This is a genomic window from Lysinibacillus sp. RS10 (assembly GCF_041956855.1).
Lineage (GTDB): Bacteria > Bacillota > Bacilli > Bacillales_A > Planococcaceae > Lysinibacillus > Lysinibacillus xylanilyticus_A.
The window spans coordinates 980412-1038082 of the sequence record NZ_CP167122.1 but is presented as its reverse complement, the minus strand read 5'-3'; the positions used below and the strand labels follow the sequence as shown (position 1 = coordinate 1038082).

Here is a 57671-nt window from a genome sequence, read left to right as displayed (position 1 = left end):
GGAGCTAGCATCTTCACAAAGCCTTCCGCGTAAGCTGTCGGAATAACATCCGCTTTGTAGCAATCGTTAATGAATACCATCATTTGTGAAATAGCTGTATTAAAGCGAATACCTTCATAATCCTCTGTCACTTTTTTCACAGTTTGATGGTATGATTTTTCAAGTGTTTTATCATCAGAAACTTGGATTTTCGCAGCGATTGTTCCATCTTCTTCATTGATAAATAGACGCCAAATACGATCTAAGAATCGACGTGCTCCGTCCAAACCATTTGTTGACCATGCAACAGATGCTTCCAGTGGACCCATGAACATTTCATAGAGACGTAAAGTATCAGCACCGTGTGAAGAAATGATTTCATCAGGGTTAACGACATTGCCCTTTGATTTAGACATTTTTTCATTACCTTCACCAAGAATCATCCCTTGGTTAAATAATTTGTGGAATGGCTCTTTCGTGTGTACAACACCTAAATCGTATAGCACTTTATGCCAGAAGCGAGCGTATAGTAAGTGTAATACCGCATGCTCTGCTCCACCAATATAAATATCAACTGGTAACCAGCGTTTAAGTAACTCAGGGTCTGCAATTGCTTCTTTATTTGTTGGGTCAATATAACGTATGAAGTACCAGCTAGAACCTGCCCATTGTGGCATCGTGTTCGTTTCGCGACGACCTTTTTTGCCTGTTTCAGGGTCAACAACATTTACCCATTCAGAAATATTTGCTAGTGGAGATTCACCAGTACCTGAAGGACGAATATTATCTGTTTTTGGTAGCACTAATGGTAATTCGGATTCTGGTACTGGCGTCGTTGTACCATCTTCCCAATGAATCATAGGAATTGGCTCTCCCCAGTAACGTTGACGAGAGAATAACCAGTCGCGAAGACGATAAGAAATCTTCTTCTCCCCTACTCCTTTTTCCTCAAGCCATTCAATTGCCTTAGCAATACCGTCCTCTTTGTTTAAGCCATCAAGGAAGTCAGAGTTGATGTGCTTACCATCTCCTGTGAATGCTTCTTTGCTAATGTCGCCACCTTCAAGCACAGCAGTAATTTCTAAGCCAAACTCTGTTGCGAATTCATAGTCACGTTCATCATGTGCTGGAACCGCCATAATTGCGCCAGTACCGTATGTTGCTAATACGTAGTCCGCAATCCAAATCGGCATTTTTTTACCGTTAATAGGATTAACTGCGTAGGCACCCGTAAATACGCCAGTTTTTTCTTTCGCTAAATCTGTACGCTCTAAATCAGATTTCATTTTTACTTTTTCTAAATAAGCTTCTACAGCTTGGCGTTGTTCAGCAGTTGTAATTTGCTCCACTAATTTATGCTCAGGTGCAAGAACACAGTATGTAGCACCAAATAATGTATCAGGACGAGTTGTAAACACTGTGAAGTTTTCATCTGTGCCATCAATGCTAAATATTACTTCTGCACCCTCAGAGCGACCAATCCAGTTACGTTGCATATCTTTAATAGACTCTGGCCAATCAACTTCCTCTAAGTCGTCGATTAAACGATCTGCATAGGCAGTAATTTTAAGCATCCATTGCTTCATCGGACGACGTTCTACTGGATGACTACCACGCTCTGACTTTCCATCAATAACCTCTTCGTTTGCAAGTACTGTTCCAAGTGCTGGGCACCAGTTTACAGCCACTTCATCTACATACGCTAAGCCTTTTTTATAAAGTTGGATAAAAATCCACTGTGTCCATTTATAATATTCTGGGTCTGTAGTGTTAATTTCGCGATCCCAATCATAGCTAAATCCTAACTCTTGAATTTGACGCTTAAATGTCGCAATATTTTTCGCCGTAAATTCTGCTGGGTCATTCCCTGTATCAAGTGCATATTGCTCTGCTGGTAAACCAAATGCATCCCACCCCATTGGATGTAGAACATTATAGCCTTGCATACGTTTAAAGCGTGAAAGGATGTCTGTCGCTGTATAACCTTCCGGGTGTCCTACGTGAAGACCTGCGCCTGATGGGTATGGGAACATATCTAACGCATAAAATTTTGGTTTATCCGTTTCATTTTCAGTTTTGAAAGTTTTATTATCGGCCCAATATTGCTGCCACTTTTTTTCGATTTGTAGATGATTAAAACTCACGATTTTTCCTCCTTCGAATTTGTAATATTACTCTTCATAATAATTGACAAAATATTTAAAAAATAAAAAAACTCGTCCCTTTCTATAGAAAGGGACGAGAGAATTCGTATCTCCCGCGGTACCACCCAAATTAGTGATCACACTCGGCTTTAGCTTCCTTAACGCGGAAGGAACGGCACGCGCTGTTTCACGCGGGCAGACTCAGAAGGCGAGTTCAATTTGCTTTCCTACTAGCTCCCACCAACCGCTAGCTCTCTAAAAAGAAACACAAATTTACTATTCCTCATCACTGTCTTTTCATGTATTGCATTTATTCTAATGGAAAGTACTGAAAAGCACAAGGCTTTGTTTACATACTACCCATTATTGAACAATTCAATCCCTAAAGGTAGCAAGACCCGAAATACATTGTGTCCATAGAGCTCGCATTATTTTAAACTATGAGAAAGCTCCGTAAAAATAACCCCTAGCGCATATGCACCAGCATCCGGATATCCTAGGCTTCTTTCACCAACTGTACCAGCACGACCCATTCGAGCAACGATTTCTTTTGTATATTCCGCTCCTTTAACAGCAGCCTCTGCCCCGTTTTCAAAAGCTGTTTTAATATCCGTACCAGCTGCAGCGCTTTCTAACCAAGCATTTATACAAGGTACAAACGCATCTACAAGCGTTTTATCGCCTACCTCTGCTCCTCTTCCGAAAGAGCGCTCACCGACAGACTGTATACCTTTTAGTGTAGCTTGTAACATTTCAGCAAACTCTCCGACTGTTAATTCCATTTTTTCTTCTACAGCTTTACTTGCAGCTCGGAAAGCCCCGCCCCAAATTGGACCAGAAGCTCCTCCGCAATGTTCCATAATGATCATAGAACACGCATCCAGGAAAGTTCCAATATTTAAATGTTCTTGATTTAGAATCGAGCTCCATCCTCGTTTCAATTGCTTAAATCCTTTAGCAACACTCATTCCGAAATCGCCATCACCTGCATGGGTATCCAATTCGCAGAAAGGCACTTCGTTTTTGATAATAATTTCGCTCATTTTATCTACGAGATAAATAATATTGTTTAATGTGATTACCTCATTTTTGATGATAGCGTGTTCTTCCTCTGTTTCCGTCCCAAAGAAAACTTGCTTCTCTTCCACGTGATCATTAATATCTACGTATTCTACACTCTCAACTGGTCCATCTACCTTAAATGCAGGTGTATTACATTCTTTCGATAGTAATGCTTTCAGCTCATCATCTAGTTTCATTACTGTTAGAGAAATCCCAGCCATATCAATACTTGTCATGTAATTGCCGACAAACGTTCTATTGATTCGAATATTTCTTTTACTCAACTCTCTAGTAACTGCATTGTTAAACAGATAAAGTTCTTGCAGAGGTGTACCGCCAAATCCATTTATTAGGACAGCAATTTCATCATTTTCATGTAGTCCTAAATCTTTCATAAGATCATTTGTCATGCGGAAGGCTAATTCATCTGCAGTCATCATTTTTTCACGTTTTCTTCCTGGCTCTCCATGAATACCGACACCATATTCCATCTCATCTTCACCCAATTTGAAAGTTGGTGATCCACTAGCTGGAACCGTGCAGGAAGTTAGTGCTAAACCAATTGTTCGAACATTTGCCGCTGCTTTTTCCGCCACAGCTTTGACCTGCATCAAATCCATACCTTCTTCTGCAGCGGCACCAGCGATTTTATGTACTAACACAACTCCCGCAACACCGCGTCGTCCTACTGTATAAAGACTATCTTCTACAGCAATATCATCATCTACGCGGACATACTCTACTTGAATGCCATCCTCAGAAGCTAATTGAGCACCATTTTTAAAGTTCATAATATCTCCGCTATAATTTTTAATAATGAGCAGTGTACCTTTTTTGCTAGCTGTTGCTTTAATTGCTTGATATACCTGTATTTGTGAAGGAGAAGCAAAGACGTCACCGCATACTGCAGCGTCCAACATTCCTTTGCCGACTAACCCCGCATGTGCCGGTTCATGTCCACTACCGCCACCGCTAATTAAAGTTACCTTATTTTCATTCATTTCTTTTTTCTTAATTACTTTATATATTTTTAACAACTCAAGTTCCGGATGAGCCATAACCATCCCATTGCACATTTCCATAACGAGTGTTTCAGGTTGATTCATAATTTTCTTCATTTTTATTCCTCCTCTGTAAGCTTTGTTACATTCTTTGCAGCCTATTTCGTATCCATACTTCTATAATTATTCATAGGAGATTCCTGCTATGATATGATTCCTATTATTTGAAAGCATATTCTTAATAATTATAGTAAAATGAAAGCGTTTTATCGTAGAAGGACAAAATGAACAATTTACCTAAAGACATTCACCCTACATTAACGAATAACATTGCGGGGATGATTATAATGACCTCTCAGGCAGTTCATCTCCCACCTAACTTCTTTGCTTTCGCTAGATTTTGAGGTAGGAGACTTGTACCTAATGCTTCGCTTTCAATAAGATAAATTACTGCCCATTACGTTGGGACAAAGTGAAATTTTAATCGGTGGGGATTCTTCATCCCCACCGATTATTAGTCTTCACCAATCAGGCAGCTAGGGGCAGTTACTTTATTTACTGTCCCTTTATCGCGAGATAATTCCTGACATTCACGGAAAGCAAAGTGCTTACACCCGATACATTTATTTATATCTAAATAGCTTAAAGCTTTATTAATTGCTTCTCCTGTATGCGGATAGAAATTATCCTCACCAATCTCAGCATATAAGCCATTGTTTTGTAATGCTAATTTCAATTCATCTTGAACACCTGTAACTAAAATAGTGTCACCCTGGGCTTTAAAATTCCGGACGACATTACCAAAATATGTCTCACCTGTTGTATCCAAAAAGGGCACTTTACTCATACGTAATATCAAAACTTTTTGTTGTTGTTGAACGGAACTTACAATTGCCTCCTCAAAATTTTGAGCTGCGCCAAAGAAAAGAGGACCCTCAATTGTATAAATACTAATTTGTGGACAATCACGCTTCTGATGAACAACATGTGATTGCACTTTTCCGCTCTTTAACGAATGGTCTGGTAATACCTTTGTTACTACAAGTTTTTCGCTCATACGCTTCGCAAATAATACAACTGCTAATACAAGCCCCACCTCTACAGCTAATGTTAAGCTTGTGAAAACAGTCAGTAAAAACGTAATCATTAAGACCAGAGAATCTCCTGATTTCAATTTAAGGATATGCGCAAAATGTTTTTGCTCACTCATATTCCAAGCTACAACCATTAAAACTGGCGCCATACTAGCCAATGGGATATGTGAAGCAACTGGTGCTAATAATAATAAAGTGACTAATACAAATACGCCATGGATAACACCAGACATTGGTGATGCTGCACCTGTTTTAATATTTGTCGCAGTACGGGCAATAGCACCCGTTGCAGGAATCCCCCCAAATAAAGGGGTTACAATATTAGCAATCCCTTGACCAATAAGTTCTCGGTTACTATTATGTTTCGTATTTGTCATCCCATCCGCTACTACCGCTGATAGAAGGGATTCAATTCCACCAAGCATAGCAATCACAAATGCTGGGCCAATAAGTAGCTGAATTCGCTCGAATGTGATTTCTGGAATTGCAAAATCCGGTAATGTATTTGGAATTACTCCATAGGCTGTTGCTATTGTGGCAACTTGTCCAGAAAAAAAGATTGTTGCTACAAGTGTAGAAACAACAATGCCTGCTAACGCCGCAGGTACTTTAGGTAAAACTTTCGGTGTAATTAATATAATGACAAGACTAATAATTGCCGTGAAAACACTATAAAAACTTGTAGTATTACTATGCGTAACAATTTCTTTTATATTGTCAATAAAATACTCATGATTTTCAACATTTTTCAAACCCAAGAAATTGGCAATTTGACCTGTAAAAATAATAACAGCAATTCCAGCTGTAAAACCTATCGTCACGGGACGTGGGATAAATTTTATTAATGAGCCTAGTTTAAAAATACCCATTAAGCACAAAATAATCCCGGCCATTAATCCAGCAATTAGTAAGTTTTCATAGCCATACGAAATGACGATCCCTAGCAGAATTGGCACAAACGCCCCTGTAGGTCCCCCAATTTGATATTTCGACCCACCAAAAATAGAAATAAGTATACCAGCAATAATAGCTGTATATATGCCATACTCGGGCTTAACGCCTGACGCAATGGCAAAGGACATTGCCAGTGGTATTGCCACAATCCCGACAATAATCCCTGATATTAAATCTTTCTTTAAGTGATGAATAGAATACCCTTCATATCTCCCCGTAAACAGTGACTTCATCTATAAATCTTCCCTTCAAAAAGGTAAATGTTTCATAATAAACGCTACATATCCTCTTCATTTTCGTTAATAGCCATCTCTTCTAATCTTGTAATTGTATTTATTAAGTGATTGTTGAAAATATCCTTTGCTATACTAAGTAATTCAACAATCATCGGATCACTTAAAGAATAGTAAACTTTTTTACCCTCTTTCGTCCCATACACGATATTTTTTCCTCGTAATACACTTAATTGCTGAGAAACAGCTGAGCCCTCTTTTTCTAAGCAACTTTGAATTTCGTTGACACTTTTTTTACCATCTACTAGTAATTCCAATATTCTAATTCGCAATGGATGTGCTAAAGCTTTAAAAAAATCTGCCTTAAATTGTTGTAAGCTCTCTTCCACATATATCCCTCCACGGAACTTCATCTTTACATATTCAAATATTTGAATATGTATGATTGATTCTACGCTACAATATGTTTACTTTCAAGAGTAAATATTAAAAAACGAGCAAAAAACGTGTTTCCCACACAGTTTTTGCTCGTTTCCGGAATTTTTTTGTTATATTTATCCTATTGATCTATCACTGTTTTATCCTTTCGTAAAGGATAGTCATAGATAAGGCAGGGAATAATCGCAAACAATACAACAATTACTAGAATTAAAACAAGTGCAATCATACCAAACCGATCAACCATAATACCACCAAATAGAGGTCCAATCATACGACCTGCAGTTGCCGCACTATTGATAATCCCTTGATAAAAGCCCTGACGTCCTTTTGGTGCAAGCTGATTGGCGATAGTAGGTAAAGCAGGCGTATAAAACATTTCGCCAAACGTTAACACAACCATGGCGGCAGCAAACATTTTAAAATCACTCGCAAAGGCAATAATTCCAAAAGATAATGCGATAAGGACAATACCAAATACTAATTGCCGCTTCAATTTATTTTCCCAACGCTTCACTAGTGGTGCAATTAACGGCTGCCCTAAAACAATAAGCAGGCCATTAATAGTCCAAAGTAAGCTGTACTGTTTCAATCCTAATCCTAGATCTTGCGTATAAGAAGAAATAGTCGCACTCCATTGTGAATAAGCTAGCCAGCATAGCACAGAGGATGAACTTATAATTAATAATGCATAAAACGGTGCTTTATTAATAATTCGTTTACTTTCACTCACTACATTTTTTGGTGCAATGCTACCTTCTTCTAATCGTTTAAAAGTAAATAACGCTATAAAAAAGAACAAAATATACATGACTAAGTTGACCTTAAATACATAGTCAAACTGATAATCAGCAACAACCCCGGCAAGTGCAGGTCCAATTGCCACGCCTAAATTTTGAGCTAAATAAATGGCGTTAAAGGCCTTTCGTCCGCCCTCAGGCCACGCAGTTCCAGCTAAAGCAAACATTCCAGGGAATACGATACCCCCACTAAAGCCAAGTATCGTTAAGAACCATACATAATGTGGCCATTCGTGCCAAATCGTTAAACCAATTAATGAGGCAATCGTCAAAAGAATGCCAAACATTATTGATTTATAGCCCCCTATTCTATCAAATAAATAACCACCTAATAGATTTCCCAATACGCCGGCAGCAGAATTCAACATCAACACAAAGCCAGCCATCGCAAGCGACTTCCCTAAATAATCGTGCAAATAAATGGCGTTTAAAGGCCATAAAAAAGAGTTGCCCGTTGTGTTCACAAGCATTCCGATAATTAAAAACCACACACTTTTTGGCATAGAATGACCTCCATTATTTCGATACTCTAAATAGTTAGTTTATGTTGAAAAATACGAAAGCACAAGAAAAATAATTTTACTCTTTTTACATAGACTTAAGAATGCTTTTAATGCAGGTGTTTTTAGTATAGGTTGCGTAAAGCCCTCTATGATTTGCTCTGGTGGATGTCCTTTTCGCTCGGCTACCCCATCCATTCGCACCAGTCGTCTTATTTTTTCGCTCAACTCTCCCAGTATTAAATAGTAAAGTCCTTAATAATAAATTCTTACCTCATGACGGAACCATTGACACATGATAAAATATAGTGTTAGAGGAGTGAAATAAATGACAGAAACAAACTTTCCTTTTCCTTCAGACGGGAAAAGATATTATACATGGAATCGCTATTTACGTGAGCAATTTGGTCATAAAGTTTTTAAAGTAGCACTTGATGCAGGTTTTGACTGCCCAAACCGTGATGGTACAGTTGCCTTTGGAGGCTGTACGTTTTGTAGTGCAGCAGGTTCTGGTGATTTTGCCGGCAACAAAGTTGATCCGATCGAGGTGCAATTTGCTGAAATCCGTGACAAAATGCATCAAAAATGGAAGGACGGCAAATACATGGCCTATTTCCAGGCATATACAAATACACATGCACCACTACCAGTATTAAAGGAAAAATTTGAGGCAGCTCTAGCCCAAGAGGGTGTTGTTGGATTATCCATTGCAACTCGCCCAGATTGTTTGCCAGATGATGTCGTCGAGTATTTAGCTGAATTAAACGAACGCACATATTTATGGATTGAACTTGGACTTCAAACTGTGCATGAAAAAACAGCAAATCTCATAAACCGTGCCCACGATTATGCAACATATGTAGAAGGTGTTGAAAAGCTACGAAAGCATGGTATTCGTGTATGCTCCCACATTATTAATGGCCTTCCTCTCGAAGACTCAGACATGATGATGGAAACTGCTCGTGAAGTCGCAAAGCTTGATGTACAAGGCATTAAAATTCATTTACTGCACCTTTTAAAAGGCACGCCTATGGTTAAGCAATATGAAAAGGGTATGTTAGAATTTTTAGATCAGGATGTTTACACAAAGCTAGTAGCAGATCAACTTGAAATTCTACCACCAGATATGGTTATTCATCGTATCACAGGCGATGGACCAATTGATTTAATGATTGGTCCGATGTGGAGTGTTAATAAATGGGAAGTATTAAATGGAATTGATGCTGAACTTGAACGCCGCGGAAGCTGGCAAGGGAAATTTTATAAAGCTGAGGTTGCGAAATGAAGCTACAACGCGTTTTACAATATGCTCAACAGCTAATAAAGGATACAGTTGCTGAGGGCGATACTGTGGTGGACGCCACTGCAGGAAACGGCCATGACACATTGTTTTTAGCACAACTTGTCGGTGATGAAGGTCAAGTCTACGCCTTTGATGTTCAAAAGAGCGCAGTCGATGCAACTCTCCATCGCCTTTTAGATAATGGCTTAGAGCATCGTGCACTTGTTTTACACAGGGGACATGAAGAAATAGCCAAATATGTACACAAACAAGTAGCTGCTGCAATTTTTAATCTTGGTTATTTGCCTGGTAGTGATCATGACATTATTACAAAGCCAAATACTACGATACAAGCAATTCAGGATTTGTTAAAATTGCTCAAAGTCGGCGGTCTTATAGTCCTTGTCATTTATCACGGTCATCCGGGTGGCAAGGAAGAACGTGATACAGTGATAGAATATGTCAGTCAACTTCCCCAAAAATATGTACATGTATTAAAATACGAGTTTCTAAATCAACAAAATGATCCACCCTTTGTAATTGCTTTAGAAAAAATGAAAGATTACCCTTTAATCTAATTCATATACGCCCGAAATAAGATAAGTATTTCGGGCCTTTTTTTGAGGCTTCTCACCATAACGTGGAGTTGATTTCCGTTCCGACTGGGCGCTTTGTAGCTGTCGCTTTGCTTTCGCTACAGAAAACATTTATTGTTGCTGTCGTTGCACTTTCGCACAGATAAAACATTTGCCGCTGACGCTTCGCTTTCGCGCAGATAAAACATTTGTAGCTGACGCTTTGCTTTCGCTACAGATAAAACATTGCCGCTGACGCTTCGCTTTCGCGCAGATAAAACATTTGCCGCTGACGCTTCGCTTTCGCGCAGATAAAACATTTATTGTTGCTGTCGTTGCACTTTCGCACAGATAAAACATTTGCCGCTGACGCTTCGCTTTCGTGCAGATAAAACATTTATTGTTGCTGTCGTTGCACTTTCGCACAGATAAAACATTGTTGCTGCCGCTTCGCTTTCGCACAGACAAAACCCAGTTGCTGCCGCTACGTTAGCACTACGCTTTCGCACAGAGCAAAGCTTCCTGGGGGCGTCCGATGAGCCGCTTGGGCCGACACGATGGTGGTCACGAAGGCGTTATCACAGGACGTGATGGTTTTAGCCTTCGTTCCTCTATCGCTAATCCCCAAGGAGTCGCCCCGTCGTAACGAAGATCAACTTACTCAGAACCACCAGGATTTTATTTTATAAAAAATAAAAAGCTATCTAATAGAATATTACAATCTATTAGATAGCTTTCTCTTTATTGTCTATTTATTTTTACGTTTTTCATTATAGTCTATCCAGAAATCTGCACCTTTAATTCCTAGTTTACGAGGATCAAAAACAGGATCTTTTCCTTCTTTTTTCTGTTTCTCATAATCCTTTAATGCAACAATTGCAGGTTTCATAATAATTAAAATTGCTAAAACATTAATCCAAACCATTAGGCCCAGTCCAACATCCCCCATTGCCCAAGCAAGGTCAGATGTGCGTATAGTACCGTAGAACGAAGCAATTAAAATAGCAAATTTCGCAACCCAAATGGCGACTTTTTCTGTAGCTCCTGAGAATAGATAAGCTACATTTGTTTCGGCAATGTAGTAATATGCCATAATTGTCGTAAAAGCAAAGAAGAATAATGCAATCGCTACGAATGGACCACCAAAGCCTGGTAGTGAAGAGTCAACTGCATATTGTGTGTATGCTGCACCTTCTTTTATACTTTTCGCAAATGTTATTTGTTCATCCCCAGTTAATCCGTCTTTATTGAATTCACCAGTATAAATAAATGAATCCGTACCTTCTGCAGCTTTTTCATCCTGTACATTATACATTCCAGTAAATAAAATCATAAATGCTGTAGCTGAACAGATTAATAATGTATCAATATATACAGAAGCCGCTTGCACGATTCCTTGTTTAGCAGGATGTGATACTTCTGCTGCCGCAGCTGGATGCGCTCCTGTCCCTTGACCGGCCTCATTAGAATAAATTCCGCGTTTAACACCCCATGCAATAGCGGATCCGATTATACCACCAAAGATTTCTTGTGCACCAAATGCGCTAGAAAAAATTAATGCAATTACAGATGGTACTTCTTCAATATTCATTGCAATAATGATAAGGGCCATAAGAATATAAGCTAACGCCATGAAAGGTACTATAATCTGTGCAGCATTGGCAATCCATTTAACCCCACCGATAATAATGGCACCTAGTAATATGGCAATAATAAGTCCTGTAATCCAAGTTTCAATATCGAAAGCGTTTTCAACAGCTGTCGCAATTGCATTCGATTGAACACCCGGCATCAAGATTAACATTGCAGCTAATGCGGCAATAGCAAAAATAACTGCAAACCACTTTTGCCCCATTCCCTTTTCTATGTAATATGCGGGTCCGCCACGATATTCTGTATCTTTCTCTTCTTTATAAATTTGAGCCAACGTCGACTCAACGTAAGCAGTTGCCGCACCGATAAAGGCAATTGCCCACATCCAAAAAACAGCACCAGGTCCCCCCATCCCGATTGCTGTAGCAGTACCGGCAATATTACCTGTACCTACTCGACCAGATAATGCGATAGACATCGCCTGAAAGGATGAAATCCCCTTTTCCGATTTTTCACCTTTAAACATTAAAACAAACATATCTTTGATGTGTCTTACTTGTAGGAATCGTGTAATGATTGAAAAAAAGAGTCCAATCAATAAGATACCATAAATAAACCATGGTCCCCATAAAATGTCATTCAATGTTCCAACAATTGCTTCCATCTTACCCCTCCAATTTTGAAATTTTACTTTAAGTCATTATAGTATTACACTTTTCAGAAAATTACAACATTACCTTTGGAGATTGTTTACCAAAAGTTGGAGGTGTATTTTTTAAAAATATATGTCGTGTATGTAAGTCAATTGGAGTCGGAGCTGGACGACGCCTCGAGGAATTAGCGTCTTAGGTGAGACTCTGAGCGAGCCAGTAGAAGACGAAGGCTAATAAACGCCTTCGTGACCAACATTTGTGCTATTGCCGCTTCGCTTTCGCACATAAAACATTTGTTGCTCTAAGCGGCTCATCGGACGCTTACAGGCAAGCGCATCAGTCGGAACCCATATTTATGGTGATGAGCCATGTTAGTAACAATACGTTAGCAAGTTTTAGAGAGGCTACACTACTCTATAATGTAACCAATTCTTCGAAGAGCATTATTAATAAAATCACGTATATAAACAAAAATTTCTTCACGCTCTACTTCATGAAATAGATTATGATAACAGTTTTCCCATTCTTTGAATTGAAACTCTGTAAATTCCTGCTGATATAGCCAATTACGGGTTTGTTTAGTTTCAGTAATACTATCTTTTTCAGCTGTCATAACTAACATAGGCCTATTAGGGAATTCAGCTTTAGGCAATAACACTAAATTACGCATCATTTGCTGTAGCTCTCTATACCATTTCACAGAAACGACTGACATAAAAGAAACCTCATCCTTCATCTCATCTCTTCCTTCTACACTGCGCGTTAACGTGTTTAATGTAATTTCATGAGTCATTTTCACATTTGCTGTCAGGGCACTTAGACTAGTTAGAGCATTCGATAGTTTACCTGGCAATAGCTTTAAATTTAGCCAAGGTGAAGTTAAAATAATACCTGCGCATTCATATTTTCGCTTATGCATGGTATGTAGTAATAATGTTGCACCAAGCCCATGTCCTATTAAAAAGACAGGTAAATTATACGAAAAAGCATTCTCGATTAAATGCCTTGTATATTTGTTGTATTCTTTAAAATCTTCATCATGAACACGTGAAAACCCTACATCTACACCATGATTAGGTAAATCCCCCATGACTACGTGGAAGCCTTCCAATCTAAGTTTTTCTATAAGCCATGCATACCAGCGGTGGTTTTCATATGCACCATGAATAATAGCAACCACAGCCTTTGCTTGTCCATCAGCTTCCCATTTCCACATTTCACATAGTCCTCCTAAAAAAATAATTACACAATGATTATATCGAAATATTTCGCTCATTTTAATTTTATATTTCCATCAAGTTGCGTATTTGATACGATAATAATACATCATAGAAAGAAAAGAGGCGATTCTCATGATCTATCCATTTAAAGGGAAAACACCAAAGATCGATCCATCTGTTTTTATTGCCGATTATGCAACCGTTACTGGTGACGTTACAATAGATGCTGAAACGACAATTTGGTTTAACACAGTAATTCGAGGTGATGTATCACCAACAATTATCGGAAAACGAGTTAGTATTCAAGACCTTTGTTGTTTACATCAAAGCCCTAAATATCCACTCATTATTGAAGATGAAGTAACAGTCGGACATCAAGTAACTTTACATAGCTGTACGATTCGTAAAAATGCCTTAATAGGTATGGGCTCAATAGTATTAGACGGAGCAGAGATTGGAGAGGGTGCATTCATCGGGGCGGGTAGTCTTGTACCTCCAGGCAAAGTCATTCCTCCGAATAGCTTAGCATTAGGTCGTCCAGCAAAGGTTGTACGAGAATTAAATGCTGAAGATAAAGAAGATATGGAACGCATCGTACGTGAATATGCAGAAAAAGGTCAATACTATAAATCTCTTCAAACAAAAATATAAATAGCTATTTCAATTACATCGAAGCAGTTCCTCGTATTTTTGGACAACCAAGCCATACTTAGTTGTAATTAGAAGCTATTTTTTTGGATAAAACTATTTCAGCGGATGTTTGGACACCCGCTGAAATGAGTTAAAATAATTTTACAGCTTCTGCATTGTTTTAGCTAAACTATTTATAATCCTGCTTTTTCCATTAATGCGTCAGCTTTATCTGTTTGTTCCCAAGGTACATTTAAGTCCGTACGACCGAAATGACCATATGCTGCAGTTTGCTTATAAATAGGACGACGAAGATTAAGCATTTTTATAATCCCTGCTGGGCGTAAATCGAATAGCTCGCGTACCCATTCTACGATATCACTTTCCTTAACTTTGCCTGTCCCAAATGTATCTACAGCAATAGATACTGGTTGAGCAACACCGATTGCATAAGCAAGTTGTACTTCAGCACGTTCTGCTAAGCCTGCCGCTACGATATTTTTTGCCACATAGCGTGCTGCATATGCCGCTGAACGGTCCACCTTAGTTGCGTCCTTACCAGAGAAAGCACCTCCACCATGACGCGCATAGCCACCGTATGTATCAACGATGATTTTACGTCCTGTTAGACCAGCATCCCCTTTTGGACCACCTATTACGAAACGGCCAGTTGGGTTGATGAAATATTTAGTATTAGCATCTAGTAATTCATTTGGCACAACCGGAGCAATAACGAATTCTTTTATATCTGCTTGAATTTGTTCAAGCGTCGCTTCTTCGTCGTGCTGTGTTGAAATTACAATCGTATCTACGCGCACTGGTACATTATTTTCATCATATTCAACCGTTACTTGCGTTTTTCCATCTGGACGTAAATATGCAAGTTCGCCGGATTTACGTGCTTCCGTTAAACGACGAGCTAATTTATGCGCTAAACTAATTGGTAATGGCATAAGCTCTGGTGTTTCGTTACATGCATAACCGAACATTAAGCCTTGGTCACCTGCGCCAATTGCTTCAATGTCAGCGTCTGACATAGAGCCTTCACGCGCCTCTAAAGCTTGGTCAACACCTTGCGCAATATCAGGTGATTGCTCGCCAATCGCAACAAGTACTGCTAGGTTTTCAGCATCAAAGCCATATTTCCCACGTGTATAACCGATTTCTGCTACAGTATCACGGACGATACCTTTAATATCGACATATGTAGAAGTAGTAATTTCTCCTGCTACTAATACTAAGCCTGTTGTTACAGTTGTTTCACACGCTACACGTGCATTTGGATCTTCTGCTAAAATAGCATCTAAAATGGCATCCGAAATTTGGTCACAAATTTTGTCTGGATGTCCTTCTGTTACACTCTCTGATGTAAACAATCGACGGTTTGTCATTTAGTTTTCCTCCTATTACTCTTACAAATAAAATTTGTGAATGAATACGGTACTCATTACCCATGTCAAGTCCGTTCCTAAGGATTGAACTCTCAAGCCGTTGTTGCTGTCGTTTCACTTTCGCACAAAAAACAACCTGTTGCTGTCGTTTCACTTTCGCACAAAAACAACCTGTTGCTGTCGTTTCACTTTCGTACAAAAAAAACAGTTGCCGCTTTTAACACGAGGATTTTCGAAAGATCCGTCATTATAATAAGGAAAGGATTACACATACTTACCTTTACATTCGTTTTTTACAATAAAAAAAATCCTTTTCTCACGCTTACTTAACATGAGGAAAGGAAATAATGACTTCGTAACCTTTCACTCTTATCGTTCAAGGGCTTACCCTTGCATCAGGTTGGCACCAACGCATGTCGTGAAATAGTTCATGCAGGTTGCCGGGTTTCACAGGGCCTGACCCTCCACCAGCTCGGGATAAGAGTATCCGTTCAATATCTCATAATACGTAAAAGGTCGAACGTTGTCAAATATTTTTGCTTTATCCCTTACCAATTATGCCTCGCCATAATTGTGTCCGCTACGCTTTCAGTACAAAAATTATCTGCTGAAAGAAGTTAAAAACTATGGAATACACAAGGAATCAAAACACTTAACATTTGGATTATGCTATAATTTGAAGCACAGAGGCTTATTACCATAACGACATGGTAATAGTTTCAACAAACGTATCCTAACTTTTGGTGATAAGCCCAAAATAATCCCTACTCTCCACCTCACATCATGTGTTAACATATGTGTGACCCTTTAATCTTCATTCGACAAATGTTTTTTGTGGCGAAAGTAGATCGTCAGCTACGGAAGAATGCCATCTCATTATGTGGTGGATGAAAATAGTTATGCCCCCTTTTCAGTCGGTGACAAACTCCAACTGATAAAAACCAGCTAAAAATTTGACATCCTGTGCGAACCTCATGTTGGTCAAAAGCTTCCCAAACGCGATTCAACTTGTCGAAAGTGGTTGTGTAATCACTTGATTATAAATAGGGTAAAAAGCATTCTTAAAGCGAATAAATTAACTTTTTGTCGTTTTCTTGAAAAGTAATAAAATCTAAAAAATAATTTCTGAATTAGTATAGATTATTTAAGCAATTGTGTTATACTATTTTTGAAATTAAGAAAATCTCCCCAGACTCAAGGGAATACTATAAAAAAGGATGGTATTTAATCGATGAATTCAGTAGAAATTGCAAACGAACTGAAGGAATTATTAAACGGCGGTAACATTAATGTTCAACTTTCAGTACCACAATTAGCTGAAAAGGCAACATCTCGCGGTGAAGCTATGTTAACAGTAGATGGCGCTGTTCGTGCAGAAACTGGCAAATACACTGGTCGTTCACCTAAAGATAAATATATGGTAGAAGAAGAAAGCACAAAAGATAAAATTGACTGGGGAAAAGTAAACCAACCAATTTCTTCTGAAGTGTTCGATAACTTATATGTAAAAGTAGTAAAATATTTAAAAGAACGTGACGAATTATTCGTATTCAAGGGCTTTGCTGGTGCTGACAAAGATTCACAATTGAGCATCCAAGTAATCAATGAATATGCTTGGCACAATCTTTTCGCTCATCAATTATTTATCCGTCCAACTGCAGAAGAATTAACTTCTCATGTTGCTGACTTCACAGTAATCTCAGCTCCTAACTTTAAAGCAGACCCTGCTATCGATGGCACAGCTTCTGAAACATTCATCATTGTATCACTTGAAAAGAAAATCATCCTAATCGGTGGTACTGAATACGCTGGTGAAATCAAAAAATCTATTTTCGGTATTATGAACTACTTATTACCACAACAAGGCATCCTTTCAATGCACTGCTCAGCAAACGTTGGTGAAGCTGGTGATGTTGCATTATTCTTCGGTTTATCTGGTACTGGTAAAACTACTTTATCAGCTGATCCTGACCGTAAGCTTATCGGTGACGATGAACACGGTTGGTCTGATAATGGTGTATTCAACATTGAGGGCGGTTGCTATGCAAAAACAATTAATCTTTCTGCTGAAAAAGAACCAGAAATCTACAACGCAATCCGCTTCGGTTCTGTTCTAGAAAACGTAGCTGTTGATCCAGAAACTCGAGTTTGTGACTATGATGATGGTTCATTAACAGAAAATACTCGTGTAGCTTATCCAATCCAATACATTGAAAATATTGTTGATCCATCTGTTGCAGGTCACCCAAAAACAATCATCTTCTTAACAGCTGATGCATTTGGTGTATTACCTCCAATCAGTAAATTAACAAAAGAGCAAGCTATGTACCACTTCCTAAGCGGTTTCACATCTAAACTTGCTGGTACAGAACGTGGTGTAACAGAGCCAGAACCAGTATTCTCAACTTGCTTCGGCTCTCCATTCCTTCCACTTCCAGCAACAGTATATGCTGAAATGTTAGGTCAAAAAATTGACGAGCACGGTGCACACGTATACTTAGTGAACACTGGTTGGACTGGTGGCGAATATGGTACTGGTAGCCGTATGAAGCTTTCTTACACTCGTACAATGGTACGTGCTGCAATTGATGGCCAATTAGCTGATGTTGAAACAATTCAAGATTCAGTATTCGGCTTAAACATTCCAACTGCTGTTGAAGGTGTACCAACAGAAGTGCTTAACCCTCGTGATGCATGGGCGGACAAAGCTGCTTATGATGCGAAAGCTTCTGAACTTGCTGGTCTATTCAACGAAAACTTCAAGAAATTCTCAAATGTTTCTGAAGCCATCACTAAACTTGGTGGTCCATTAAAATAATTTACTATGCAAAGGGAACGATTTCAGTCGTTCCCTTTTTTGTATTAAAAAACAAAATATTCAAGCAAATCTTTGTGAATGTTTTAGAGTTTTAATTGAGGATACTATCCATTCCATGCTCCAATTTAGAGTAATAAAACAATTGTGCGAAAGCGGAGCGACACCAGCAACAAAGCGGCGGAAGCGGCACGATGCTCGCACAGAAAAGAGAGTAGTAATTTGCCAGAAAATACATGCTAAATGAAGTGGTTGATTGGAGTGGAGACTGAGCGACTCCTTGGGGATCAGCGTCACAGATGAGACCCTGGAGCGAGCAGCGCGAGTGAAGCGGCTCATCGGACGCCCCCAGGAAAGCGCTCAGTCGGAACGGAAATCAACCCCCTCGTTTTGCCGAAAGAGCCAATGACATAATAGTATTTCAACAACATGCAAAGGAAACGAATAGAGTCGTTCCTTTTTTAATCCCCCCATTTTAGAGAATTCTACTTTTCATATTGTTAACTTTGTGTATAATTCATAATAGTAGTTTTAGGGGGATACATATGAAAAAAAAGTACAAAGTGATTATTACCATTGTCAGTCTTCTATTAGTATTGTTTGTTGGGGCTGGATTTTTTGCAGGGAATTATTTTTATAACTTCGCCTTAAATCCTAATACTGATAAATCAGAAGTGTTTAATGCTCCGCACAATTCTATTGCTGTTAGTCCTAAGGATGCTAAAGAAAAAGAAGAGAGTGAGAAGTGGTTTAAAGAGAATTATGAGGATTCTTATATACAGTCTTTCGATGATTTGAAATTACATGCCTATACGCTTAAAAATACAAACGAAACAAATAAATGGGCAATTATTTTCCATGGATATTCATCTGATGGCTCACAAATGACAAAGTACGCTAAGCATTTTTATGATACAGGCTACAACGTTCTCGTACCTGATGCAAGGGCTCATGGAAAAAGTGACGGTGACTATATTGGTATGGGCTGGCATGATCGACTTGATGTAGTCTCTTGGATTAATAATATTATCAGTTCTGATAAAAACGCTGAAATTGTTTTGTATGGTGTTTCCATGGGTGGTGCTACAGTGATGATGGCCTCAGGAGAAGATCTACCTGACAATGTTAAGGCTATTATTGAGGATTGTGGTTATTCCTCAGTTTGGGATGAATTCTCCTATCAATTGAAAGCACTCTTTAATTTACCTGAATTTCCTATTATGCATTTTTCTTCAATTGTTACGAAGTTAAGAGCTGACTTTACGCTTGGTGAAGCTGATACCGTCAAGCAAGTAGCAAAATCGAAAACACCTATGCTATTTATTCATGGAAGTAATGATACATTTGTTCCCTCTGATATGCTAAATGAAGTATATGAGGCTGCCAATGTACCGAAGGAGAAATTTATAGTTGAAGGTGCTGGACATGGTAATGCTGAAAGTGTTGCTGGAGATACTTATTGGGAAACTATTAATAACTTTTTAGCAAAATATATACAGTAAATATCCTTAATTTTTGCTACCGCTCAGGTGTCTACCCAAAGCACCTGAGCGGTTCTTTGTCCTACCCGAGCAGTTTTCCCACTGACCCGAGCAATTCTGAGGTCTACCCCGAGTTAAAATCTTTTTGATTCCAAAGAGTTTCTACATTAGAATCGTTGAATGGAAAGACAGCTTGAATACCTTACTGTCGTTTCATCCATTCGCAAAGTGCATGTACTGTTGCTCGATTTTTCGCTGGTGGATACTGATGAGCGTAGCGGCTATCATACCATGTCTCATATGTTTTATCAGCATCCTTTAAATAAAACTCTAACTGTCTTGCATGTTCAATATCTACATTTTCATCACGGTAGCCATGAATGATAAGTACAGGAGCTGTAATGTGCTCTACCTCAAATAGTGGTGTTCGAGCATCATAAGCCTCTGGTACACGATTAGGCGTCCCTCCAATAACCCGCTTCATCATACGGCGCATATCTGTTCGCTCCCAATATGTAGCTGTTGCATCAGATACTCCTGCCCATGTCACAACAGAAGTGATATCTCTACGTAATATGGCTGTCCACAGTGCCATAATGCCACCACGCGAAAAGCCAAAGATATGGATATTATCATTACAAAACTGTTTTAGCACGTCTACTGCGTATACAGCGTCATAACGATCCCCTCCAGCAAACTCATCTCGACCTTCTCCACCTCGATTGCCACGGTAATATGGGGCGAAAACGATAAAGCCTTGTGCTGCAAACTGTGCGACACGCGAAGGTCTCACCATACCAATGCTTTGCATACCTCCACGTAAATATAAAAAGCCATCATATGTACCTTCTGCCTTAGGCTCTGCCAATAATCCCTTCACACGTAACCCATGTGACATATAAGTAATTTCGGTTAAACGAATAGCTGGATTCGGCGAAGGATAGGCACGCTTTTTTACGATATCACCATTGTTTGTCACGATGTTTCAACTCCTCCAGCATTTTCTTCATACCCTCATCCTTCATATGAAAACTCAAGTTAGGATGCTGAGCAAATTCTTCATCTGTTAACCAAAGCATGCCTGACGTTTCTAAATCAAATTCTATGTCCTCTTGCCCTGCAAATTGTGCGGTAAAGACCGTTTTACAAAATAAGATGTCCTCATGAACTGCGTATTCTGCAAACCAATTAAGATTTTTCACATGAACACCAGTTTCCTCAAACACTTCCCTAACTGCTGCCTGCTCCAATGTTTCTCCAGGTTCTTGCTTTCCACCCGGAACCTCTACACCACGGCGTTTATGAATCGTACATAACCACTTATTTTTATGTTTTAAAAAAACGAGTACATGCTTAGGCTCAACCTCAAGTTGACCCCTTGTAAAGCTTAAATCCACTCGTAAACCATTTAAATCTGTAAATGAGAACATGCTCTTCAACTCCTTTTTATATTGCAAAAGCATTATTTCATACAATAGTTGAATCTATTACTAAGAAATAATAGCATTCTTCAGCACATAGTTGAAAATCTATGTCAGTATCGGCCTCAAAAGAATTTACCTCCTATAATTCACTACTCTAATAAAGCGGATAGAGTAGTATTTAAAAACTCAGCAGTTTGACAGGCCAGAGGAAAGTTTCTGCAATGTTCCAAATTCCATGTACTCACGCTCCTTCAACAGTCCTTAGAGATCCATTTATTTTTACTATAGACTATAGCGTAAATAAAGTGGTATTAGGAGTATTTTTTGCTAAAGTCTTATTTGCCTAGTTAATATTTTATTTATGCTTTTCATTTTAAAGAAATCCACAATTTTTACAGATCGTGTAGCACCATTTCCTCACTCTTTAACACTAGTATTGGAAAATAACATTCAAAAGAAATAGACTCTCGGTATATAGAACTCTTTCTATTTAATAATAGACATTGCAATCATCATAGTTTTCAATTTTAGCGTGCATTAAAAGCTTATACAAATTAGGGTCGCTGAAGTTTTTCAGTGACCCCTCATCTTAAACACGTTTATTGAAATAAGGAAGTTGTTCCACAAATGCTTTCGTATCATCATCCCCATACTCATGGACGAGTGCATAGATTTTTTTTAATCGCAAATCAATTTCATCATTTTCCCTATCTAGGTGATACTGTATATACGGTAACTGTGCACGCCATGCATTTGAAATTTCTAACAGCTGCATTTGCTGAAAAATCTTTTCAAAGACATCTAACGCTTGGCGATCTATATTGAGTTCAAAGTTCCACGGTCCTGCATATGGATTTGTATAATACGTTCTATTGGCAAGTGAAAAATATACACGATGACGCTCCATCTCTACAAAACACTCCTTTTTCCATAGTATGGAGGTAAAAGTGCCGTTTTATTCGCTGGAATGTCAAACTTCCTTCACAACTAAGTAAGATTATCTAATTTATAATAGATATGATGATTAAGGAACGGAGGGAATGCCATGAGTTTAATCACGCTTTTAATTGTAGCAGCGATTATCGTTATTTTAATAACAGTCGCGACTATTATTAGTGTCAATCGCGCATATGCCTTTAAACATACAGTTGATGAAAAACCTAAGCAAAGCTTTCATCCAGATGAAGACTAGTTCAATTTGTACATTTTTTAAAGGAATTCTTTTATAATATTATTAACAAATAGAATTTGGAGTGAACACAATGGGCGTACCATTACCAATAATAATTATGATTGCAATGATGATGCTTATGTTTGGCGTTTCTGTCATTGTCCTTTTGAAGAAAAAAAGCAATTTCTTTACACAGACGATCGATGCTAAGCCTGAACAGGTCAATCCTCAACAAAAGGATAAACAAATATGAAATATCCCTTTATATGGCTCATTAAGTTTTACAGAAAATTCATTTCACCTATGACGCCACCATCCTGCCGCTTCTACCCTACATGCTCCTCTTACGGACTAGAAGCTTTTCAAAAACACGGTGCCATTAAAGGATTCTATTTAACGATTAAGCGCATATCAAAATGCCAACCATTTCATCCTGGCGGCTTTGATCCTGTGCCTGAAAAATGGCCTTCGAAAAAGAATTAATTTTCGAGGGTCATTTTTTCTTGTACTTTTTTCAGATGTACGTTATTATAGAAACTGTTCTAATAATCAAATCGTAACGATTACTATTTGAAAGAGGTATTCTATAAAATGAAAAAATTATTTTTGTTAAGTTTAGTTGCAGTTCTTGCCTTATTCACTGCTGCCTGTGGAGATAAAACATCAACATCTAAACAGTCAGAGAAAAAGGATAAATTAACAATTTACACAACTGTATATCCGTTAAGTTATTTTGCACAACGAATTGGTGGCGATTTTGTAGAGGTTTCTTCCATTTACCCTGCTGGCGCCAATGAACACACATTTGAGCCAACACAAAAAGATATGATGAAACTAGCAGACGCTGATATATTTTTCTATATTGGTTTAGGACTAGAGGGCTTTGTTGAAAATGCAAAAAAAACTCTAGCTAATGAAGATGTAACAATGGTTGCAACAGCGGATCAGGTTTCAGATGAAAAATTAGCTGTAAGCACTGGACATATACACGATGATGAAGATGACCATGCTACAACTACAGAAGAGCATAGCCATGGTGAAGACGAACACGGACATGACGATCATGATCATGGAAATATAGATCCACATGTTTGGTTATCACCTATTATTAGTCAAGACTTAGCACTTTCCATTAAAAACACGCTAGTTGAAAAAATGCCGGAACAAGAAGCTACATTTACAGCTAACTACGAAGCATTAGTAAAAGAACTTCAAGATTTAGACAATGAATTTAAAGCTATGGCTGATAAGGCACAAGAGAAGACGTTCTTCGTATCACATGCAGCATTTGGCTATATCGCAGGCCAATATGGCTTAAAGCAAATACCAATAGCAGGTTTAAACTCACAAAATGAACCTTCTCAAAAGGAACTAACTAAGATTGTTGATAAGGCAAATGATTTGCATATTCACTACATTTTATTCGAACAAAATGTTTCTTCTAAGTTAGCCGAGGTCATCCAAAAAGAAGTTGGGGCAGAGTCGCTTGTCTTGCATAATTTAAGCGTTTTAACAACGGATGATGAAAAAAATAATGAAACATACTTCACGCTAATGAAGAAAAATATTCAAACTTTAGATACTGCATTAAACTCCCACAAATAAATGACTAAGGAGGTGCCCCGACAATCGTTTGGGACACCTCCTTTATTATGACGTATTTTTCTTGTGGCATTCGTTTTTCCGTTCTATAAATACTTATTAGCCTCTTTTTCATTTTTACCAAATCATGTTTCTTTTGCTCAGCCTTTATTTGTACTACTTTACTTTCTAAAATGATCGGTTCCCATTTATTTAGATGTAACTGAACAGATTTATCGCTTTGATTTCCTTTTATAAGCTGTGTAGGCTGTTCTATTAATTGTTTTACAATTAGTTTATTTTTACTTAAATTGGACAGTCCTTCATCAAAAGTAAAATAACTATCCAATATTGGTTTTGTAAGAACTTCAACCTTACTAGTTCTATGAAAATCTATATAGGCTTCGCTTGTTGCAGCGGGGAAGCTTGCATAGTCCCAAGAGTGATCCTGTGCTAATTGGCGATCCGAAACTAAAAAATAATTATAACGCACTTCACCTTTACGATCTGGCAAAGGATCATCCCATGTAACATCGATATGATACCATTCATTATCAAGCTTTACTAAAACCCAGGCATGTAGCTGTTCACCTACTTTTCCTGGAACATATTGTACCTCAAAGTCTAGCATCTCTAACATCCGATAAAGCACTAAAGCATATGCCTGACAGACTCCCTTGTTTTCCGTAAGCAATGTGTAGGGAGAATATTGACTTCCTTCGGTTTCCTTTGAATATTCAGCGGATAGGACAATAAAATCATGTGCAGCCTGTAGTTTCTGCAGATCACTTAATCCATGCATAGGTGCAATAATATTCGCCAAACTCTGTTCTACAAATGCCTCCTCTGCTTGTGAAATATGATAAGTAAATTGAAATTTAATGACAATATTATTGGCATATCCATCATATTTCCATTTAAAACTAGAAATATTGGCGTAAATATATGGATCTTGAATAGCATGTTTAATAAGCTCTGATAGTTCATCTTTTATTTCCGACGTATCACCAGTGTAATGAATGTCAAATTCAGTAGACAATTGCATAACTTGTTTTTCAATTAGATTTTGTAGTGTTTCTATTGAATTTGCTGTTGCAATCTTCTTTTGTTCATAGTTTGCGAATACATGCACATGACTCATTTGTAAAACAAATAATATAATGACAACATTATATATATATTTTCTCATATGAGTCATTCTCCTTTACTAACTAGTTTATGCCTTCCATTTTTTATTATGTTAATGAATGATTAATTTAATTCTAAAAGTTTGCTAAAAATGACATCCGCTGAAAGAAGTTAAAACGAATAAAAGAAGCCCTCTTATAAATGAAGGCTTCTTCCATAGGGTTGAAAAAAACATTGAAATTAAGGTGGCATATTAAATAAAAATATGCCCTTTAGCAAAACGTGGAGTAGATTTCCGTTCCGACTTGGGCGCTTTCCTGGGGGCGTCCGATGAGCCGCTTCACTCGCGTTGCTCGCTCCAGGGTCTCGGGCCAACAGATGTTTTTTGCGCGAAAGCGTAGTGCTAACGTAGCGGCAGCAGAGGGTTTTGTTTGTGCGAAAGCGCAGCGACAGCAACAGCACCGATGTTGGTCACGAAGGCGTTATCACAGGACGTGATGCTCTTAGCCTTCGTTCCCCTATCGCTGATCCTCAAGGAGTCGCCCAGCCTCCACTCCAATCAACCAATTCACATAGTTGTATCTTTTGAAATGTTATGTCGCTCTTATTAATAGCGCCCCCTTTGTTTTTCAAAACACAAAAAGAGCATCGATTACGATGCTCTTCTATTATGAAAATTTATCAATTTCTTTTTGTCTCAGTAATTTGGGGCTCATCATATGAAATAATATCGATTATATGGTTCAAACAAGGAATTTGGTAGTGAACGAACTGCTTTTCAGGAAATATATCTTCAGCAATTGTTCCTGCTTTAATAAAATCCAAATACCTAGATATAGTGTAAATTCTAAAAAAATTGCCATCTGAAATTTCGTAATCATCCATTACAGTAAAAGATTCATCAATAACGGAGTAAGCAACGTACGTGTCAAAATCCAATTGCAAAATTGGTAGATTGTCATCAACATCAATAGGAGATGCTACTATCTCAACCTCATCTGTAACTTTCACGGTTTCCTTGGTTTGGTTCACTTTACACCTATCAATAAGTACCCTCAGTGAATTTTCTTCTGGTTCAAACAATTTATTTAAATATATATACCCTTTAAATTTCATCAAATCTTGAAAATTCATTGCTTTCCCCCATTATGAAGAATCCTATTTGTATTACTTCATTAATTTTCTACGAAGTAACTTATTAGCACCGTTACGAGGAAGCTTGTCCGTAATAATAATTTCTTTTGGCATTTTATATTTAGCAAGCTTCTGTTGACAAAATGCCTGTATTTGTTCGACCGGTACTTGTTCTTTTAATACAACAAAGGCAATTGGTACTTGTCCCCACTCATCATCTTCGATACCACATACTCCCGCTTCCTGAACAGCAGGATGTGTAAGTAACACATTTTCAATTTCTGCAGGGTAAATATTTTCGCCACCTGAAATAATTAAATCAGCACGACGATCCATGACAAATAAATAACCTTCTTCATCTAAATAACCAATATCCCCAGTATGCAGCCAGCCATCGATCGTTGCATTTTTTTCGGCAAAACGGCCAATATATCCTGGCGTTACATGTGGACCACGTATACAAATCTCTCCCTCACCATTGGCATTCGGCTCAGCAATGCGAATTTGGTTAAAAAACAATGGTTTTCCCGCTGAACCTATTTTTTGCATCGCATCTTCATTTGCTAATGTTGCAGTTTGTGATGAAGTTTCAGTCATACCATACGTTTGAGCCACAGCTAAATTTAATGCATGAGCTCGTTTTAAATAATCTACTGGCACAGGTCCTCCGCCTGCTAGCATCATTTTAAATTTCGGTGAGGCTTGTGCATTTTTCTCTTCAAGTGTATGTAGAATCCTTTCCAATGTAACAGCGACTACTGACATATGTGTAACATCGCCTTCCATTATATTTTGGGAAATGGCTTCTACATCAAAATGATTATATAAATTCACTTTATTCCCGTATAATAGAGAGCGCACTAATATAGAAAAACCACTAATATGAAAAAGTGGCACTGCACATAACCAAGCGTCATCAGCCTGCAAGCCTAAATTAAGAACAGAGGATGTTGCACTTGCCTGATGATTTCCAACTGTTTGACGAACGCCCTTTGGAAAACCAGTCGTACCAGATGTATACATAATTGATGTCGTTTGCTGTAAAGGCCATTCTTTTGCAACATCTATCGTCGTCTCTGAACTCTCTTCAATAGTTGAAAATAAGTGATGCGTAGTTTGAGACGGTAGTTTTTCTACATCCTCATCTGCAATTACTACTGTCACTGCTTCTGAATCCTCTAATTGATAGGCAATTTCAGCCTGTGATAACCTCCGATTTAGCATGACCATTTCACATTGTAAATGCATACATGCATACATCATGATGACAAGTGCAGGCTTGCTCGGCCCCATTATAGCAATCCGGTCTCCTTGCTTAATTCCTAGTGTAGTTAGTTGGCGCGCACGCTTTAAAGACAAATCATTTAATTCTTGAAATGTCCAAGTTTGCCCATTATATGTTAAACCGTTTCGTAACGGTGTTAAATACGCTCGCTGTAAAATCCAATTTGGATACATCTCGTTTTCCCTCCGATCAACCTTAATCTTACCGCCTTATCGCATCATCCGTCTATTCGTTAGTTTGAGGAAATATGTCCAATGCTTTTATGAGGTAATCCATTGCTTTGACATGTCTATTTAGTGCTCTGACACGGTGTTCCGCTGCTAAAGCAGGCTGTTTCACCGCTAACATACCGGGGTCCGCCGCTAACATACCGCTTTCCGCCGCTAACGTACCGGGGTCCACCGCTAAACCGTAACTTCCCGTCGCTCTAGCAAATCTATCCGTCGCGCCCGTTTAGATATACAAAAAGCTCGTATCTCCAAAAAGATACGAGCTGTTCAACACTTCCAATAATCAAGGGAATCTTGGGAATTGACCGAAATCTGGTTGACGTTTTTCTTTAAATGCGTCACGACCTTCTTTAGCTTCATCTGTTGTGTAATAAAGAAGAGTAGCGTCGCCAGCCATTTGTTGAAGACCTGCTAAACCGTCTGTATCTGCATTCATCGCTGCTTTTAAGAAGCGTAGAGCAGTTGGAGACATTTCTAGCATTTCTTCACACCATTGTACAGTTTCATCTTCAAGTTGCTCGTAAGGAACAACTGTGTTAACTAATCCCATATCAAGTGCTTGCTGTGCATCATATTGACGGCAAAGGTACCAAATTTCACGCGCCTTTTTATGTCCAATGATACGAGCAAGATAGCCTGAGCCATAACCAGCATCGAATGAACCAACTTTTGGTCCAGTTTGTCCAAAACGTGCATTGTCAGCAGCAATTGTTAGGTCACAGACAACATGTAATACGTGTCCTCCACCGATTGCATAGCCAGCAACCATCGCTACTACTGGTTTTGGAATAACACGGATTAAACGTTGTAAATCAAGAACGTTTAGACGTGGGATTTCATCTTCACCAACGTAGCCGCCATGACCGCGTACTTTTTGGTCCCCACCTGAACAGAAGGCATGTTCACCTTCACCAGTTAAAATGATAACCCCAACATTTTTGTCATCACGTGCACGTGAAAAAGCATCGATCATTTCCATTACCGTTTTTGGTCGGAATGCGTTGCGCACTTCTGGACGGTTAATCGTAATTTTTGCGATACCGTTATAGAACTCATACTTAATATCTTCGTAAGTATGTAAAGTAGTCCATTGACGTGTCATTGAATTGCCTCCTAATAAATATATTCGTCTCGTTCGTAATCGAGGCGGTAACGTAAAATTTTATTACAATCAATTATGCCTCGGCATAATTGCGTCTGGAATCGGCTTTGTGCAATCACAAAGAATTCCTTTCCGATTCCATGACATCCGCCGGAGGCTTTAACTTCTTTCATTGGAGTTGAAAGAAGTTAAATACTCCTCTACTATTGTAGCAAACTCAGCGGGATTTTCCACATGAATTGCATGTCCAGCGTCATTTACTGTCTTATGCTTAACAATTTTTAATAACGCTTTCATTTCTAGTGCTATTTTACAAAATTTTTCATCTAATGAGCCTGTTATTAAAAGCACAGGAAATTCTAACTTAGTTAATGACAGCCAATTTGATGGCTGGACGCCTGTCCCAATACCTCGTAAGCTACCAGCCAGGCCTTCCTTCTTCTGAGAAAGTCTTTCTGCGCGAATAGCTTCTTGTATACTGCGAGGTAAACGTTTTTGTGATTCAAACATCGGAATATTCTCCCATGCGTTGACAAATGATAATAAACCGTTACGAACTATTTTTTCAGCTAAAGCGTTATCTTTCTCACAACGTTCAGAACGTTCCTCTAAAGTTCGTAAACCTGGAGAAGCACTTTCTAAAATTAGCTGATCCACACGTTCTGGGTAAGAGATTGCATACGATAATGCAATTCTTCCCCCCATTGAATAGCCTAACAACGTAAATTTCTTTAACTGTAGCTGACAACAAACTTCCTCTACATCTTGGATTTGTTCTTGCATAGAGAGGCGACTAATGAGCTGAGGTGTAGCCGTTCGACCATGTCCAATTAAATCAATTGCAATCACTCTTACATTCGGTAATGCTTCCGCTATAGTTCGCCATGTAGCCGTACTACCTGTAAAACCATGCAATGCAACGAGCGTTTGCTGTGCTTTTTCATTCCAGATTTCTACGTACGTTTCCAGCCCTCGAATCATTAATTTTGCCATGCTTTTAATCCCGCATTAATGCGATTCCATAGTGCCCGATGCGCATAAACATTTTCCTCTCTATCTGTGAAAATTTCGAATAAGCGCAATGGGCGTTTTTTTATTGTAGTAAACTTCTCTGATAGCTCTGAAATGTCGTCTACGCGGATATAGTCCATAGCGTACATATTGGCAATATCTCTGAACTCGAGTGCAGTTGGTGTGCCAAATAAATCTTCATAATGTGCCTCAACTGTAGATTGAGGTAAATAAGAGAAAATACCTCCGCCATCATTATTCATAACGATGATTGTCAGGTTGCATCCCTGGTATCTTGAAGCAATAAGACCGTTGACATCATGTAAAAATGCTAAATCGCCAATAAGCAAGTAGGTTTCACGGTTATTTCCTTGACTAAAGCCCATCGCAGTTGATACGACGCCATCGATACCATTCGTTCCACGATTTGCAACAATACGAATATCCTTCGATATCGCCATTAAAAACGTATCAAGATCACGCACTGGCATACTGCTACTAACAAAAATATCACTGCCATTCGGAATCATGTTCAGTAATCGACTTACCATTGCTCCTTCATCGATTGCAGCGTCAGAATAATGCTCAATATATTCCAAAGCTATATCATTAGCATCTTGCCATTCAGCCAAATATTCTGCCTCAAGTGCTGATTCAGAGATTTCTAATTGAGTGAGCCACTCACCAATGCTTGCGTGAATAAAATGAGTAGACACACTTGTAGAATCACGGAACATCGGATCTTCATCGACAATAATATAAGCATCAGGCTGAGATTTAGTAATAAACTGCATAATAAATTTAGAAACAGGCTGTGCGCCTAAACGTAGTACCGTATCAGGTTCAACTAATGCTTTAAAATCCTCACTCTTCATAATTGCATCATACGTTGTGATCATATATGGCAGACAATCCTCTGGAACAGATGCACGCATATTCGATAAACTCTCGACAATGACAGGCCATTTTAATTGGCGAACAAACTCCCACATAATTGTTAAATCTGTACCAAGTTCTAGCTCACCAATAATAACAAAGCCTCTTTTAGTTGCGCTTAAAATCTCTGATAGCTCCTGTTGAGTGGCCGTTGAAGGCATTAACTGAGCTATACGATTGTGCTTAAATGTTACTTCTGGGAGCTCATCTCGAAAATCAATCAACAAAGGTTCTCGGAACGGTACATTAATATGTACTGGTCCAAATGGTGCGCTCATTGCAATCGCTACTGCACGTGCAATATGGCGCTCGATAAACGGCAATGTTGGTGCTGCATCATCTGCCAACGGGAAATCTACGCTCCATTTGACATGCTTACCATATAAATTAGGCTGATCAATAGCTTGTGGTGCACCCACCTGTCGCAATTCATGTGGACGATCAGCTGTAATCACAATTAACGGTACACGAGCATAGTTTGCCTCAACAATGGCAGGAAAATAGTTTGCTGCAGCTGTTCCTGATGTACATAAAAGTACAACTGGTTTCGCTGTAGCCTTTGCAATTCCTAGCGCAAAAAAAGCTGCCGAACGCTCATCAACTTGACGATACAACTGGAGCTGTTTCGTTGAAGCAAATGCATAAGCTAGTGGTGTCGAACGTGAGCCTGGGCTAACAACAACATTTTCTACTCCAGCTTGCACTAATGATGCTACCATTTTATAAACATAATCCGTTAAAATTTTCCGTTCACTCATGTAATTGTCCTCCTAACGCACGAAGCATCGGACGGAATTTCACTAATGTTTCCTCATATTCAGATTGTGGCTCTGAATCTGCTACAATACCGCCACCAGCATATAAATAAGCTTTATCCTTAAGTAAAGCAGCCGAGCGAATGGCTACTGCAAATTCGCCGTTACCTTCAGCATCTACCCAACCGATTGGAGCAGCGTAAAGTCCACGATTCATAGGCTCGTATTTACGTATAGCTGCCATTGCCTCGTTTCTCGGTACACCACCTAAAGCAGGCGTAGGATGCAATGATTTTGTCAGTTGTAAAATCGTCGCGGCACTATTTAATTGACCTTCAACAGGTGTATATAAATGTTGTATATCTCTAATTTTTAGTAATCGAGGGCTACCTGGTATTGTCATCTCAACACAATTTTTACGGAATGTTTCCGCAATCATATCGACTACATATTGATGCTCTCCACCATTTTTCGGATCATTCAATAAGCTTTGTCCATAGTTTTCATCTTCTTCAGCCGTCTTACCACGTTTAATAGAGCCCGCAACACAAGATGAAAAGGCACGTCCATCTTCTACTTTCACAAGACGTTCAGGGGACGCACCAAAGAACAATAATTCTTGACGCTCTAAGCCAAACAAATAGCTCTCTGGCTGTTCATGTATGATTTGTGAAAGTACTTGCGGTGAAGATACTTGCTCATTAAATTGCAATGCGAGTGACCGGGCAATTACAACTTTATCTGCCTTTTTCTGTTTAATTAATGCTGTCACTTGGTCAATTGAAGCTAAATATGGCTCCTTATACGGCTCAAAATAACTTGTTATTTCAGGCTTTGAATACGTTTTCACTTCTTTTACCTGGGCAGCATGAATTAAATGATCCCGCTCTTTTCGTAGCGCTTCAAATCGGGCCTCTGCCTGCTGGTCTTTTGTAATAAGATGAAGGCTTACATACGCTTTGTCATCACGTATGACAAGCTGATAAGTTGCAAGCGCAAAATAAGCCTCTGGAAAGTCCGTCCATTCCCCAGCTACATTATTTTGTGGATCAAATGTAAAACCGCCAAATAAAATTGGCTGTAGCTCGCTTTGATCCTTTACACAGTTTTTCGTTAAGCTTTTCCATTCTGCTTCAACTGCATCAAAGCGATCATTTTTGGCGTTATTTTGAATCGTATGGGCATGTCCTAGCCCTACTAATGTCATTGTTTTTTCTCTATTTTGCCAATAAAATCGTTCACCTTTATAACGCTCCTCGCCCGCTGCATAAAATGCGAGCGCCGATAAGCGACTTACTTCAATTGTTTCCATATAAAAATGAAGGCTTTGGCCCAAAGAGTCCACTTCTACCTCTGTGGCTTGGTACCACTTCTGTTGCATGAAAATTACCTCCGTTGTTGCAATGTACATACTGAGCGATGCCACGGTTCAAATACATATTGACCGAGACTATGCTTAATGAAGTGAACGTTTATATTTTCACCACATCATATTTCTTTGTTAAAATAGCAGTCATTGTTTGTTTGACAGCCTATTCTTCGTACTGTTGCGATTATCCTAATTGTTGTTTCCAGTTCATAAATGCATGTTCTATTGTATCATTTTTTTTACGGAACTGTATGTAATAAGCTGTGAACCTACCCAATTTCTCATTCTTCGTATAAAATAAGAAGAGTCCACAACATTCGAAGGAGAGAAAGACCTTATGACCAAAGTCATTGAAGCTGATAGGGGTTTTAAAGTTTGGTGGCATTTAACACGACCACATACTTTAACCGCTTCATTCGTTCCAGTATTTTTAGGAACAGCAATTGCCCTAGCAATTGAAAAACAAACAATTGATTTTGGACTATTTTTTGCTATGCTCATTGCAAGTATGCTTATTCAAGCAGCAACAAATATGTTCAATGAATATTACGATTACAAACTAGGATTAGATAATGAACATTCTGTCGGTATCGGCGGAACCATTGTGCGTCACGGTGTCCAACCAAAAACAATTATGATTATTGCCTTAAGCTTTTATGCAATCGCTATGCTACTTGGCATATACATATGTGCCTCTACTTCTTGGTGGCTTGCTGCAGTCGGGCTAGTTTGTATGCTTATTGGTTTTTTATATACAGGAGGTCCATACCCTATAGCTTATTCACCATTTGGAGAACTTGTATCAGGTGCTGTTATGGGGATGGGGATCGTCTTAATCGCCTTCTATATTCAAACACTTACTGTTACACTTGATGCTATTTTACTCTCAATACCAAGTATGATTTTAGTTGGCGCTATCATGCTGTCCAATAATATACGTGATATCGTTGGCGATACAGAGGGTGGTCGGAAAACGCTTGCTATTTTAGTGGGTCGTGATAATGCCATTTCTGTGCTTTCTGGCTTTTTTGTTATTTCGTACTTATGGGTAATCGCTCTTGTAGCAATTGATGGAATTACTTTTTGGGCTTTACTCATTTTCTTAAGTGTTCCAAAGCCACTTCGTGCGATTCAAATTTTCCGCGATAAAAAAGAAGCCAAGGAAGTGATGCCTGCGATGAAATTTACAGCGCAAACAAATACATTCTTCGGCTTCCTCTTAGGAATAGGTTTACTAATTCAATATTTCTGTTATTAAGATACACCAGTAAAAAATGTAGCAGCCTTAACGGGTTGCTACTTTTTTTACATAGCGTCGAAAATTATTACTTGCTATACCACGAACCTCTTCGACTGAAAAATGCTCACGTAATGCCTCTAGTAAATTTTGCGCCTCTCCAGCGTGTGCCAATCCATTTACAGTAGCATCTATCCCGTCAAAGTCTGAACCTAGTCCAAGATTCTCTACTCCTACTAATTTCGCTAGATGCTTCACATGTGCAACTAAATCATCCAATGTAGCATCATCACTGATAAAAGTCGGGTAGTAAACGACATGAATATGCCCACCATGCTCTACGAGTGCTTTTGCCTGAGCATCCGTTAAATTTCTTGGATGATCACAAATTGCCCGTGCATTACTATGGCTCGCAATTATATGCTTCGCTAGTGGCAACACATCCCAAAAGCTCTGTTCATTTAAATGAGCAACATCAATAATAACATCTCGTTCATTTAGCAAGTTTACAACTTCTTTACCAAATGGCTTTAAGCCAAGACTCGCATCCTGTTCAGCACCGTGGGCCACAGCATTTTCTTCATTCCATGTAAGTCCAACAAGCTTCACACCCGCGTCTAATATAACGGAAAGCTTTGCTAAATCGTCAGCGATTGGGCCACAGCCTTCTAAGCTTAAGATGGCTCCAATTTCATGTGGAGCTAAAGTATCTAATTGTGACCAATTAGTAATATGCACCATTCCCTCAGTTTGTAATACATGTGTATGAAAAGCTTCGATTTGGCGCATTGCCTCTAAAAACTGCATACTTTGCGGGATGTTAGGATCAATAAAAATAGCAAATACTTGTGCCTTTACTTGCCCTAGATGTAATCTTCCTCGATTGGCATGCAACCGTAAATCATCCTCAAATTTTGCTGTTTCTAAAGTGGTTAATTTCAATAGTGCATCACAGTGTAAATCAATTATTTCCATATTCTCACCTCATACAGCTATTATACTGCTTGTGAGAGGAAATGCTTACTAACTTTTATCTTGAGGTGTATCAGAAGAGCCAAATTCCTCAAGCTCTATGAAATCATCCGATCTTGGTGTTGATGACAATACGTCTTCTTCCACCGGTCTTAAACCGTCTTCTCTTTGCTCTGCATGCTCAACACATGTCAATGCTTTCGGCATAGCTTCTAAGCGACCAATCGGAATCTCTTCACCACATACAGCGCATTTGCCATATGTACCGTCCTCCATTGCTTGTAGTGCGCGCTTTATTTCCTCAGCATTGTCACCACGGTGCTCATCAATTGCCATGTCCGTTAGCTGATCCGTTAAATCACTCGCATTGTCAGCCGGATGATTATCATAATTAGATAGCTCTGTCGCTTGTGGACGCTCTGTCTCCTCAAGTTGCTTTTCTATTTCCTGTAGTTCTTGCTCTAATTGCTGTTTTAATTTTTCCATTACTTGTGGGTTCAAAAAAATCTCCTCCTCATGCTTCATTTTTTCCTAAATTAATATTTCTAAAACATTAAAGCATGAGGAGGAATCACTTATTTTTTTCGTATAATTACGCCAAAGCGAAATTGATTATAGCATCATGTAAAAATGTTGTGGCTCCCGGAGAAACACGCTCGTCATAATAAGCTGTAAATCGTTCATCTGCTATATACATCTGCGCTATACCAGCATGTGCCTCTTTAGAGTATTGTGACCATGAAAAGCTTAGCCAACGCTTATGAAGCTCTGCTACCTCCATTGCCACATCATTTTTGGTATCGCCAATTTCCATCGCTTCTTTTAAACGATCAAATAATTGCTGTTCTAGCTGCTGCATTGCCTCATACTGCTCCTCTGTCATATTTCTGAACTTAGCATTCGATGCATCAACCGTTTTATTTCCATATTTTGAACGAATCTCTTGACCATATTGCTTTTCATTTTCTTCGATTAGCTTATCTTTAAAGCCATTAAATTTCTCTTCATTTGTCATTGGTTGCTCCTCCTCAATCGATTGAATTGTTTTTTCCACTGTTTGTAATATCTTTTCAAGTTGCTCCTTGCGCTGCAGTAAAGCAGTACGATGAGTCTTGAGTGCCTCTGTATGTTGAAAATCAGGTGCTTGAATAATTTCCTGAATTGTTGCTAGCTTCATATCTAATGCTCTATAAAATAAAATTTGCTGGAGCATATCAACCTCAAACTGTCCATAAAATCGGTAGCCTGCTTCATTGGTTCTTGCTGGCTTCAGTAATCCAATTTCATCGTAATAACGCAGGGTTCTTGTGCTAACCCCTGATAACTGAGCAAGCTCTTGGATTGTATATTCCACACTTTCTCACCTCCACTAATGCTACTGTAAACCTTTACGCAACGTTAAGGTCAACAAGAAATCTATAAAAAATCAGGTCTATTGAATAACCATTTTTATCCACCTTGATTAATTTGAAGGCTCTGATTTCCGCTACGGGCTACTCGCTTTGTTGCTGTCGCTTCGCTTTCGCACAGATAAAACATTTGTTGCTGTCGCTTCGCTTTCGCACAGATAAAACATTTGTCGCTGACGCTTCGCTTTCGCACAGATAAAACATTTGTCGCTGACGCTTCGCTTTCGCGCAGATAAAACATTTGTTGCTGTCGCTTCGCTTTCGCACAGATAAAACATTTGTTGCTGACGCTTCGCTTTCGCACAGAGCAAAGGTTCCTGCGGGCGAGCGCCGAGCCGCTTCCTCCGCTTAAGGAACGAAGGCTAAGTGCGTCACGTCCTGTGACAATGCCTTCGTGACCAACATCGTGTTGGCCTCAGGGTCTCGTCTGTCTCGCTTTCCCGCGGGAGTCGAGTAGCCCTACACTACAATCAGTTGAAAATGGGAATATATTAGCAAAATACCAACAAAAAAATCCTTTTATCGCTCAATAATAAACCTGTTTTTTCCTATCAACACGCCTGAAAAAAATGAAAAAAGCAAACTAGAAATTTTTTTATGCTAGTTTGCTATTCCGTCTTATCAATTTTGCCTCAATATAATTGCGTCCAGATTCATCTTTAGCTGACGCTTCGCTTTCGCTACAAAAAACATTCACTGAAAGAAGTTAAATTGTTGCATACTTTCCATGCCACACAATATTTCTGTAGTTTTCTACATCTGTGTCACCTTCAGTATTGATAAATAATACCCGAGAATTTTCATCTAATTGTAATGTATCTTTCAGTTCTGTAAATTGCCTGTTCGTCATCAATTCATAAAAACATCCAACTGGGGCAGCTCCCGATTCTCCAGCAATAATTCGTTGATCTGTTGCTAATGGATGACCTAGAATACGCATACCAGTTGCAGCAACTTCTTCATCACAGCAGATACTCACCTTCGTATAAGTCTTTAAAAGTTCCCAAGCTAGTGGATTCGGCTCACCACAAGCAAGCCCTGCCATAATTGTTTGCATCTCTCCGCCAACTGTTACAAACTGCTCAGTACCTGCTTTAAAGCTCTCATAATAGCAATTCGCTACATAAGGCTCAACTAAGACAAATGTTATCTCTTGCTCATAATATTGTTGTAAGAAAGCTACAACTGCTCCGGCAAATGAACCAACCCCAGCCTGTAAAAATACATGAGTAGGTGCCTCATCCAACTGCTCAACAATTTCTTTTACTAGCGTCGTATAGCCTTGCATAATCCATAATGGAATTTCTTCATAGCCTTCCCACATCGTGTCCTGCACAATAATCCATCCATTTTCTTTTGCGAGCTGTGAAGTATAACGAACAGTATCATCATAATTCATTGCCGTTATTTCAGCATAAGCCCCTTCGTTTTCAATATTTTGCAGGCGTTCCTCTGCACTTCCAGCAGGCATATAAATCCGCGCTTGAAAGCCAAGCTCTCTAGCAGCCCAAGCCACTCCACGCCCATGATTGCCATCTGTCGTTGAAATAAATATTAAGTCGCCTAATTGCTCTTTTACTTCCTCTGATTTCAGCTGCTCAAACGACAACTCATCAATATCTCTACCTAACTTATCGGCAACGTACCGCCCAATTGCATAAACACCACCTAATACTTTAAATGCATTTAAGTCAAAGCGAAAAGATTCATCTTTCACTATAACGTTTTCTACTCCAACTAATGAAGCAAATGCTTTTAAGCGACGTAAAGGCGTAATATTAAATTTTTCATATGTATGATGAAATTTTGTAACACGATGTACTTGGTCCAGTGTGAAATGAGATAAAAAAGATCCTGCTTGTTCTATATTCTTCTGTAATTGATATTGTTCATTATTAACCCACATTAATTTACACATCCATATCCCCCCTAGTATTGTCCCTATTTCCATTTTAACTATTTAAAGCATAAAATTCAAAATACTTAAAATAAAGGAATTCGAAACCTATTAAATTTTTATACGTATAGCTACTATAATATTTTGTTGGAGGTATATAATGGATAGCCCTTATAAGATAGCTATAATTGGAGGAACAGGGAAAGTAGGAAGACATATAGCAACCCATGCAATACAGAAAGGATACCATGTTCGGATGCTTGTTAGAAACCCGGAAAGGTTACTGTATACAAATGAGAAAATTGAAATAGTGAAAGGGCAAGTACAAGATATAGATAGTATCCGAGAGCTTCTTAAAGATTGTAAAATCGTCATTAATACATTTGGTCAACCAACTAAAGGAGAACAAATATATAGTAAAGTAACGAAAACTATTTTTGCTGTGATGAATGAATTAAACATTAATCGATATATAGGTGTTTCTGGTGGCTCTCTAACAACTAATAATGATAAAAAAAGTATATTAAATCGCTTTGGGGCAAAGATGTTTGAAGTTTTCCTTCCAAAAATGATGCAGGATAAAAAATCAGAATGGAAATTTCTTTTAAATAGTAAACAGATCGAATGGACACTAATTAGATTGCCATTTGTAAAAGATAGCTTGAAATCATATCAAATTAAGGAAAACCTTACTGATATGCCTGGTACAAAAATTACGAATCAAGATATAGCTACCTTTATCATTGATCATATAAATAACCCCCAGTACATACACAAAGCACCGTTTATCTCCCATTAGTATAAAATCACATAAGAAAATAGCATGCCGATAATACATCTAGCATGCTATTTTTTATATTGAGGATTTTACAAACATTACGTCTTAGGAAATTCTCGTTAAATCCCTGTTATTCATTTTTGTACTGTAATTGTTTGTGAAGTGAAATCTAACTTATTCCCATTAGAATCCATAATAGCATTACGAGGTGAAGCTTGAATCGTAACAGTTCTACCATTTTCAAATAAATAGCCACCCTGTGGTATTGTAACTAACACTTTGTCATTTCCTTGTGAATAGGAACTATAGGTACTTGCTGCTACCGAAGAACCATTCACATTAACATCAAAGTCCATACTATTAACGTTTATGACTGGCTCACTGAAAACAAGCTCTAATGTTTGTGAATTGCTCACATTCACACTCACAATCTTTGGTGCAATATTTTCTTTAAGATTAACTGTTGTTCGCACCTCATCGAATGTTTCCATAGAGTTAGCTGCTCTTAAGCCTCTAATCGTTAAATTACGTATGCCATTAAAATAATTTGAATCTTTTTTCAATGTGAGCTTAACACGATTTAAATTGGATGCCTCTACCACTGCACTTTCTACCTGAGCATTATCAATAGTATAATTTTGAACGTTTTGAGCAAGTGCTGCATCAACAGGATAATTGAAATTTAAATAAACAACATTATTATCTTTTATAGAATAATCTGTTGCCGATGTTTGAATTGGATTGTTCGGCAATAATGTAAGTTTATTTCCATTAACATTTAAATCACCATTACGTGTAAATTTTACATTTTGCACCTCATTGATTGGCACACCGTATGAATTTGTAACATTAAATAAAGTTAGTTTGCCATCGTAAGAAGCGCCCTTTATATCATAAGGGCCTAGCAGACCTGCTACTTTAACACGTAACTTCGTAGGTTGATCTTTTACGATATGCATATCACCTTGAGGTCCTCTTGATAACTCATACAAAATGTGGTTATTCATGTAGCTTCCAGTAAATGATGCTTTTGCGTAAGCTCCTAACTGTACTGGCTTATCGAAAGTTAATTGTAAATATTCTACATTATCCTCGTAAACAATTTCAGAACTCATTAATACAGGCGCTTTATCATCTTTTATAAAGTTATACACTGTTGAGAATGTTGCCGTTTCACCTGATAAGTCGGTAATCACACGGCTAGATGCTGTCCCAATCGTTGTAATTCCTTGAAGTGAACTTTTTGGATCAACGGTAACATTAAATAAACGACCATTTTTAGGGTCTTTCTCTACTTTGTTCACAGAAATAAAAGTTTGACCACTTTTAATTGAAAGATCGTATGGATAAAGTTGTTGAATCTCCTCTGAGAACAATAGCTGGAACGTATTTGGTCCAGTTTGTGTAACTGAAGATAATGTTGGTGCAATACCATCCTTATTTCCCTTTTTCACTGTTACAGTAGAAGGGTTCGGTGAAATTATGTTTCCTGATAAATCTGTTGCCGCTACGAATGTAATCTGCATATCTGTACCAGGTGATAAATAACTACCATTTACAGTTGCTGCTGATAAGTCAAAGGTTGCTTCCGTTTTGTTTTGCTCAATGCTGCCTACTACATTCGCTACCTTTGTACCATTTGGTAATGTAAATTGAATGCGTTCATTAGGAAATGCTGCCATTGGCTCAGAAAACTGCACTTTAACGATGGAAGAATTGTTTCCTTGCGTTGTCCCTATAATAGTAGGCGCTTGTGTATCCCCAGCAATGACGAAATTCGCATCTACTTTAGTAAGCATTGTGCCCTTTTCAGATTTAATGTTATTTAACACATAACGATGTGTACCTTTTAGTGGCTCATTCATTGTAAAGATGATTGATTTTTTATCAGCACTGATTTCTGTTTTCACAACTGTTAGTGCTTTTAAAGTATCCACATTAGAGAAAGCTACAATATTATCTTGTAATTTCCCATCTGCTTTTAACACAGAGTTTGGATCAATTGCTTGGTTGAAAACTACTTTAATCTGTGAAGCATTGATTCCCTCAACTGATTGTACTTTTAGCTCATTGACTTCATATGTAACAACAGCGGAATATGGTTTGTTATTAATTTTGAAATCCACTTTAGTTTCCACATTTTCAATAAGCGGCGTTGCTAATGTAACCTTGTGACTTGACCCATCTGTTAATGTTACCTGTAGTGTAGTTGCATCGACAACTTTAACTGTTTGGATAAGTAATGGCACTTCAGGTTTTTTGATCATTTCATTGATATTCATCATTGAACGATGTAAAAATGACGCAAATTGACCACGTGTTAATGTATTTTTCGGATTAAATGCTTTTACATTTGTAATCTTTGCATATTCTAATGCGATGATGGATTCACGATTTTCTGGTAAAGCAACTTTTAAATCTGTAATAGAAGATTTATAGTTTTCTTTTTTATACATCGCAATTAAATCGATATCGTAAACTGTTTCAATCGCACGTACTAAGATAGAAGCCATTTGTTCACGTGAGATTTTTTCGGAAGGTAATAACTTGTTGTTAGTACCTTTGTAAATACCAGTATCATTTATAAGCGCTGCATATTGTAGTAATTCTTTATCTTTTGTAGATGTAGGCAAGTCCGTAAAACGTACTTTTTTATTGTAATCTGCTGGCACTTGGAAGTTTTCAGATACAAGCCATTTCCCTAAAAATTTCGTTACATTTCCTTTAGTAAGGACCGCATTTGGCTTAAATGAGCCGTCCGGATATCCACCTATAATTTTTGCATCTGCTAATGCTAAAATGGCCTCTTTGTGGTCACTTTTTGCAATATCTGTAAAGCTCGCTGCACTTGCAGTAGGTACAATAGCTGCGGCAACCAATGCAGCAGATGCTGTACTTACAATCCATTTACTTTGCTTTTTTTTCACTTTTATAACCCCCTACGAATTCTATTCATCTCCATTATAAAAGAAAGATAGATATATTCCAAAGATTATACCAATATTATCGTCATTTACCATGGATTATTTGTGTAATAAAAGATGAAATTAGCAAAGTTAAGTTACATTTAGTTTGTTTGTCCATTTTTTGTATGAAATTGCACAATTTTTATTGACTTATATTGATAGTTACGAGGATGATCAGAAATGTTTTTTAGTAGTCTTATTAGGATAAAGCAAAAGGTTATATAGCAACATTTATTGAACGAATGATATGTAGGAATGTTTATCCATGATTGCTTAACGAAGACTTGAGCGTGCTATTCACCTCCCCTACATGAACAACTACCCAAAGGTGCTATCTAAACCACAACAACGGATCGTTTAAAGAATTTAGCTATTTTCAAGTGTTAGAGGAATGCCAATGGGGATAGATTACTACGTGAATTCTGCCTATAGAAAAAATTTTTGATAAGATATCGGAGGAAGTAATTGAACGGAGCCGTACACTAATTTAATAACTGGCCTAGAAAGTGGCTGGGAAAACAGCAAATGAGGCGTTTATGGAACAACAAAGTATCATAAAGAACAAATGCGCTAAAGCGCTGGAGAGCCCGAAACAAAAGTAAACGCTACATCACTTTTGCCCGATGGATCAAAGCGACCTACAGGATTAGCGCTTTAGCCTAGACGACTATGCTCTAGGTTATCTACAGGAAAAAAATCTATAGTTTCCCTTAACAATGAAAAAGCAGTAGATGTAAGTTACATCTACTGCTTTTCTAGTATGACCCGTACGGGATTCGAACCCGTGTTACCGCCGTGAAAGGGCGGTGTCTTAACCACTTGACCAACGGGCCAATGGCGGAGAAGGAGGGATTTGAACCCTCGCGCCGGTTACCCGACCTACACCCTTAGCAGGGGCGCCTCTTCAGCCTCTTGAGTACTTCCCCACAAAAAAATGGCTCCGAAGGCAGGACTCGAACCTGCGACAACCTGATTAACAGTCAGGTGCTACTACCAACTGAGCTACTTCGGAAAAATGGTGGGCCTAAATGGACTCGAACCATCGACCTCACGCTTATCAGGCGTGCGCTCTAACCAGCTGAGCTATAGGCCCTTGGAGCGGGTGATGAGAATCGAACTCACGACATCAGCTTGGAAGGCTGAGGTTTTACCATTAAACTACACCCGCAAATATGGTGGGTCAGGACGGAATCGAACCGCCGACACTTAGAGCTTCAATCTAATGCTCTACCAACTGAGCTACTGACCCATATTTTTTAAAAAATGGCGGTCCCGACCGGGATCGAACCGGCGATCTCCTGCGTGACAGGCAGGCATGTTAACCGCTACACCACGGGACCATTTTGGTTGCGGGGGCCGGATTTGAACCAACGACCTTCGGGTTATGAGCCCGACGAGCTACCACTGCTCCACCCCGCGTTAATAATATTCTTTTCGAGTTTTTCAAGCGCCATTTATAGAAATAAAACTGGAGGAGGTAGAGGGATTCGAACCCCCGCGCGGTGTTACCCGCCTGTCGGTTTTCAAGACCGATCCCTTCAGCCAGACTTGGGTATACCTCCGTAATTATATAAATGGTGGACCTTGCAGGACTCGAACCTGCGACCGGACGGTTATGAGCCGTCTGCTCTAACCAACTGAGCTAAAGGTCCTTTTAGATGGCGGCAGAGGGGATCGAACCCCCGACCTTACGGGTATGAACCGTACGCTCTAGCCAGCTGAGCTACGCCGCCAGGATCTTTATACTGGTTATCTTTATGGTGGAGCCTAGCGGGATCGAACCGCTGACCTCCTGCGTGCAAGGCAGGCGCTCTCCCAGCTGAGCTAAGGCCCCATAAAATGGTCGGAATGACAGGATTCGAACCTACGACCCCTTGGTCCCAAACCAAGTGCTCTACCAAGCTGAGCTACATTCCGATAAGTATTAATATGGCGCGCCCGGCAGGAGTCGAACCCACAACCTTCTGATCCGTAGTCAGACGCTCTATCCAATTGAGCTACGGGCGCTAATTATAAAAAATGGTGCCGAGGGCCGGAATCGAACCGGCACGGTAGTCACCTACCGCAGGATTTTAAGTCCTGTGCGTCTGCCAGTTCCGCCACCCCGGCACATTTGGAGCGGAAGACGAGGTTCGAACTCGCGACCCCCACCTTGGCAAGGTGGTGTTCTACCACTGAACTACTTCCGCATGTGCATAAGATTTTATTTATCCTGGCAATTATGAAATTCTTAAAAATGGTGCGGGTGAAGGGAGTCGAACCCCCACGCCTTGCGGCGCTAGATCCTAAGTCTAGTGCGTCTGCCAATTCCGCCACACCCGCATATTTTGTTGGCAATTAAATGGTGAGCCATGAAGGACTCGAACCTTCGACCCTCTGATTAAAAGTCAGATGCTCTACCAACTGAGCTAATGGCTCAAACTATGGTGCCGGCGATAGGAGTCGAACCCACGACCTACTGATTACAAGTCAGTTGCTCTACCAACTGAGCTACACCGGCAAATGGTGGAGGATGACGGGCTCGAACCGCCGACCCCCTGCTTGTAAGGCAGGTGCTCTCCCAGCTGAGCTAATCCTCCTGGGTATTATGCCTAGCGACGTCCTACTCTCACAGGGGGAAGCCCCCAACTACCATCGGCGCTAAAGAGCTTAACTTCCGTGTTCGGTATGGGAACGGGTGTGACCTCTTTGCCATCATCACTAGACTATTAACAGTTTTCAATATACGTTGTATTTTGAAAGTCTTATGTATTTCGTTTTGAAGTTTATTACCTGTCCTTCAAGACAAGAATTATTGTATAACGTTTTCTCACATTGTGCAACACTTTTTAATAAAAAAAAGAAATTATTACTTTTTGAAGATATTTTCGTTTTGAAAGAGAAATAATTACTCTATTATTTATTATAGCAATTGTTCAATTAAAAGAAAACAATTAATTTATCAGATAGATTGATTAGCTATTTTTATTCCTTTTATTTAATAAAAGGATGCTGATTTTCGCAATAAGCTAACTCCTTTCTACGGGCAAACATCAACCTTGTTATTTTTCCCTTAGGAATCTTTGCTCTTCGCCAGAAGTACTTGAGTAACCTTTCGCTCCAATCAGCTACAAAAATGAATACAAAAAATCTTTTTATAAATCATTAACATGCCTGTTAATTTATAATTTCTATATTATTTTATTATAGATTTTCATTTTTAATCCTATCCTTTACTTTTTTATTCTGATCAACACTAAATTACGGAAAGTACCATTTGTAATCGATCAATTTCTTCAAATGTTGTTGCTGGACCAAAAGATATTCTAAAAAATTGACGTGCCGCTTCCATAGAATAGCCCATTGATAAAATCGCCTTCGTACCAGATTCACTATGAATATCACAGGCACTCCCTGTGGAAATGCATATTCCCGCTTCATTTAATTTTAACAGAACGTATTGCCCCTCTACCCTTTTCATCAATACACCACAAATATTAGGCAATTGCTCCTTACACTCAATTATTTGACACGTCTCCGGTAAATTTTTCTGAAAGTATTGACGTAATGCTTCATAATGCTGACGTTCATATTGATAATTTTCAATGGCCGTAGCAAAAGCAACAATGGCCGGTGTATCCAAGGTACCTCCCCTTAACCCGCGCTCATGTGTCAAACCCGGTGCTAATGCAGGAACACGGAGCTTTGGATTAATATAAACAGCCCCACAGCCTTTTGGCCCACCTATTTTATGAGCTGAAACAGTCATAGCATCCACTTTTTGTTTTAACGGAAGTTTACAGAAGGACTGTACACAATCGACATGAAAGAGAACATTTGATTGTTTTGCAATCTCTGCAATATTTTCTATAGGTTGAATAGAGCCTATCTCTGAATTTACATGTTGGATCGTGATTAAAACCGTATCTTCTTGTATTGCTTCTCGTAATTGCTCCACATGAATACAACCATCTTGCTGTAAAGGTAACTTCGTGACCACAAAACCCATTTTTTCAAGAGTATTTAACGCAGCATGTACGGATGTGTGTTCAGCTTGTGATGAAATAATGTGTTTTCCTTTATTTGACGCTAAAGCTAATGACAAAATTGAAATTAAATTGCCCTCCGTTCCGCTTCCAGTAAAGATAACGCCATCACTGTTTACTCCAAGAGCTCTTGCTACAACAGCTCTTGCCTGTTCAACAAAATAATGAGCTTGCCCTCCTAAATCATGTAAGCTTGCACTATTCCCATAATACTGTTTTGCTATCTCACAATAAGCTTTAAGAGCTTTGTGAGTCATTGGAGATGTTGCAGCATAATCCAAATAAATCATCTTATTCTTCCTTTCCAGTTCATCAGGTCTTGTGTTCTTTTTTATTTTATGTAAAGATAAGTGTCAAGACAACTGTAAGGAAGGTATAGGTATGGATGTAATGACAGATGTACTTGTTATTGGTAGCGGGATCGCTGCACTCCAAGCTTCTAGGTTTCTTGGACAACATTTTCAAGTACAGATTATTACAAAGTCATCTGTTAAAATGAGCAGTTCTTATCGCGCTCAAGGCGGGATTGCTGCCGTTACAAGTCAAGAAGATCACCCAAACTTTCACATTACCGATACATTGACCGCTGGTGAATATCATCATGAAAGAAGAAATGTTGAAATACTTATTGAAAACGGTACAGAAATTATGCGTGATTTTTTAGAAGGAGGTCTCGAAATTGATCGACAAGCCGATGGGTCGCCGGCTCTAGGCTTAGAGGGCGCACATAGTCATCACCGTATTTTACATGCAGGTGGTGATTGCACGGGCCAAGTAATGATCGATTATTTGTTCGAGCAACTAACATCGAATATCGTTGTAAATTGCAACGAAATGGCTTACAAGCTTTTATTGAATACAGATGGAGATTGTATCGGCGTTCTAACTAAAGGAGCAAAAGGAATGAAGCGTTACCTAGCCCACCACGTCATTCTCGCAACAGGAGGTGCCGGCGCGCTTTATTCTTGTACGTCCAATTTTGCAACGAATACTGGAGATGGTATCGCTTTAGCATATCGTGCAGGAGCTACCATCAGTGATATGGAATTTATGCAATTTCACCCTAGCTTACTTTGGTGTGAAGGTGAGGCCAAAGGATTAGTCTCGGAGGCTGTGCGTGGCGCCGGAGGAATATTTGTCGATGAACACCGTCATCCCATAATGAAAGGCATACATGAACAGCTGGACCTGGCACCACGTCATATTACTGCGCATGCGTTATTTAATAAACGTGCTGCTGGACAGAAAACATTTATTGATATTTCAAGTATTGTACACTTTGAAGAAAAGTTCCCTACAATTGCTCAGCTTTGCTCTGACAATAACGTCAATTTACAAGAGGGCTTAATACCTGTAGCACCAGGTAGTCATTTCTTAATGGGTGGTGTTATTGCTGATGATATGGGAAGAACATCTATTCCTAATCTATATGCAATTGGTGAGGTTGCTTGTACAGGGGTGCATGGTGCCAATCGTTTAGCAAGTAACTCTCTATTAGAAGGAATTACATTCGGACAAAGAATGGCCCAATACATTATCCAGACGGGGTGCAAGCAAAATAATTTCTTCATTGCTGACAAAACTTACAAACAAACAATGCCCTCATTATTTACAAAAAATCAATTACAACAAACAATGATGCACACATTAGGCATTGTGCGAAATCCTATTGATATACAACAACTCGTACAACAATTACCGTCAATGCAAACACTTCTTCATGTTGACTTAGATGGCTTGAATCTACCAGAACTTGAACTTTACATGATGCATACTGTCGCTACATTAATGGCACACGCAGCCATTACACGAACAGAAACTCGTGGAGCTCATATTCGCACTGATAAATTACAAAATGATAAACAGTGGGTAAACCGCTGGATTATTTTTCAACAAGGACAGATGAAAGTGAGGAATTCATTGTATGAATATCATCAAGCTCGAGGAAATGCTCAAGCAATTCTTTAATGAAGATATAGGAGATGGGGATTTATCGGGTGAATTTATATTTTCTGCCGAACAGCAGGGATCTTTTACATTTTATGCGAAAGAAAGCGGCATTTTTTGTGGAGCCCTCATCATTGAGCATGGATTTCTTCTACTAGACCGATCAATGGATATTATACTTTATAAAAAAGATGGTGATGAAGTAAATGCCGGTGATGTTCTCGCTGTTATTCAAGGTCCTCTTCAAAAATTATTAATTGGTGAACGGGTAATATTGAATCTAATCCAGCGTATGTCTGCTATCGCTACAGCTACGAATTTAGCGGTACGTGAAACAGTAGGTACGAATGCGAAAATATGCGATACTCGCAAAACCATGCCTGGCCTGCGTATGTTAGATAAATATGCTGTTAGAATCGGTGGCGCCTACAACCATCGTAATGGCTTATACGATGCGATAATGCTAAAGGATAATCATATTGCGTTTGCAGGTAGTATTACTAAGGCAGTGCAGGCTGCCCGTGAGAAAATCGGTCACACTGTGAAAATCGAAGTGGAAATCGAAACAAAAGCACAGCTAGTTGAAGCAATTGTAGCTGGTGCAGACATTATTATGTTTGATAATCGCAGCCCTGAAGAAATACATGAATGGCTTCCTGCCGTTCCCCCACATATCGTTACAGAAGCTTCAGGAGGCATAACGCTTCAAAACTTAAACACCTATGCTAAAACAGGCATTCAATGGATTTCTCTTGGAGCGTTAACACATTCAGTAATAGCCTTTGATATTAGTGCACTTGTACAAACGAAAGGAGCTAATTCCCTTGTCCATCACTAGTTTATTACAACAAACGTCACTACTACCAGATCATTATCGTGCATTATCTAAAAATGAAATGGAATGCCGCATTATCGCTATAAAAAAGAAATTAGGAAGGAAACTCTTCATCCCTGGGCATCATTATCAGAAAGATGAAGTAATTCAATTTGCAGATGTAACAGGGGATTCTTTACAGCTTGCTCAATTATCAGCTTCTAATAAAGAAGCTAAATATATAGTATTTTGTGGAGTACATTTTATGGCGGAAACAGCTGATATGCTTACAACTGAACAGCAGCATGTTTACTTACCTGATATGCGAGCAGGCTGTTCAATGGCCGATATGGCAGACATTTATCAAACAGAACAAGCATGGTCGATTTTACAACAGCTTTTCGGGGATACCATTATCCCGCTAACATATGTCAATTCTACTGCTGCCATTAAAGCATTTACGGGAAGGCATGGAGGGGCCTGTGTTACATCGTCCAATGCAAAAGAAATGGTTAAATGGGCATTTACACAAAAACAACGTATTTTCTTTTTACCAGATCAACATTTAGGTAGAAATACTGCGTATGATTTAGGAATACCACTAGAGAATATGGCAGTCTGGGATCCTCAAACAAATTTGCTAGAGACAGATCAGTTCCCAGAAAACATCCAAGTAATCTTATGGAAGGGACACTGCTCTGTACACGAAGGTTTTACAGTTCAGCATACGGAGCTTGTGCGTAAAGCGTATCCAAATATGCGCATCATTGTTCATCCTGAATGTAGCCGCGAGGTTGTTGCCGCTGCAGATGATGCAGGTTCTACAAAATACATTATTGATACAATTAATGGAGCACCAAGTGGTTCAGCATGGGCAATCGGTACAGAAATGAATCTTGTTAATCGGATTATTAAGCAGCACCCTGATAAGCATATTATCTCTTTAAATGAAAATTTCTGTCCTTGTCTTACGATGAATCGAATTGACCTCCCCCATCTACTTTGGTCCTTAGAAAGTATAGAAAAGGGGCAACCACATAATCGTATTCGAGTAGATGCTCACACTGCAGAGGAAGCACGTAACTCACTTGAAAGAATGCTGTTAAGAGCTTAAATGGTAAAACGTCTACTCATTTCTGGTAGACGTTTGTTTATTATAGCTCTAGGTGAACATGGTGTGATGTTTACTATCAATTATGCCGAGACATAATTACGTCTGAAAGCTTTAGAGGAAATTATTGAAATCTCAAAAACTATTCTTATACAAAAAAATGCAGTAGATGTAAATTACATCTACTGCATTTTAGTATGACCCGTACGGGATTCGAACCCGTGTTACCGCCGTGAAAGGGCGGTGTCTTAACCACTTGACCAACGGGCCAATGGCGGAGAAGGAGGGATTTGAACCCTCGCGCCGGTTACCCGACCTACACCCTTAGCAGGGGCGCCTCTTCAGCCTCTTGAGTACTTCCCCACAAAAAAATGGCTCCGAAGGCAGGACTCGAACCTGCGACAACCTGATTAACAGTCAGGTGCTACTACCAACTGAGCTACTTCGGAATAATGGTGGGCCTAAATGGACTCGAACCATCGACCTCACGCTTATCAGGCGTGCGCTCTAACCAGCTGAGCTATAGGCCCTTGGAGCGGGTGATGAGAATCGAACTCACGACATCAGCTTGGAAGGCTGAGGTTTTACCATTAAACTACACCCGCAAATATGGTGGGTCAGGACGGAATCGAACCGCCGACACTTAGAGCTTCAATCTAATGCTCTACCAACTGAGCTACTGACCCATATTTTTTTAAAAATGGCGGTCCCGACCGGGATCGAACCGGCGATCTCCTGCGTGACAGGCAGGCATGTTAACCGCTACACCACGGGACCATTTTGGTTGCGGGGGCCGGATTTGAACCAACGACCTTCGGGTTATGAGCCCGACGAGCTACCACTGCTCCACCCCGCGTTAATAATATTCTTTTCGAGTTTTTCAAGCACCATTTGTAGGAATTGGTTGCGGGGGCCGGATTTGAACCAACGACCTTCGGGTTATGAGCCCGACGAGCTACCACTGCTCCACCCCGCGTTAATAATATGTTCTTTTCGAGTTTTTCAAGCGCCATTTATAGAAATAAAACTGGAGGAGGTAGAGGGATTCGAACCCCCGCGCGGTGTTACCCGCCTGTCGGTTTTCAAGACCGATCCCTTCAGCCAGACTTGGGTATACCTCCGTAATTATATAAATGGTGGACCTTGCAGGACTCGAACCTGCGACCGGACGGTTATGAGCCGTCTGCTCTAACCAACTGAGCTAAAGGTCCTTTAAGATGGCGGCAGAGGGGATCGAACCCCCGACCTTACGGGTATGAACCGTACGCTCTAGCCAGCTGAGCTACGCCGCCAGGATCTTTATACTGGTTATCTTTATGGTGGAGCCTAGCGGGATCGAACCGCTGACCTCCTGCGTGCAAGGCAGGCGCTCTCCCAGCTGAGCTAAGGCCCCATAAAATGGTCGGAATGACAGGATTCGAACCTACGACCCCTTGGTCCCAAACCAAGTGCTCTACCAAGCTGAGCTACATTCCGATAAATATTAATTTGGCGCGCCCGGCAGGAGTCGAACCCACAACCTTCTGATCCGTAGTCAGACGCTCTATCCAATTGAGCTACGGGCGCTAATTATAAAAAATGGTGCCGAGGGCCGGAATCGAACCGGCACGGTAGTCACCTACCGCAGGATTTTAAGTCCTGTGCGTCTGCCAGTTCCGCCACCCCGGCACATTTGGAGCGGAAGACGAGGTTCGAACTCGCGACCCCCACCTTGGCAAGGTGGTGTTCTACCACTGAACTACTTCCGCATGTGCATAAGATTTTATTTATCCTGGCAATTATGAAATTCTTAAAAATGGTGCGGGTGAAGGGAGTCGAACCCCCACGCCTTGCGGCGCTAGATCCTAAGTCTAGTGCGTCTGCCAATTCCGCCACACCCGCATATTTTGTTGGCAATTAAATGGTGAGCCATGAAGGACTCGAACCTTCGACCCTCTGATTAAAAGTCAGATGCTCTACCAACTGAGCTAATGGCTCAAACTATGGTGCCGGCGATAGGAGTCGAACCCACGACCTACTGATTACAAGTCAGTTGCTCTACCAACTGAGCTACACCGGCAAATGGTGGAGGATGACGGGCTCGAACCGCCGACCCCCTGCTTGTAAGGCAGGTGCTCTCCCAGCTGAGCTAATCCTCCTGGGTATTATGCCTAGCGACGTCCTACTCTCACAGGGGGAAGCCCCCAACTACCATCGGCGCTAAAGAGCTTAACTTCCGTGTTCGGTATGGGAACGGGTGTGACCTCTTTGCCATCATCACTAGACTATTTTAAAGACAAGATTTATTATAACGTATTTTTGTTATAATTGCAAGCTTTTTTTAAAAAAACTTTCTTATTCTTTCAAAACTGGATAAACGTGCATTGAATGTTTCAAACATTTTGGTTAAGTCCTCGATCGATTAGTATTCGTCAGCTCCATGTGTCACCACACTTCCACCTCGAACCTATCTACCTCATCGTCTTTGAGGGATCTTACTTACTTGCGTAATGGGAAATCTCATCTTGAGGGGGGCTTCATGCTTAGATGCTTTCAGCACTTATCCCGTCCACACATAGCTACCCAGCGATGCCTTTGGCAAGACAACTGGTACACCAGCGGTGTGTCCATCCCGGTCCTCTCGTACTAAGGACAGCTCCTCTCAAATTTCCTACGCCCACGACGGATAGGGACCGAACTGTCTCACGACGTTCTGAACCCAGCTCGCGTACCGCTTTAATGGGCGAACAGCCCAACCCTTGGGACCGACTACAGCCCCAGGATGCGATGAGCCGACATCGAGGTGCCAAACCTCCCCGTCGATGTGGACTCTTGGGGGAGATAAGCCTGTTATCCCCGGGGTAGCTTTTATCCGTTGAGCGATGGCCCTTCCATGCGGAACCACCGGATCACTAAGCCCGTCTTTCGACCCTGCTCGACTTGTAGGTCTCGCAGTCAAGCTCCCTTGTGCCTTTACACTCTACGAATGATTTCCAACCATTCTGAGGGAACCTTTGGGCGCCTCCGTTACCTTTTAGGAGGCGACCGCCCCAGTCAAACTGTCCGCCTGACACTGTCTCCTGCCCCGCTAAGGGGCATGGGTTAGAATTTCAATACAACCAGGGTAGTATCCCACCGACGCCTCCTTCGAAGCTGGCGCTCCGAGATCTCTGGCTCCTACCTATCCTGTACAAGTTGTACCAAAATTCAATATCAGGCTACAGTAAAGCTCCACGGGGTCTTTCCGTCCTGTCGCGGGTAACCTGCATCTTCACAGGTACTATAATTTCACCGAGTCTCTCGTTGAGACAGTGCCCAGATCGTTACGCCTTTCGTGCGGGTCGGAACTTACCCGACAAGGAATTTCGCTACCTTAGGACCGTTATAGTTACGGCCGCCGTTTACTGGGGCTTCAATTCGCAGCTTCGCTTGCGCTAACCACTCCTCTTAACCTTCCAGCACCGGGCAGGCGTCAGCCCCTATACGTCACCTTACGGTTTTGCAGAGACCTGTGTTTTTGCTAAACAGTCGCCTGGGCCTATTCACTGCGGCTCTCATGCGCTTGCACGCTCAAGAGCACCCCTTCTCCCGAAGTTACGGGGTCATTTTGCCGAGTTCCTTAACGAGAGTTCTCTCGCACACCTTAGGATTCTCTCCTCGACTACCTGTGTCGGTTTGCGGTACGGGCACCTCTCACCTCGATAGAGGCTTTTCTTGGCAGTGTGAAATCAGGAACTTCGTCCATACGGACTCGCCATCACAGCTCAACGTTACAGTGTGCGGATTTGCCTACACACACGCCTTACTGCTTGGACGCGCACAACCAACGGCGCGCTTACCCTATCCTACTGCGTCCCCCCATTTCTCAAACGGTGAGGAGGTGGTACAGGAATATCAACCTGTTGTCCATCGCCTACGCCTATCGGCCTCGGCTTAGGTCCCGACTAACCCTGAGCGGACGAGCCTTCCTCAGGAAACCTTAGTCATACGGTGGACGGGATTCTCACCCGTCTTTCGCTACTCATACCGGCATTCTCACTTCTAAGCGCTCCACCAGTCCTTCCGGTCTGACTTCAACGCACTTAGAACGCTCTCCTACCACTGACATCGTAGATGTCAATCCACAGCTTCGGTGAATCGTTTAGCCCCGATACATTTTCGGCGCAGCGTCACTCGACCAGTGAGCTATTACGCACTCTTTAAATGATGGCTGCTTCTAAGCCAACATCCTGGTTGTCTGTGCAACGCCACATCCTTTTCCACTTAACGATTACTTTGGGACCTTAGCTGGTGGTCTGGGCTGTTTCCCTTTTGACTACGGATCTTATCACTCGCAGTCTGACTCCCGTGTATAAATATCTGGCATTCGGAGTTTGTCTGAATTCGGTAAACCGGGATGGCCCCCTAGTCCAAACAGTGCTCTACCTCCAGTATTCTCATCACGAGGCTAGCCCTAAAGCTATTTCGGAGAGAACCAGCTATCTCCAAGTTCGATTGGAATTTCTCCGCTACCCACACCTCATCCCCGCACTTTTCAACGTGCGTGGGTTCGGGCCTCCAGTAAGTGTTACCTCACCTTCACCCTGGACATGGGTAGATCACCTGGTTTCGGGTCTACGACCACGTACTAATTCGCCCTATTCAGACTCGCTTTCGCTGCGGCTCCGCCTTCTAAAGCTTAACCTCGCACGTAATCGTAACTCGCCGGTTCATTCTACAAAAGGCACGCTATCACCCATTAACGGGCTCTAACTACTTGTAGGCACACGGTTTCAGGATCTCTTTCACTCCCCTTCCGGGGTGCTTTTCACCTTTCCCTCACGGTACTGGTTCACTATCGGTCACTAGGTAGTATTTAGCCTTGGGAGATGGTCCTCCCGGATTCCGACGGAATTTCACGTGTTCCGCCGTACTCAGGATCCACTCAGGAGAGAACGAACTTTCGACTACAGGGCTTTTACCTGCTCTGGCGGACCTTTCCAAGTCGCTTCATCTAACTCGCTCTTTTGTAACTCCGTATAGAGTGTCCTACAACCCCAAGAGGCAAGCCTCTTGGTTTGGGCTCTTCCCGTTTCGCTCGCCGCTACTCAGGGAATCGATTTTTCTTTCTCTTCCTCCAGGTACTTAGATGTTTCAGTTCCCTGGGTCTGCCTTCAAGACGCTATGAATTCACGTCAAGATACTACGCGATTAAACGTAGTGGGTTCCCCCATTCGGAAATCTCCGGATCAAAGCTCACTTACAGCTCCCCGAAGCATATCGGTGTTAGTGCCGTCCTTCTTCGGCTCCTAGTGCCAAGGCATTCGCCGTGCGCCCTTAATAACTTAACCAAGTTATTAAGCCTATAAAAAACTTAAAAAATAAATGTGTTTGTTACAATTTCAATGTCGTTTTATCCAGTTTTCAAAGAACAAGTTTTGAAGTGTTTCATTCAGAAGAATGAACCTTCAAAACTGAACGCAAAACGTAATCTTACAAACCCTAGGTTTGTATTCCGAAAATATCCTTAGAAAGGAGGTGATCCAGCCGCACCTTCCGATACGGCTACCTTGTTACGACTTCACCCCAATCATCTATCCCACCTTCGGCGGCTGGCTCCAAAAGGTTACCCCACCGACTTCGGGTGTTACAAACTCTCGTGGTGTGACGGGCGGTGTGTACAAGGCCCGGGAACGTATTCACCGCGGCATGCTGATCCGCGATTACTAGCGATTCCGGCTTCATGTAGGCGAGTTGCAGCCTACAATCCGAACTGAGAACGACTTTATCGGATTAGCTCCCTCTCGCGAGTTGGCAACCGTTTGTATCGTCCATTGTAGCACGTGTGTAGCCCAGGTCATAAGGGGCATGATGATTTGACGTCATCCCCACCTTCCTCCGGTTTGTCACCGGCAGTCACCTTAGAGTGCCCAACTAAATGATGGCAACTAAGATCAAGGGTTGCGCTCGTTGCGGGACTTAACCCAACATCTCACGACACGAGCTGACGACAACCATGCACCACCTGTCACCGTTGTCCCCGAAGGGAAAACCATATCTCTACAGTGGTCACCGGGATGTCAAGACCTGGTAAGGTTCTTCGCGTTGCTTCGAATTAAACCACATGCTCCACCGCTTGTGCGGGCCCCCGTCAATTCCTTTGAGTTTCAGTCTTGCGACCGTACTCCCCAGGCGGAGTGCTTAATGCGTTAGCTGCAGCACTAAGGGGCGGAAACCCCCTAACACTTAGCACTCATCGTTTACGGCGTGGACTACCAGGGTATCTAATCCTGTTTGCTCCCCACGCTTTCGCGCCTCAGCGTCAGTTACAGACCAGAAAGTCGCCTTCGCCACTGGTGTTCCTCCAAATCTCTACGCATTTCACCGCTACACTTGGAATTCCACTTTCCTCTTCTGCACTCAAGTCCCCCAGTTTCCAATGACCCTCCACGGTTGAGCCGTGGGCTTTCACATCAGACTTAAAGGACCGCCTGCGCGCGCTTTACGCCCAATAATTCCGGACAACGCTTGCCACCTACGTATTACCGCGGCTGCTGGCACGTAGTTAGCCGTGGCTTTCTAATAAGGTACCGTCAAGGTACAGCCAGTTACTACTGTACTTGTTCTTCCCTTACAACAGAGTTTTACGATCCGAAAACCTTCTTCACTCACGCGGCGTTGCTCCATCAGGCTTTCGCCCATTGTGGAAGATTCCCTACTGCTGCCTCCCGTAGGAGTCTGGGCCGTGTCTCAGTCCCAGTGTGGCCGATCACCCTCTCAGGTCGGCTACGCATCGTCGCCTTGGTGAGCCGTTACCTCACCAACTAGCTAATGCGCCGCGGGCCCATCTTATAGCGACAGCCGAAACCGTCTTTCAGTATTTCACCATGAAGTAAAATAGATCATTCGGTATTAGCCCCGGTTTCCCGGAGTTATCCCAAACTATAAGGTAGGTTGCCCACGTGTTACTCACCCGTCCGCCGCTAACGTCAAAGGAGCAAGCTCCTTCTCTGTTCGCTCGACTTGCATGTATTAGGCACGCCGCCAGCGTTCGTCCTGAGCCAGGATCAAACTCTCCATAAAAAGAAATTTGATTAGCTCAAATTGTTTTGCTGGCATCATGTTTGATGTCCAAAATTTTGTTTCTTTCACTAACTCAAGGTTAGCTACTAAAAACTTTATTGATTACGTTTTGCTTGTTCAGTTTTCAAGGTTCATTTCGTCACCGTTTGTTTTCAGCGACTTTATTATCATAACTTGTATTCAACAAGAAGTCAACAACTTTTTTAAAATCTTTTTTTATCAAGTCGTCCTTCTTGTTAAGGACAAGTAATAATATATAATATAGCATTTTAAAAATCAAGCTTTTTTAGAAAAAAACTTAAAAATCTTTTTCTCATCGACTATAAACAATAGAATTCCTACTATAACAATGAATCCACCAATAATTTGTGTGGCTATTAAATACTCTTTAAAAATTACAAGAGCTAAAATGGCCGCTCCAATTGGTTCAAATAATATCGCAATCGAAACTACATTTGTACTAACGTATTTGATGGACCAATTAAATAGTGTATGACCAAATA

The 57671-nt window shown here is 40.3% G+C and carries 42 protein-coding genes, 41 tRNA genes, 4 rRNA genes, 1 riboswitch and 1 other annotated feature (2 of these 89 cut by a window edge); of the genes, 14 read left to right on the top strand and 73 right to left on the bottom strand.

Annotation, left to right across the window (positions count from 1 at the left end; genetic code table 11):
* From leuS to ACB089_RS05405, 5 genes are all read right to left on the bottom strand, one after another.
* Positions 1-2123, bottom strand: the 5' portion of a protein-coding gene (gene leuS / locus ACB089_RS05425) for a leucine--tRNA ligase (RefSeq protein WP_374965579.1). 295 nt of this gene lie to the left of the window's left edge; 2123 of the gene's 2418 nt are visible here — the first part of the coding sequence; the start codon lies at positions 2121-2123; the stop codon falls past the left edge of the window.
* Between the two features lie 87 nt (positions 2124-2210).
* Positions 2211-2422: a binding site (T-box leader), on the bottom strand.
* A gap of 129 nt (positions 2423-2551) precedes the next feature.
* Positions 2552-4303, bottom strand: a complete 1752-nt coding sequence (dhaK, locus tag ACB089_RS05420) for a dihydroxyacetone kinase subunit DhaK (RefSeq protein ID WP_374965578.1) — start codon at positions 4301-4303, stop codon at positions 2552-2554.
* A 397-nt stretch (positions 4304-4700) separates the two neighbouring features.
* Complete coding sequence (locus ACB089_RS05415) at positions 4701-6467, bottom strand: SulP family inorganic anion transporter (protein WP_374965577.1); 1767 nt, start codon at positions 6465-6467, stop codon at positions 4701-4703.
* Between the two features lie 44 nt (positions 6468-6511).
* Entirely contained in the window at positions 6512-6880 is a 369-nt protein-coding gene (locus ACB089_RS05410) for an ArsR/SmtB family transcription factor (RefSeq protein ID WP_374965576.1), read from the bottom strand.
* Between the two features lie 146 nt (positions 6881-7026).
* Entirely contained in the window at positions 7027-8208 is a 1182-nt protein-coding gene (locus ACB089_RS05405; protein ID WP_374965575.1) for an MDR family MFS transporter, read from the bottom strand.
* 325 nt (positions 8209-8533) lie between these two features.
* Between ACB089_RS05405 and ACB089_RS05400 the strand changes: the two genes are divergently transcribed.
* Both ACB089_RS05400 and ACB089_RS05395 read left to right on the top strand, forming a co-directional pair.
* Positions 8534-9490, top strand: a complete 957-nt coding sequence (locus tag ACB089_RS05400) for a TIGR01212 family radical SAM protein (protein WP_374965574.1) — start codon at positions 8534-8536, stop codon at positions 9488-9490.
* Positions 9487-10065 carry a class I SAM-dependent methyltransferase gene (locus ACB089_RS05395; protein ID WP_374965573.1) on the top strand — a complete coding sequence of 193 codons (579 nt, stop codon included), beginning with the start codon at positions 9487-9489 and terminating at the stop codon, positions 10063-10065. Before ACB089_RS05400 ends, ACB089_RS05395 begins: the two co-directional genes overlap by 4 nt.
* A 129-nt stretch (positions 10066-10194) precedes the next feature.
* On the opposite strand, the gene ACB089_RS05390 is transcribed toward ACB089_RS05395, so the two are convergent.
* The 4 genes from ACB089_RS05390 to ACB089_RS05375 all read right to left on the bottom strand — a co-directional run bounded on the left by ACB089_RS05390 (position 10195) and on the right by ACB089_RS05375 (position 13524).
* Positions 10195-10422: a hypothetical protein gene (locus ACB089_RS05390; RefSeq protein WP_375122133.1), complete on the bottom strand. Its 228-nt coding sequence runs from the start codon at positions 10420-10422 to the stop codon at positions 10195-10197.
* A complete protein-coding gene (locus ACB089_RS05385; protein WP_374965571.1) occupies positions 10383-10571 on the bottom strand; it encodes a hypothetical protein in 189 nt (62 codons plus the stop codon). Before ACB089_RS05385 ends, ACB089_RS05390 begins: the two co-directional genes overlap by 40 nt.
* 239 nt (positions 10572-10810) lie before the next feature.
* The gene (locus ACB089_RS05380; protein ID WP_374965570.1) at positions 10811-12319 is read right to left on the bottom strand and encodes an alanine/glycine:cation symporter family protein; all 1509 of its coding nucleotides are present in this window, start codon (positions 12317-12319) and stop codon (positions 10811-10813) included.
* A 398-nt stretch (positions 12320-12717) separates the two neighbouring features.
* Positions 12718-13524 carry an alpha/beta hydrolase gene (locus ACB089_RS05375; protein ID WP_368638189.1) on the bottom strand — a complete coding sequence of 269 codons (807 nt, stop codon included), beginning with the start codon at positions 13522-13524 and terminating at the stop codon, positions 12718-12720.
* Between the two features lie 136 nt (positions 13525-13660).
* Between ACB089_RS05375 and ACB089_RS05370 the strand changes: the two genes are divergently transcribed.
* Positions 13661-14179 carry a gamma carbonic anhydrase family protein gene (locus ACB089_RS05370; protein WP_374965569.1) on the top strand — a complete coding sequence of 173 codons (519 nt, stop codon included), beginning with the start codon at positions 13661-13663 and terminating at the stop codon, positions 14177-14179.
* A gap of 173 nt (positions 14180-14352) precedes the next feature.
* Here the strand turns inward: ACB089_RS05370 and metK are convergent, their stop codons facing one another.
* Positions 14353-15549 (bottom strand): methionine adenosyltransferase, encoded by a 1197-nt coding sequence (gene metK, locus ACB089_RS05365; protein WP_368638187.1) that lies wholly within the window; start codon positions 15547-15549, stop codon positions 14353-14355.
* 366 nt (positions 15550-15915) lie between these two features.
* A riboswitch (SAM riboswitch) is annotated at positions 15916-16033 on the bottom strand.
* 747 nt (positions 16034-16780) lie between these two features.
* Between metK and pckA the strand changes: the two genes are divergently transcribed.
* Positions 16781-18367, top strand: coding sequence for a phosphoenolpyruvate carboxykinase (ATP) (gene pckA / locus ACB089_RS05360; protein WP_374965568.1), 1587 nt, complete (start codon positions 16781-16783; stop codon positions 18365-18367).
* A 542-nt stretch (positions 18368-18909) separates the two neighbouring features.
* Positions 18910-19866 carry an alpha/beta hydrolase gene (locus ACB089_RS05355; RefSeq protein ID WP_374965567.1) on the top strand — a complete coding sequence of 319 codons (957 nt, stop codon included), beginning with the start codon at positions 18910-18912 and terminating at the stop codon, positions 19864-19866.
* A 181-nt stretch (positions 19867-20047) separates the two neighbouring features.
* Here ACB089_RS05355 and ACB089_RS05350 read toward each other — a convergent pair whose 3' ends face one another.
* From ACB089_RS05350 to ACB089_RS05340, 3 genes are all read right to left on the bottom strand, one after another.
* Positions 20048-20824, bottom strand: a complete 777-nt coding sequence (locus ACB089_RS05350) for an alpha/beta hydrolase family protein (RefSeq protein ID WP_374965566.1) — start codon at positions 20822-20824, stop codon at positions 20048-20050.
* Positions 20808-21275, bottom strand: a complete 468-nt coding sequence (locus ACB089_RS05345) for an NUDIX domain-containing protein (RefSeq protein WP_374965565.1) — start codon at positions 21273-21275, stop codon at positions 20808-20810. The genes ACB089_RS05350 and ACB089_RS05345 overlap by 17 nt, the downstream gene beginning before the upstream one ends.
* A gap of 583 nt (positions 21276-21858) precedes the next feature.
* Entirely contained in the window at positions 21859-22176 is a 318-nt protein-coding gene (locus ACB089_RS05340) for a transposase (protein WP_068986876.1), read from the bottom strand.
* 138 nt (positions 22177-22314) lie between these two features.
* Here ACB089_RS05340 and ytzI point away from each other — a divergent pair, with 138 nt between their 5' ends.
* From ytzI to ACB089_RS05320, 4 genes are all read left to right on the top strand, one after another.
* Positions 22315-22461 (top strand): YtzI protein, encoded by a 147-nt coding sequence (gene ytzI / locus ACB089_RS05335; protein WP_139114503.1) that lies wholly within the window; start codon positions 22315-22317, stop codon positions 22459-22461.
* A 70-nt stretch (positions 22462-22531) separates the two neighbouring features.
* Positions 22532-22693 carry a hypothetical protein gene (locus ACB089_RS05330; RefSeq protein WP_368638183.1) on the top strand — a complete coding sequence of 54 codons (162 nt, stop codon included), beginning with the start codon at positions 22532-22534 and terminating at the stop codon, positions 22691-22693.
* Positions 22690-22923 carry a membrane protein insertion efficiency factor YidD gene (gene yidD, locus ACB089_RS05325; protein ID WP_083227137.1) on the top strand — a complete coding sequence of 78 codons (234 nt, stop codon included), beginning with the start codon at positions 22690-22692 and terminating at the stop codon, positions 22921-22923. The genes ACB089_RS05330 and yidD overlap by 4 nt, the downstream gene beginning before the upstream one ends.
* Positions 22924-23031: 108 nt before the next feature.
* Positions 23032-24045 (top strand): metal ABC transporter solute-binding protein, Zn/Mn family, encoded by a 1014-nt coding sequence (locus ACB089_RS05320; protein ID WP_374965564.1) that lies wholly within the window; start codon positions 23032-23034, stop codon positions 24043-24045.
* A gap of 4 nt (positions 24046-24049) precedes the next feature.
* Here the strand turns inward: ACB089_RS05320 and ACB089_RS05315 are convergent, their stop codons facing one another.
* From ACB089_RS05315 to ACB089_RS05285, 7 genes are all read right to left on the bottom strand, one after another.
* Positions 24050-25210 (bottom strand): transglutaminase domain-containing protein, encoded by a 1161-nt coding sequence (locus ACB089_RS05315; protein ID WP_374965563.1) that lies wholly within the window; start codon positions 25208-25210, stop codon positions 24050-24052.
* A gap of 620 nt (positions 25211-25830) precedes the next feature.
* Complete coding sequence (locus tag ACB089_RS05310; protein WP_374965562.1) at positions 25831-26283, bottom strand: hypothetical protein; 453 nt, start codon at positions 26281-26283, stop codon at positions 25831-25833.
* A 33-nt stretch (positions 26284-26316) separates the two neighbouring features.
* On the bottom strand, positions 26317-27741 hold the full coding sequence (locus tag ACB089_RS05305) for an o-succinylbenzoate--CoA ligase (RefSeq protein WP_374965561.1): 1425 nt from the start codon (positions 27739-27741) through the stop codon (positions 26317-26319).
* Positions 27742-28081: 340 nt separating this feature from the next.
* Positions 28082-28900 (bottom strand): 1,4-dihydroxy-2-naphthoyl-CoA synthase, encoded by an 819-nt coding sequence (menB, locus tag ACB089_RS05300; protein WP_068986881.1) that lies wholly within the window; start codon positions 28898-28900, stop codon positions 28082-28084.
* A gap of 159 nt (positions 28901-29059) precedes the next feature.
* Positions 29060-29893 (bottom strand): 2-succinyl-6-hydroxy-2,4-cyclohexadiene-1-carboxylate synthase, encoded by an 834-nt coding sequence (gene menH, locus ACB089_RS05295; protein WP_374965560.1) that lies wholly within the window; start codon positions 29891-29893, stop codon positions 29060-29062.
* Complete coding sequence (gene menD / locus ACB089_RS05290) at positions 29881-31605, bottom strand: 2-succinyl-5-enolpyruvyl-6-hydroxy-3-cyclohexene-1-carboxylic-acid synthase (protein ID WP_374965559.1); 1725 nt, start codon at positions 31603-31605, stop codon at positions 29881-29883. The genes menH and menD overlap by 13 nt, the downstream gene beginning before the upstream one ends.
* Positions 31598-32983: an isochorismate synthase MenF gene (locus tag ACB089_RS05285; protein ID WP_374965558.1), complete on the bottom strand. Its 1386-nt coding sequence runs from the start codon at positions 32981-32983 to the stop codon at positions 31598-31600. The genes menD and ACB089_RS05285 overlap by 8 nt, the downstream gene beginning before the upstream one ends.
* Before the next feature lie 325 nt (positions 32984-33308).
* Here ACB089_RS05285 and ACB089_RS05280 point away from each other — a divergent pair, with 325 nt between their 5' ends.
* Positions 33309-34229 carry a 1,4-dihydroxy-2-naphthoate polyprenyltransferase gene (locus ACB089_RS05280; protein WP_374965557.1) on the top strand — a complete coding sequence of 307 codons (921 nt, stop codon included), beginning with the start codon at positions 33309-33311 and terminating at the stop codon, positions 34227-34229.
* A gap of 27 nt (positions 34230-34256) precedes the next feature.
* Here ACB089_RS05280 and ACB089_RS05275 read toward each other — a convergent pair whose 3' ends face one another.
* The 5 genes from ACB089_RS05275 to ACB089_RS05255 form a co-directional block, all read right to left on the bottom strand.
* The gene (locus tag ACB089_RS05275; protein WP_374965556.1) at positions 34257-35183 is read right to left on the bottom strand and encodes a dipeptidase; all 927 of its coding nucleotides are present in this window, start codon (positions 35181-35183) and stop codon (positions 34257-34259) included.
* Between the two features lie 48 nt (positions 35184-35231).
* Complete coding sequence (locus ACB089_RS05270; protein WP_374965555.1) at positions 35232-35681, bottom strand: TraR/DksA C4-type zinc finger protein; 450 nt, start codon at positions 35679-35681, stop codon at positions 35232-35234.
* Positions 35682-35772: 91 nt separating this feature from the next.
* Positions 35773-36534, bottom strand: coding sequence for a MerR family transcriptional regulator (locus ACB089_RS05265; RefSeq protein ID WP_374965554.1), 762 nt, complete (start codon positions 36532-36534; stop codon positions 35773-35775).
* 95 nt (positions 36535-36629) lie between these two features.
* Positions 36630-36893 carry a hypothetical protein gene (locus ACB089_RS05260; RefSeq protein ID WP_374965553.1) on the bottom strand — a complete coding sequence of 88 codons (264 nt, stop codon included), beginning with the start codon at positions 36891-36893 and terminating at the stop codon, positions 36630-36632.
* 402 nt (positions 36894-37295) lie between these two features.
* Positions 37296-38507: a diaminopropionate ammonia-lyase gene (locus ACB089_RS05255; protein WP_374965552.1), complete on the bottom strand. Its 1212-nt coding sequence runs from the start codon at positions 38505-38507 to the stop codon at positions 37296-37298.
* Positions 38508-38646: 139 nt separating this feature from the next.
* Here ACB089_RS05255 and ACB089_RS05250 point away from each other — a divergent pair, with 139 nt between their 5' ends.
* Positions 38647-39285 (top strand): NAD(P)H-binding protein, encoded by a 639-nt coding sequence (locus ACB089_RS05250; protein WP_374965551.1) that lies wholly within the window; start codon positions 38647-38649, stop codon positions 39283-39285.
* A 113-nt stretch (positions 39286-39398) separates the two neighbouring features.
* Here ACB089_RS05250 and ACB089_RS05245 read toward each other — a convergent pair whose 3' ends face one another.
* The 23 genes from ACB089_RS05245 to ACB089_RS05135 all read right to left on the bottom strand — a co-directional run bounded on the left by ACB089_RS05245 (position 39399) and on the right by ACB089_RS05135 (position 46545).
* Positions 39399-42191 (bottom strand): S-layer homology domain-containing protein, encoded by a 2793-nt coding sequence (locus tag ACB089_RS05245; RefSeq protein ID WP_374965550.1) that lies wholly within the window; start codon positions 42189-42191, stop codon positions 39399-39401.
* Between the two features lie 800 nt (positions 42192-42991).
* A tRNA-Glu gene (locus ACB089_RS05240) sits at positions 42992-43063 on the bottom strand.
* 2 nt (positions 43064-43065) lie between these two features.
* Positions 43066-43156 (bottom strand) — tRNA-Ser (locus tag ACB089_RS05235).
* A gap of 9 nt (positions 43157-43165) precedes the next feature.
* Positions 43166-43242: transfer RNA gene (locus tag ACB089_RS05230), tRNA-Asn, on the bottom strand.
* 4 nt (positions 43243-43246) lie between these two features.
* Positions 43247-43323 (bottom strand) — tRNA-Ile (locus ACB089_RS05225).
* A gap of 1 nt (position 43324) precedes the next feature.
* Positions 43325-43398 (bottom strand) — tRNA-Gly (locus tag ACB089_RS05220).
* A gap of 5 nt (positions 43399-43403) precedes the next feature.
* Positions 43404-43479, bottom strand: a tRNA-Phe gene (locus ACB089_RS05215).
* A 15-nt stretch (positions 43480-43494) separates the two neighbouring features.
* Positions 43495-43570 (bottom strand) — tRNA-Asp (locus ACB089_RS05210).
* A 4-nt stretch (positions 43571-43574) separates the two neighbouring features.
* Positions 43575-43649 (bottom strand) — tRNA-Met (locus ACB089_RS05205).
* Between the two features lie 50 nt (positions 43650-43699).
* A tRNA-Ser gene (locus tag ACB089_RS05200) sits at positions 43700-43792 on the bottom strand.
* A 13-nt stretch (positions 43793-43805) separates the two neighbouring features.
* A tRNA-Ile gene (locus ACB089_RS05195) sits at positions 43806-43882 on the bottom strand.
* 7 nt (positions 43883-43889) lie between these two features.
* A tRNA-Met gene (locus ACB089_RS05190) sits at positions 43890-43963 on the bottom strand.
* Positions 43964-43988: 25 nt separating this feature from the next.
* Positions 43989-44064: transfer RNA gene (locus ACB089_RS05185), tRNA-Ala, on the bottom strand.
* A gap of 6 nt (positions 44065-44070) precedes the next feature.
* A tRNA-Pro gene (locus tag ACB089_RS05180) sits at positions 44071-44147 on the bottom strand.
* Between the two features lie 13 nt (positions 44148-44160).
* Positions 44161-44237, bottom strand: a tRNA-Arg gene (locus tag ACB089_RS05175).
* 13 nt (positions 44238-44250) lie between these two features.
* Positions 44251-44339, bottom strand: a tRNA-Leu gene (locus ACB089_RS05170).
* A 5-nt stretch (positions 44340-44344) separates the two neighbouring features.
* Positions 44345-44419: transfer RNA gene (locus ACB089_RS05165), tRNA-Gly, on the bottom strand.
* 48 nt (positions 44420-44467) lie between these two features.
* Positions 44468-44552: transfer RNA gene (locus ACB089_RS05160), tRNA-Leu, on the bottom strand.
* A 20-nt stretch (positions 44553-44572) separates the two neighbouring features.
* Positions 44573-44648: transfer RNA gene (locus ACB089_RS05155), tRNA-Lys, on the bottom strand.
* A gap of 6 nt (positions 44649-44654) precedes the next feature.
* Positions 44655-44730: transfer RNA gene (locus ACB089_RS05150), tRNA-Thr, on the bottom strand.
* A gap of 3 nt (positions 44731-44733) precedes the next feature.
* Positions 44734-44809 (bottom strand) — tRNA-Val (locus ACB089_RS05145).
* A 10-nt stretch (positions 44810-44819) separates the two neighbouring features.
* Positions 44820-44935 (bottom strand): 5S ribosomal RNA (gene rrf / locus ACB089_RS05140).
* Between the two features lie 530 nt (positions 44936-45465).
* Positions 45466-46545: a cysteine desulfurase family protein gene (locus ACB089_RS05135; RefSeq protein ID WP_374965549.1), complete on the bottom strand. Its 1080-nt coding sequence runs from the start codon at positions 46543-46545 to the stop codon at positions 45466-45468.
* 91 nt (positions 46546-46636) lie between these two features.
* Between ACB089_RS05135 and nadB the strand changes: the two genes are divergently transcribed.
* From nadB to nadA, 3 genes are read left to right on the top strand one after another with little or no spacing between them, the layout of a single operon-like run.
* A complete protein-coding gene (gene nadB / locus ACB089_RS05130; protein WP_374965548.1) occupies positions 46637-48223 on the top strand; it encodes an L-aspartate oxidase in 1587 nt (528 codons plus the stop codon).
* Entirely contained in the window at positions 48180-49040 is an 861-nt protein-coding gene (nadC, locus tag ACB089_RS05125) for a carboxylating nicotinate-nucleotide diphosphorylase (protein ID WP_374965547.1), read from the top strand. Before nadB ends, nadC begins: the two co-directional genes overlap by 44 nt.
* Positions 49027-50130 (top strand): quinolinate synthase NadA, encoded by a 1104-nt coding sequence (gene nadA, locus ACB089_RS05120; RefSeq protein WP_374965546.1) that lies wholly within the window; start codon positions 49027-49029, stop codon positions 50128-50130. The genes nadC and nadA overlap by 14 nt, the downstream gene beginning before the upstream one ends.
* A 195-nt stretch (positions 50131-50325) precedes the next feature.
* Here the strand turns inward: nadA and ACB089_RS05115 are convergent.
* The 25 genes from ACB089_RS05115 to ACB089_RS04995 form a co-directional block, all read right to left on the bottom strand.
* Positions 50326-50397 (bottom strand) — tRNA-Glu (locus tag ACB089_RS05115).
* 2 nt (positions 50398-50399) lie between these two features.
* A tRNA-Ser gene (locus ACB089_RS05110) sits at positions 50400-50490 on the bottom strand.
* 9 nt (positions 50491-50499) lie between these two features.
* Positions 50500-50576: transfer RNA gene (locus tag ACB089_RS05105), tRNA-Asn, on the bottom strand.
* 4 nt (positions 50577-50580) lie between these two features.
* Positions 50581-50657, bottom strand: a tRNA-Ile gene (locus ACB089_RS05100).
* 1 nt (position 50658) lies between these two features.
* Positions 50659-50732 (bottom strand) — tRNA-Gly (locus ACB089_RS05095).
* A gap of 5 nt (positions 50733-50737) precedes the next feature.
* Positions 50738-50813: transfer RNA gene (locus tag ACB089_RS05090), tRNA-Phe, on the bottom strand.
* Between the two features lie 15 nt (positions 50814-50828).
* Positions 50829-50904 (bottom strand) — tRNA-Asp (locus tag ACB089_RS05085).
* 4 nt (positions 50905-50908) lie between these two features.
* Positions 50909-50983: transfer RNA gene (locus tag ACB089_RS05080), tRNA-Met, on the bottom strand.
* A gap of 45 nt (positions 50984-51028) precedes the next feature.
* Positions 51029-51103 (bottom strand) — tRNA-Met (locus ACB089_RS05075).
* A 52-nt stretch (positions 51104-51155) separates the two neighbouring features.
* A tRNA-Ser gene (locus ACB089_RS05070) sits at positions 51156-51248 on the bottom strand.
* Between the two features lie 13 nt (positions 51249-51261).
* Positions 51262-51338 (bottom strand) — tRNA-Ile (locus tag ACB089_RS05065).
* 7 nt (positions 51339-51345) lie between these two features.
* A tRNA-Met gene (locus tag ACB089_RS05060) sits at positions 51346-51419 on the bottom strand.
* A 25-nt stretch (positions 51420-51444) separates the two neighbouring features.
* Positions 51445-51520 (bottom strand) — tRNA-Ala (locus ACB089_RS05055).
* A gap of 6 nt (positions 51521-51526) precedes the next feature.
* A tRNA-Pro gene (locus ACB089_RS05050) sits at positions 51527-51603 on the bottom strand.
* 13 nt (positions 51604-51616) lie between these two features.
* A tRNA-Arg gene (locus tag ACB089_RS05045) sits at positions 51617-51693 on the bottom strand.
* 13 nt (positions 51694-51706) lie between these two features.
* A tRNA-Leu gene (locus ACB089_RS05040) sits at positions 51707-51795 on the bottom strand.
* Between the two features lie 5 nt (positions 51796-51800).
* Positions 51801-51875 (bottom strand) — tRNA-Gly (locus ACB089_RS05035).
* Positions 51876-51923: 48 nt separating this feature from the next.
* Positions 51924-52008, bottom strand: a tRNA-Leu gene (locus ACB089_RS05030).
* Positions 52009-52028: 20 nt separating this feature from the next.
* Positions 52029-52104, bottom strand: a tRNA-Lys gene (locus ACB089_RS05025).
* A gap of 6 nt (positions 52105-52110) precedes the next feature.
* Positions 52111-52186: transfer RNA gene (locus ACB089_RS05020), tRNA-Thr, on the bottom strand.
* A 3-nt stretch (positions 52187-52189) separates the two neighbouring features.
* Positions 52190-52265, bottom strand: a tRNA-Val gene (locus ACB089_RS05015).
* Positions 52266-52275: 10 nt separating this feature from the next.
* Positions 52276-52391: ribosomal RNA gene (gene rrf, locus ACB089_RS05010) — 5S ribosomal RNA — on the bottom strand.
* A 117-nt stretch (positions 52392-52508) separates the two neighbouring features.
* Positions 52509-55436 (bottom strand): 23S ribosomal RNA (locus ACB089_RS05005).
* A 180-nt stretch (positions 55437-55616) separates the two neighbouring features.
* Positions 55617-57168 (bottom strand): 16S ribosomal RNA (locus tag ACB089_RS05000).
* The 16S, 23S and 5S rRNA genes sit together here with 21 tRNA genes alongside, the layout of an rRNA operon.
* 276 nt (positions 57169-57444) lie before the next feature.
* Positions 57445-57671 carry the 3' end of a DMT family transporter gene (locus ACB089_RS04995; protein ID WP_374965545.1) on the bottom strand. Its footprint extends 673 nt past the window's final position, so the window shows 227 of its 900 coding nt (coding positions 674-900); its start codon lies off the right edge, out of view; it ends in the stop codon at positions 57445-57447.

Excerpts from the sequence above, each read along its gene's own strand:
- ACB089_RS05370 (WP_374965569.1), top strand. The coding sequence starts at position 13,661 with ATGATCTATCCATTTAAAGGGAAAACACCAAAGATCGATCCATCTGTT.
- ACB089_RS05310 (WP_374965562.1), bottom strand. The coding sequence starts at position 26,283 with ATGAATTTTCAAGATTTGATGAAATTTAAAGGGTATATATATTTAAAT.
- menB (WP_068986881.1), bottom strand. The coding sequence starts at position 28,900 with ATGACACGTCAATGGACTACTTTACATACTTACGAAGATATTAAGTAT.
- ACB089_RS05400 (WP_374965574.1), top strand. The coding sequence starts at position 8,534 with ATGACAGAAACAAACTTTCCTTTTCCTTCAGACGGGAAAAGATATTAT.
- ACB089_RS05380 (WP_374965570.1), bottom strand. The coding sequence starts at position 12,319 with ATGGAAGCAATTGTTGGAACATTGAATGACATTTTATGGGGACCATGG.
- ACB089_RS05415 (WP_374965577.1), bottom strand. The coding sequence starts at position 6,467 with ATGAAGTCACTGTTTACGGGGAGATATGAAGGGTATTCTATTCATCAC.
- ACB089_RS05305 (WP_374965561.1), bottom strand. The coding sequence starts at position 27,741 with ATGTATCCAAATTGGATTTTACAGCGAGCGTATTTAACACCGTTACGA.
- ACB089_RS05330 (WP_368638183.1), top strand. The coding sequence starts at position 22,532 with ATGGGCGTACCATTACCAATAATAATTATGATTGCAATGATGATGCTT.
- ACB089_RS05390 (WP_375122133.1), bottom strand. The coding sequence starts at position 10,422 with ATGTTTTATCTGTGCGAAAGTGCAACGACAGCAACAATAAATGTTTTA.
- ACB089_RS05355 (WP_374965567.1), top strand. The coding sequence starts at position 18,910 with ATGAAAAAAAAGTACAAAGTGATTATTACCATTGTCAGTCTTCTATTA.
- dhaK (WP_374965578.1), bottom strand. The coding sequence starts at position 4,303 with ATGAAGAAAATTATGAATCAACCTGAAACACTCGTTATGGAAATGTGC.
- ACB089_RS05280 (WP_374965557.1), top strand. The coding sequence starts at position 33,309 with ATGACCAAAGTCATTGAAGCTGATAGGGGTTTTAAAGTTTGGTGGCAT.
- menH (WP_374965560.1), bottom strand. The coding sequence starts at position 29,893 with ATGGCAAAATTAATGATTCGAGGGCTGGAAACGTACGTAGAAATCTGG.
- menD (WP_374965559.1), bottom strand. The coding sequence starts at position 31,605 with ATGAGTGAACGGAAAATTTTAACGGATTATGTTTATAAAATGGTAGCA.
- ytzI (WP_139114503.1), top strand. The coding sequence starts at position 22,315 with ATGAGTTTAATCACGCTTTTAATTGTAGCAGCGATTATCGTTATTTTA.
- ACB089_RS05395 (WP_374965573.1), top strand. The coding sequence starts at position 9,487 with ATGAAGCTACAACGCGTTTTACAATATGCTCAACAGCTAATAAAGGAT.
- ACB089_RS05285 (WP_374965558.1), bottom strand. The coding sequence starts at position 32,983 with ATGCAACAGAAGTGGTACCAAGCCACAGAGGTAGAAGTGGACTCTTTG.
- pckA (WP_374965568.1), top strand. The coding sequence starts at position 16,781 with ATGAATTCAGTAGAAATTGCAAACGAACTGAAGGAATTATTAAACGGC.
- metK (WP_368638187.1), bottom strand. The coding sequence starts at position 15,549 with ATGACAAACCGTCGATTGTTTACATCAGAGAGTGTAACAGAAGGACAT.
- nadB (WP_374965548.1), top strand. The coding sequence starts at position 46,637 with ATGGATGTAATGACAGATGTACTTGTTATTGGTAGCGGGATCGCTGCA.
- ACB089_RS05375 (WP_368638189.1), bottom strand. The coding sequence starts at position 13,524 with ATGTGGAAATGGGAAGCTGATGGACAAGCAAAGGCTGTGGTTGCTATT.
- ACB089_RS05405 (WP_374965575.1), bottom strand. The coding sequence starts at position 8,208 with ATGCCAAAAAGTGTGTGGTTTTTAATTATCGGAATGCTTGTGAACACA.
- ACB089_RS05135 (WP_374965549.1), bottom strand. The coding sequence starts at position 46,545 with ATGATTTATTTGGATTATGCTGCAACATCTCCAATGACTCACAAAGCT.
- yidD (WP_083227137.1), top strand. The coding sequence starts at position 22,690 with ATGAAATATCCCTTTATATGGCTCATTAAGTTTTACAGAAAATTCATT.
- ACB089_RS05320 (WP_374965564.1), top strand. The coding sequence starts at position 23,032 with ATGAAAAAATTATTTTTGTTAAGTTTAGTTGCAGTTCTTGCCTTATTC.
- nadC (WP_374965547.1), top strand. The coding sequence starts at position 48,180 with ATGAATATCATCAAGCTCGAGGAAATGCTCAAGCAATTCTTTAATGAA.
- ACB089_RS05275 (WP_374965556.1), bottom strand. The coding sequence starts at position 35,183 with ATGGAAATAATTGATTTACACTGTGATGCACTATTGAAATTAACCACT.
- ACB089_RS05255 (WP_374965552.1), bottom strand. The coding sequence starts at position 38,507 with ATGTGTAAATTAATGTGGGTTAATAATGAACAATATCAATTACAGAAG.
- ACB089_RS05315 (WP_374965563.1), bottom strand. The coding sequence starts at position 25,210 with ATGAGAAAATATATATATAATGTTGTCATTATATTATTTGTTTTACAA.
- ACB089_RS05250 (WP_374965551.1), top strand. The coding sequence starts at position 38,647 with ATGGATAGCCCTTATAAGATAGCTATAATTGGAGGAACAGGGAAAGTA.
- ACB089_RS05345 (WP_374965565.1), bottom strand. The coding sequence starts at position 21,275 with ATGTTCTCATTTACAGATTTAAATGGTTTACGAGTGGATTTAAGCTTT.
- ACB089_RS05410 (WP_374965576.1), bottom strand. The coding sequence starts at position 6,880 with ATGAAGTTCCGTGGAGGGATATATGTGGAAGAGAGCTTACAACAATTT.
- ACB089_RS05340 (WP_068986876.1), bottom strand. The coding sequence starts at position 22,176 with ATGGAGCGTCATCGTGTATATTTTTCACTTGCCAATAGAACGTATTAT.